The organism is Bradyrhizobium prioriisuperbiae, assembly GCF_032397745.1.
Classification (GTDB): domain Bacteria; phylum Pseudomonadota; class Alphaproteobacteria; order Rhizobiales; family Xanthobacteraceae; genus Bradyrhizobium_A; species Bradyrhizobium_A prioriisuperbiae.
Map to the genome: position 1 here is coordinate 7,043,358 of NZ_CP135921.1, position 57,671 is coordinate 7,101,028.

The window sequence follows — 57,671 nt, forward strand, 5'->3', positions numbered from 1 at the left end:
CATTGTGTAGCGCTGCCGCATCTTCCGGCAGATCGGGATAGGCCTCGCGCGCATTGCGGAAGATCGAGTGGCCGCGGGCGTGGCCGTACTGGACGTAGAACACCGCATTGTCCTTGGACTGCTCGATCACCTTCGCAAGGTCGAAATCGAGCACCGCGTCGTTCTTGCGGAACAGCATCATGAAACGCACCGCATCGGAGCCGACCTCGTCGACCACCTCGCGCAGGGTAACGAAGTCGCCGGAGCGCTTCGACATCTTCACCGGCTCGCCATTGCGCAGCAGTTTCACCAGCTGGACAATCTTGACGTCCAGCGTCCCCTTGCCGCCGGTGATCGCCGCGATCGCCGCCTGCACCCGCTTGATGTAGCCGCCGTGATCGGCGCCCCAGACGTCGACCATGGTGAGGAAGCCGCGGTCGAACTTGGTCTTGTGGTAGGCGATGTCGGAGGCGAAATACGTGTAGCCGCCGTCGGACTTCAGCAGCGGACGATCGACGTCGTCACCGAATTCCGTCGATTTGAACAGCGTCTGCTCGCGGTCTTCCCAGTCCTCGTCGACCGCGCCTTTCGGCCGCGGCAGCCGGCCCTGATAGACAAAGCCGCGCTTGCGCAGATCGTCGATCGCGGCCGCCACCTCGTTGCCGTTGCCGGACTGCAGCGAGCGCTCGGAGAAGAACACCTCATGCTTGATATTGAGGGCGGAGAGATCGTCCCGGATCATCTCCATCATCATCGCGATGGCCCTGGTCCGCACCACCGGCAGCCATGTCGCCTCGTCCTGGCTCAGCAGCTTTTCGCCGTGTTCCCTGGCCAGCGCCTCACCGACGGGTTTGAGGTAATCGCCGGGATAAAGCCCTTCCGGAATGTCGCCAATAACCTGCCCCAGCGCCTCGCGGTACCGCAGGAACGCCGAGCGTGCCAGCACGTCGACCTGGGCGCCGGCGTCGTTGATGTAATACTCACGGGTGACCGCATAGCCGGCGAAATCCAGCAGGCTCGCCAGCGCATCGCCGAACACGGCACCGCGGCAATGGCCGACATGCATGGGACCGGTCGGGTTGGCCGAGACGTACTCGACGTTGATCTTTTCGCCGGCGCCGATGCGGCTGCGGCCGTAAGTCGAGCCGGCCTCGATCACCGCGCGCAGCGCATCAGTCCAGGCGGTGGGTTTCAGGGTCAGATTGATGAAGCCGGGGCCCGCGACTTCCACGGCCTCGACGAGATCGTCGGCACGCAGCTTCTCGGCGATCTTGTCGGCGAGGTCGCGCGGCTTCGCTTTGGCCTCCTTGGCCAGCACCATCGCCGCGTTGGTCGCCATGTCGCCGTGGGTGGCGTCCTTCGGCGGCTCCACCACCACGCGCGACAGATCGAGGCCCGCAGGCAGCGCGCCCTCAGCGGCCAGCGCGCCGCAGATCGCATGCACGCGCGCCAGCACGTCGGCGAAGATGTGGGTGGATTGGGGCGACGAATTGGCCATGATTTTCAAGGGTCCAAAGCAACGACAAGCAGATGTCCGGCCTAGTACATCGTCAGAGAGGATTTGACGAGTTGGGATTTGACGAGTTGGTTCGTGCGCCTCTTCTCCTTCTCCCCGCTTGCGGGGAGAAGGTCGGGATGAGGGGCTCTTTCGAGGCGCTCCATCCGCGGAGACGCCCCCTCACCCGACGCCTTCGCTACGCTCGGCGTCGACCTCTCCCCGCAAGCGGGGCGAGGTGATCCGGATCCAATTCGTCGGCAGTACCAGACTGGCCTTAAGTCCGCGCCGCCTAACGCAAATCCGGGGTCGAGTCAAAGAGACGGGCGTGTTCGACCATGGCGAAGCGGTCGGTCATGCCGGCGATGAAATCGCCGATGCGGCGGGCGCGATCGCCCTCCCCGACATGGCCTTCGAAGGCGGCCCATTCCGGCGGCAGATCCCGGGGCGTGCGCCGGTAGCGGGCGAACAGCTCGCAGACAATATCCTCGGCGTCGCCCATGATGCGCATGACGCGGGCGTGGCGGTACATGTGCTCGTAGAGGAAGCTCTTGATCGCCGCCTCGGCCGCGGTGGCAGCAGAGTCGAACGCCACCAGGGATTGCTGCTGCTGCCGGACGTCCGCAGCAGACGCCGGCTTCGTGGCCTCCAGGCGGCGGCGGGTTTCCGACACCACCGCCTCGATCAAATAGGAAATCAGCTCGCGCACCAGCTCCGCGCCAAGCCGCACCTCGTCCAGCGACGGATAACGCTGCCGGATCTGCGCGATCATGCCTGCCGTCAGTGGAATGTCCCTTAGGTCGTCGATCACGAACAGCCCCGCCCGCAGGCCGTCGTCGATGTCATGGGCGTTATAGGCGATATCATCGGCGACAGCGGCGATCTGGGCCTCCAGCGAGGCGAAACTCCAGAGTTCGAGATCGTGGCCGGCGACATAACTGGCAATGTCAGGCGGAATGCCCTGGTCGTGATAGCGCCGGGCCGGCCGGCCGTCGCGATCCGACAGCGGGCCGTTGTGCTTGACGATGCCTTCGAGCGACTCCCAGGTCAGGTTCAGTCCGTCGAACTGGGGATAGCGATGCTCGAGCTGGGTCACCACCCGCAGCGCCTGGGCATTGTGGTCAAAGCCGCCATGGTTTTCGAGGCAGGCATCGAGCGCCCGCTCCCCGGCATGGCCGAACGGCGGGTGGCCCAGGTCATGGGCCAGCGCCAGGGTTTCGGTCAGGTCTTCGTCCACGCCGAGCTGGCGCGCCAGGGCGCGGGCGATCTGGGCCACTTCCAAAGAGTGGGTCAGCCGGGTGCGGAAATGATCGCCCTCATGGAACACGAACACCTGGGTCTTGTGTTTCAGGCGGCGGAAGGCGGTGGAATGGATCACACGGTCGCAATCCCGCCGGAATGGGCTGCGGGTGCGGCTTGGCGGCTCGGCATGCAGCCGCCCCCGGCTCTGGTCCGGGTCGCAGGCATAAGCCGCGCGGGGAGCAGCCATTCCAACGGACACCGGTTTTTACCCTCCAAGCATTTGATTCCGGGACGTTCCGCACTTAACTATGACTGGTGGAAGATTCAAACCTTGCCTTAAATTAGCATTAACCCTGCGAGTCCCCCCAAGGGGATGACGGAGCACATGACATGACCGCCAACGTGACCATTTCCGAGCGGGCGGCGAAACGAATTGGAGAGATCCTGAAGTCCGAGGGCGCCGGTGCCATGCTCCGCATCAGCGTCGAGGGCGGCGGCTGCTCCGGCTTCCAGTACAAGTTCGACGTCGCTCGCGAAAAAGCCGACGACGACCTCACCATCACCCGCGACAGCGCCGTGGTGCTGGTCGACCCCACCTCGGTGCCGTTCCTGGCGGGATCGGAAGTCGACTTCGTCGACGATCTGATCGGGGCGTCGTTCCGGGTCAATAATCCGCAGGCGACGGCGTCGTGCGGGTGCGGGACGAGTTTTTCGATTTAGGTTTTGGTCGCCCAACTCATAAAACCAAGACAGCCGCAATGATCCGTGTCGATCTGGGCCAACAGCTCGAAGGCTATGTGAACGAATTGGTCGCATCCGGTCGCAATGGCTCCAAAAGCGAGGAGCTGCGCGAGGGCGTGCGGCTCGTGCAGGCGCGCGAACTGCGCTTGGCCTCCCTCGATGCTTCGCTGAAGCGAGGGATAGACGATGCCGATAAGGGCCGGGTCAGGCCTGCGTCAGACGTCTTTGGCCGCCTTGAAGCCAAGTATCGTGCCGCTGCAAAAGCTGGATTCTCGCGACCACCATTTTGATATGAAGGTGCAATGTCACCGACTGATGGCAGATCACTGGCCGATAGTCTGCCGGACGAGCTCAAGGATTTCATCGCCTCGGGTATTGTCGTCGGCGATCTGGCATTGCCTTCCAGATATCCCAAACCTGATGAACTGGATGGCTGGCAGGCGGGATTTCGCTTTCATGGGCACACGGGCGAAAGCTTGGTATCGACAGCGCCGGGCGCCTGGCAACCGGGTTGGTATGTCATCGCGTTGAACGGGTTCGATGATCCGGTATTCATCGACATCAGCGAAAAGTCATCCGGCTTTCCGGTCTACTACGCACCTCACGGCGCTGGACGCTGGGACAAGACGGTCGTTGCGCCAAATCTGCTGCGCTTCGGCCAGCTCTTGGCGGCCCTCGCCGGGATGGCGGATGACGACGAGCAGGTGTTGCAATTTATCGAGAAGGAAACAGACACAACCAACGCGTTTTGGCGTCTCGTTCACCAGGAACGCCGGGATCGCGACGTGCAAGGCGAGCAAGCCGCTTATGACCCGAAGGACTTTCAGGATGGTACCTTGGTGATCACCGGTGTCGGGCCGAACAAAATGAAGGTGGCACAGCTTCTCAGGCGCGCGCGCAATGTGTCTTTGCAGGAGATCTTGCCGATGCTCGCAAAGCCCGAGATTGCCGTGGCCAGCGGCCCATTGATCAGCGTGCGCCGCATTCAGGGCGAATTGACTGCGTTGGGGCTTCGTTGGAGTTTCGGCCAAGGGGTTGAACGAGTCGCTTCGGCACACAAACGGTCAATCCAGGCGCCTCTGGTGACGATCCCACAATGCCGTCGCCGGAACCGGACACTTCGATGATTTCCGAAGCATCGCGATCAGCCGAGCGGCTATATGTCCCGACACGAAACCACCTCCCGCAATGCTAATCCGAGATGCCCGCATGACCTCGCACCTGATCGCCCATGTTACCGACGCCCATATCGGCCAAAAAGTGTTCGCGGGCAGCGCCATCGGCACGTCGAAGATGGCCTATGGCAACGATCCGGACGCGCACAGGGCGAATTTGAAAACAATCTTTGACGATCTCGTCGCCCGCCGGATCACGCGGCTGGTGTTTGGCGGCGATATCGGCACGGCGGCAAGTAACCCATGGTTCTTTGCGCAGATCGCAGCCTATGGTTTCGACCTGCGGCTGGTGCTGGGAAACCACGATACTGCGTCCAACGTGGCGCCATTTTTCAGCACACCGAAAGCGATCGGCAGCGGCGAACTGGCCTACGTCCGTGACGATGATCAGGTCAGATACATCCACCTGGATTCATCGTCGAACACGATCAGCGACGCACAGATGGACTGGCTGCAGCGCCAGCTGGATCACGACCAGTCGCTGGTGCTGTTCATTCATCATCCCGTGCTGGAGATCGGCACGCCGCTGGACCGGTCCGGCGCCGCGCTTGCGGGACGCGTCCAGCTTCGGGATCTGCTGGTCTGTAGCCGGCGCGACATCACCATTTTTTGCGGCCACTATCACATGACCGACGAGACGGCCGACGGAAATATCCGCCAGTTCGTCACCCCCGCGGCGTCCTATCAGATCGACCAACAAACCGGCGTCATCGGAGCCGGTCGTGCGTCGTTCGGCTATCGGTTGATCTCGGTCAACGGCACCGACATCACGACAGACGTCGTTCTGTTCAACGGGTAAAACAGCCCCGCAGGCTCATCCCTTCGCGCGAAACTGCACACCAAGCAGATCCTCGAACGGCAGCACCATCGCGCCCTTGTCCTTGTCGCCGTGTCCCTGGCGCAAAACCATTTGGTAGGTCGCCGTAGCTGCCGCGGTGACCGGCATCGGGAAATTGCCCTCGGCGGCCACGGCCGCCATGCTGACGAGGTCCTTGTAGGCCTTGCCCATCGGGTAGCCCTCATCGAACAGACGCTTGAGCATCCGTGGCACGAAGTATTGCGAGGCGTAGCTGCGGCTGGTGCCCGTGGTTACTACCTCCCCGAGCTTGTCGGGATCGAGCCCCATGGCCACCGCCATCGGCAGCACCTCGGCCAATGCTGCGATGTTGATGTCGTAAAGCGTGTTGTTGATCGTCTTGGTCAACTGCCCCGAGCCGGCTGGCCCCATGTGCAGAACGCTGGTGCCGATACGATCGAGCAGCGGTCGCACCGCCTCGAACGTCTCCGGGGCACCGCCGCACATGATGGTGAGCGTGCCGGCCGCAGCGCCCGCCGGCGCGCCGGAAACGGGAGCGTCGATAAATATCTTGCCCTGCGCGGCCAAGGCCCGACCGATCTCAAGCGTCTTGGCATGTGCGATGGTGCTGAGGTCCACCACGATGGCGCCGTCGGCCAGCGTCGCGGCAACGCCGTCCGCGCCAAACAGGACCGTCTCGACGACGTCGCCGTCCGGCAGGCAAAGGAACAACAGCTCCGCGCCCGCGATCTTGCCGCGGTCGGAGGTCGCCACCAGCCCCGGCGCGACAAGCCCTTCTAGCCGGGCGGGATCGGCATCAAACGCGACGATTTTCTGGGAGGCCGCGTCGCCCTTGTTGGCGAGATGGAGAACCATTGAACGGCCCATGGCGCCAAGGCCGATGAAAGCCAAGTGTTCTAAAGTCATGCGTTGTGCCGTCATGACAACATTTCCCGTGCTTTGGCTGGATACTGGATCTGGGAACGGTGTCGCTTGGCTCGGCCAAGAGCACAACAGTGATGTTTTGCAACCCGGCCATTCAGCGGTCAGCGAGACCATGGCATCTCTTGGGATGATGTATAGATTCGCGTGGCGTCCGACATAGGAGCGCCGCCCGGCTTAGGACTTGAGCAGAATGGATCAGCAGAACTGGCAGCTCAACAGCGAGACGGTGATCGCTGTCGACGCTTCAATCGAGCGGCTCTGGGCTGTGCTGACAGACACTGAAGATGCGAGTCGATGCTTCATGGGCGCGCGCGTGACCGTCGGCAACGTCGGCGAGGCTTATCGCCTCGAACGAGAGGACGGCTGGGGCGTCGCCGGTGTCGTGCTGGCGAAGGACGCTCCGCGCAGATTGCGCGTGACCTGGGGACTCAAGACCCCGCCCGGCGTCACAATGCCGAACTGCGAGGTGGAGTACGTCATTGAGCCCGCCGCTGCTCGAGACGCAAGCCCGCGGCTTCAACTGAGCATCCGTGAGTACGTCGATGGGCCGGTGCCGCCACCGCTGGCACAAGCAAGTCGCACAGGCTGGGCGATGATTGCGCGGAACATCAAGGCGAAGTTTGCCTGAGGCTCGACGCCCCGCTCGGAACGGTCTTTCGCGCGCCGCCAAGCCTGTCCGGCGGCCGCCTCAAGCCGCCTTGTTCTTCAACGGCTCGAACTTTTCCAGGATCTGGATCCGGATCTCCTCCGCGAGCGGGCCCTGGGCCCGGCGCAAGAGATTCCAGAGACGGATGAGTTCCTGCTGTTTCGCTTTATCCATGGAGCCACCTCCGACTCAAATAATGAACGAAACGGGAACAAAAATCAAGTCACCAGCGTCGAACTTGAACATGATCGACCGATTTCGTATATGACTACAGTAGTCACACTCAATCAAGGCAATTACCGTGCGTGAAATCCAGCTGCGGGATGCCAAAGCCGGGCTGTCGGCCGTGGTCGATGACGCGGTCCGTGGCGAACCGGCCATCATCACCCGCCACGGCAAACGCGAGGCCGTGATCCTGAGTTATGACGAATGGCAGCGGCTCTCGCAGGTCCCCTCCTTCGGCCGGCTGCTGATGGCGGCACCGCTCACGCCGGAGGATTTACCCGAGCGCGATCGCACGCCACCGCGTCAAACCGAGTTTTAGAGCTTCCATTCCGACTAAATCGGAACGGAACCTCTAGATTCTTGTTTCGACGCGTTTTCTTCACGCGAACCGGTATCCACTTCGCTCGAAAACGCTATGTCCGCCTTGTACCTCGTCGAGACCAATGTGATTTCGGCCGGAGCGCCGTCCCGCATGGCGCCCCCGCCCCTGATCGCCTGGATGGACAGCCATTCCGCGTCCCTCTTCATCTCGACTGTGACGGTAGCGGAAATCCAGGACGGCATTGCCAAGGCGCGGCGCGAGGGCGCAACGCGAAAGGCCGCAGATCTCAAAGCCTGGCTCGACGTGCTGCTCCACCTCTATGACGACCGCATACTCGCATTCGACACGGCCACAGCGCGACTTGCGGGAAATTTGTCAGATCATGCGCGAGGACAGGGCCAGGCGCCGGGCTTTGCCGACATCATCATCGCCGCGACAGCGCAACGCCATGGTCTGACGATCCTCTCACGCAATATTAGGCATTTTGAGCCATTGGGTGTTCGTGTGTTCGATCCCTTTCTTGCATTGCCTCCTCCCTGATCGGGATGCCACGTGTCACTGCACAACAGCCAAACCATCCCCGCGTCTTCGCCGCGCGTCGCTAATAAGCCCGCCCCGCGCAAGCGGCGCGCCGGCAAACGCTGGACCCATGTCCTGCGCTCCGTACGCCGCTGGCGCGGCACGCTCTGGATGGGAGAGAGGCTGGCTGCGATCCCGACGTCGGTTCGGATTGCCTGTGTCGCGGTGATCATCCTCGCCCTCCTCCCGCTGGCCAACCTCGCCTATCAGGTGGTGCGCAAGCCGACCGAACTGCTGTTCTTTGTCGAGGGCGCGCTGCACAAGGAGCCGACCGAGACCTGGCGGCAATATGGCGCGCTGTTCCGTGAATATTCTACCGACACCGTCGCGCCCGAGTTGCTGGCGGCATTGGCGCAGACCGAAAGCACCGGCAATCCGGTCGCGCGCACCTATTGGCGCAAGCAGCTGACCTGGAACCCGCTTGCCATCTACAAACCAGCATCGAGCGCGGTCGGCCTGTTCCAGATGACCGATCCGGCTTTCGCCGAGGCGAGCCGCTCCTGCATCCGCCGGCACACCGTGGTGGCCGACGAGTGCTGGTTCAACAGCTTCTACATCCGCGCCCTGCCAAGCCACGCGATCGAGCTCGCGTCGATCTATTTGGACCGCCAGGTCGCCGGCGTTCTCACCGCCGTGCCCAACGCAAAAGCGACCCCGCGGCAGAAGCAGGACCTCGCCACCCTGATCCATCTCTGCGGCGCCGGCCCTGCCCGCGCCTTCGCGCGCCGCGGCTTCCAGCTGGCCGCAGGCGAGCGCTGCGGCGATCATCTCGCGTCGGCCTATCTCGCCAAGGTCAATGTGATGAAGCGGCGGTTCGTGCGCCTGGCCGCGAACGAGCGGGATTAGGCGAAGTACCAGCGCTCCGGTTAGTACATGTTTGAGCAATCCGAACTTGGAACACCCATGAAATTGCCGTGCCGGCACGTGAGGCCGGTCTCAGGATCGACCCAGGTGTTCTCGCGCTCGGTGTGGCTGAACCGCCAGCCGTGGGCGAGCATGCATTGCTTGAATTGTCGTGATGTCGCGGTGCCGTTGTCGGGCATTCCGAACTTCTGCGCGCAAGCGTCCGTGTCGGCGTGAAGCTCGGCATCGCTGCGGGCGTATTTTCTGGTGGTGTTGTAGACGTCGTTGTCGGCTTGCGCATTCCGCATGCCACCGACCAGGACCAAAACGACCATCACAACACGCTTCATCGTGGCCTCCACCTTGGCGTCGCTCACACGAATTGTGTCGCGAGCGCCTGGTGGCTTGGTTCAAAAGGAGCTGATTACAAATTGGACATGGAGAAGGTTCACGCGCCGTGAATTCCGGCGATGGCAGGGCTATCGCACATGAGAGTGAACGTGGTGAGCGGCATCCTCGCGGCCCATCCTTCGAGACGCCCGCCTTTGGCGGGCTCCTCAGGATGAGGTGTTGTTTCGCGGTGAAATCTTAGACCCTCATGGTGAGGAGCGCCGCTTGCGGCGCGTCTCGAACCATGAGGCCAGCCTCGACGCCTGATTAATTCTTCCCGGGCTTGAGGCGCTGCAAGACCTTCGCAGCAACCGCCTCTGCGGTCATCCCGAAATGGCGAAACAGCTGCTCGCCCGGCCCCGATGCGCCGAAGGTGGACATGCCCACGAAAATTCCGCTGTCGCCGATATACCTGTCCCAACCGATCCGGACGGCGGCCTCGATGCCGACCCGAAGGACACCGTTGCCCAGGACGCTGCAGCGATAATTCTCCTCCTGCTGCTCGAACGCCTCCCAGCACGGCATCGATATCACCGCTGTCGGAATACCCTCCTGCTCGATCAGCTCCCTGGCGCCCAGCGCGACGGCGACTTCCGAGCCGGTTGCGAGCAGCGAAACCTGACGCGCGCCTCCGCTGGCCTCGGCCAGAACGTAGGCGCCGCGCGCACTCAGATTCTCGTCCGTGTGCACGGTGCGCGCCGGCGGTAACGCTTGGCGCGACAGGATCACGGATGACGGGCCGTTGCGCCGACCGAGCGCAATCTCCCAGCACTCCGCGACCTCGACGGCGTCCGCCGGCCGCAGCACGAACATGTTGGGGACAGCGCGCAGAGACGCCAGGCATTCGACGGGCTGATGCGTCGGGCCGTTCTGGCCGATGCCGATGGAATCGTGGCTGTTGACGAACACCACAGGCAATCCCATCAGCGCGGCCATGCGAATGGCAGGACGCAGGTAATCCGAGAAGGCCAGATACGTCGCGCCGACCGGAAAAATCCCGCCATGAGCGGCCATCCCGTTCATCAGCGATCCCATGGCGTGTTCGCGAACGCCATAGTGCAGAAAACGACCTCCGCGCACATCCGCCGTGAACGCCGGCAAATCGTTATGACAACTCGACCCCTCCACATCCGCAGCGCCGCTGAGCAACTCCGGAATGACTCCGAAGAGAGTCGCGAGCGCTTCGTCGGATGACCGGATGGACGGCTGAGCAGGCCGCGCCATCGCGGATCGCTTGTAGGCCATCAAGGTGGCCTGCCAATCTGCCGGCATCTCCCCACGCGTCAGACGATCCAGCAGCACGCGCTTGTCGGGAGCAAGTCGCGAGACGCGCGTTGTCCACGCCTGATAGCGTGGTTCGTTGCGCATCTGCATCGAATCGCGCCAACCGTTCAGGATGCCCTGGGGAATGACGAACGGCTGATAGGTCCAGCCAAGGCGCTCGCGGGCCGCTTCCGTGTCCTCCCTGAACACGCGTCCGCCATGCGCCTCCCGCTTGCCTTCAAGACGCGACAGCCCGCGCCCGATCGTCGTGGTGCAGGCAATGATGGAAGGCCGAGAGTCAGATTTGGCTTCGGTGATCGCGAGATCGATCGATTCAAAATCATGACCGTCGGCATCCAGCACGTGCCAGCCTGCCGCCCGGAAGCGCGCGCGGATGTCTTCGCTGGTGGTGAGCCCGGTGCCGCCATCATTGGTCATGGCGTTGTCGTCCCACAGCACGACAAGCCGTCCGAGCCGAAGATGTCCCGCCAGCGCCAGGGCCTCCTGCGCCACCCCCTCCATCAGGCATCCGTCACCGGCGATCACATAGGTGAAATGATCGACCAGCTCGGCGCCCAACTGGCCGCGCAGGTATTCCTCGGCGACGGCCATGCCGACACCGTTCGCAAATCCCTGACCGAGCGGTCCCGTGGTGACTTCGATGCCGTGCGCGATCGCATACTCCGGATGGCCGTGGCAGATGGACTCGAGCGTGCGAAATCCCTTGATCTGCTCGATACTCATGGCCGCATAGCCACTGAGATAGAGCAGCGCATAAAGCAGCATGGAACCGTGGCCGTTCGACAGGATGAACCGGTCGCGATCGAACCAGGCGGGATCCGAAGGCTTGCATTTGAGATGCCGCGTGAACAGCACCGTCGCGATTTCCGCGCAGCCAAGCGGCGCGCCCGGGTGGCCATCGCCAGCGTTCGCGATGGCATCGAGAGACAGCATCCTGATCGCGTTGGCCATCGCCCGGTCGAGCTGACGGTCGTCGGTCACAGGCGCGCGCGGCACGATATTCATGTAAAATTCTTGTCTGTTGGGAACTGATAATTCATCACTAAATCGCAGACACCCGGGTCGGTGCACCCCATTGCGCAAGCCGCATGGTAACCGACGCCAAGCAGCGGCAGAAACAGTCCGAATCCCATGGCAGGTATGATCAGCATAGCGTCATGCGCGTGGTGGACAGCGACGATTTTCGCTACCGCAGACCTCCGCGGCGCTGCTCGCCGATCTGCAGAAACAGGGGCATGATGATCCGGCCATTGGTGAAATTTCCCGACCCGCGCCTGCGCCTGGTCGCGGCGACCATCGACGCTTTTGACGAAAATCTTCGCGATCTCGCGGCCGACCTGCTGGACACCCTGCGCGCCGCGCCGGGCATCGGGATCACCGCCCCGCATATCGGCGTGTTGAAGCGACTGGTGGTCCTCGAGCTTTCGGCCGGCGATGTCCGAACCTACGTCAATCCCGAAATCGTCTGGTCTTCCACCGACATGATGTCGCACCAGGAAGGCAGCGTCTCCATGCCGGGCGTCGTGGACGAGGTCGAACGTCCCGCGCGTGTCCGCATCAGTTATCAGGATCTGGACGGCGAGCGGCGGACGGAGGACGCCGATGGCCTGCTGTCGGTCTGCCATCAGCACGAAATCGACCAGCTCGACGGGATGTTCTGGCTTCAGCGGCTGTCACGGCTGAAGCGGGACCGGCTGATCAAGCGCTACGAGAAGCTGTAGCGCGCGCACTGATGCGATGCTCGTGTGTGACAGCGCTTGCACGACAGTGCACTCCCCTCCCATTTGATAGATGGATCAAAGCTTTGCCGCCATTGCCTGAACCTGTTCAGTTGTGGCGTTTCTGCACTAGCGAAATCGTTACGATATGTAATTCTCCATGACGCTTTGTGTCCTGGAATTTGGAAGTGGAGAATTTCCCCATGTTGACAACGAGGGTGGCGACCACGAAGGGGCTTCGCTGGTTTCAATTTGCAGCGGCGGCCTTATGCGCTGCAGGGCTCATTCTCGTCTCAGGTGAAACTGCGCGCGCGCAGAACATCCAGGACATCCAGCAGGAGGTCGTCAACGGCGTCGTCCGAACCGTGCTGCAGAACGTTCGCGATCAGGTCCAGCGCCGCCGGCCGCGAAATTCCACGGAGCCGCTGCGTTTCTCCGGCAGCGAGGCTTCGATCCTGGATTACAACGACCCTTTCGCCAGCATCGTCTCCAGCGACCCCATGTACGGTCCCATGGGCGCCCTCGCCTACAACAAGGTTCCGACCAAGGCGCCGACGCTCGAGACGATTCCGCAGTCCTATCTGTTCGGCGTCAACGTGATCGGGACCGGGGATGCCTCGTCATCCGGCGGCATCACCACGTCATCGGCTGCGATCGCCGGCGCTTTTGACGTGACGCGGGTCGGCGTCTTTACGGCGACGGACGCCCTGACCGTCATCGGCACGGCGACAGGTGTCTGGTCGAGTCTGCCGGGCATCGACGCGTCGGCAACGGCGGGTTCGGCGACCATCGCTTATGCGAACGGCGCCTTTTCAACCGACTTCACGGTGACGGGCACCTGGTCGACTGTCAGCCTGAAAGCGTTCGGTCTCGTGCTGCCCACCGACAGCACGGCCATCAGCTACGCGCCGAACGTCCAATACCGGTTCGATCTCGGCAACAGCTGGTACCTCGAACCGACCGTGGGCATAACCTATACCGAGAGCTACACCAGAAATTTCGAGACCAAGATCGGCGACAGCACGGAAGTGCATGGCGGCGCTCGTTTTGGCACGGAATGGCTGTGGGGGGACTGGAAGGTCCAGCCCTCGGCGACGGCCATCCTGTTCACGGTGGTCGATCAAAACTCGATCTTCGACCAGCTCAACCAGCTCGCGCCCAACAACAGCGCCAGCAACAAGGATCTGCTGGGTGGCCGTGGCTCCGGCAAGCTCAACTTCATCTGGGACACCAATTTCTCCAGCTACATCGAAGCGCATGGCTCCAGCATCGGAAGCGCGAAGGCCTATGGCGGCTCCGGCGGCCTGCGCTGGACGTTCTGATTAACGAGATTTGCTGATCCTGTTTGTTCGCCGAGCGATTAGATCATCTTATCTTTGTCGTTACCGGGCTTGTCCTCAGCGACTTCGGCTTCGCCGAAGTCGCGGAAACAACCCCGATTAGGGACGCACTGCGCCCCTAAGCGAGATCACCGGGACAAGCCCGGTGATGACATGTGAGTGGCGAGGCGCTTCAATTTCCAACGCCCACAGGCCTCACCGTCTCTTCGGCCGCTGCACGTGCGAGAGGATATCGGAGGCTTCCAGACTCCCGGCCTCCGCGGCCTTTGCAAGCAGGAGCTTCGCCCCGGGGACGTCCTTGCGGCCACCGATGCCATTGGCCTGGCATCGGGCCAGATTGACCATTCCGGCCGGATCGCCCATCGCCGCACTTTTCTCGTAGAAAGCGCGGGCCTGCTTCAGGTTCCTGGCGCCGGTCCATCCCTTCTCGGCAAACTCACCCAGCTTGTTGATGGCGCCGGGGTCGCTGAGGTCAGCGGCTTGCCGGAACAGGGCATGGGCCTTGGCGAGATCCTTGGGCCCGCCCGCGCCGCGCTCGTTCTGGAGACCCAGGCGGACGATGGCGGGCGCGAAATTGATTTTCGCGGCAATCTCATAATAGAACCGCGCCAGTGACGGATCCCAGCCGACGCCGGTGCCATCGTCATACATGGTGCCGAGAGCGTAGAGCGCGCGTGTATTGCCGAGCTCGAACGCCTTCTTGTAGCTCGCGAGCGCGGACGCATAGTCCCGCTTTGCAAACTGCGCGCGTCCGAGCTGATAGTGGAAACGATCGACAGCCGGAAAGCGCCTGACGGCGTCCGTGCACGCCGTGATGGCATCGACGACCGTCTCGACCTTCACGATCGCAATGCTTCTGGCCTCGGCGACCCGGGTGGGACCATCCGGCGCGGCCGTGAGTTCATCGCAGGGCTGCGCCACCGACGGATCGGACAGATAGGCCTGCTTCACCGCGTTGAGAAAAACCTTGTCCCTGGACAGCTGGCCATACATGTAAGGCGTCTGTTTCTGCTGCGTCGAACTCCTGACATCGTCGCGCACCTTGCGGAACAGAAAGTTGATTTCGAGGTCCGGCTCGGCCAGGTATTTCAGGATCGCCGCGGCAAACGGGCTGTTGCGCGCCGCGCCGTCCCCCGACGTCCGATCCTCCGAAATCTTGTCTTCAGAGATCTTGCCGGGTTCGGCCGCAAAGAACACCAGCACGTTCCTGAACGTCTCGGATGAGCCGGATGCACCGGCCGGGTCTGCACGATCCTGCCGCTCAAGCTTGGCGAACGGATGTCCACGCAATGCGTCAAGGACAACCAGTCCGAGCTTTCGCGCCTTGGCCACGCCTGACCACACCGCGCGCAGCGGCACAGCCTCGGTCGAGTATGACGACGAGGTTGCAAGCCTGGCATCGACGGGAATGAGATATCCGTCCACGCCGGGGTTGACGCTGTAGCCGGCGAAATAGACCAGCGCGATGTCGGCCTTGGCGGCTTTGTCGGAGAACTCACCCAGCGCCGCGCGCAGATCATCAGCGCTGCCGTCTCGCCGCAGAATGACGTCGAAGCCCAATCCGGTCAGCGCGGCGGCGACATCCTCGGCATCGTTGGCGGGCGTGGCCAGGCCGGGCGCATTCTTGTAGCTCGAATTGCCAATCACCAGCGCGGCCCGATTGTCGGCGGCACCGGCGCAGGTGTTGACGATCAACTGAAAAACAACAGCGAGTGCGGGCACAGAAAATCGCAAGGCGAAGTCCCCGTCGTCAGTTGGCTGCGCGGGACGAATGCCGCTTCATCCAGTCCCGGTAGGTCAGAAACGCGATCCCCAGCCGGCCATAGTCGACCTGCAGATAACCGCTAGCTGCTTGTGACACAGCCGCCGGCCGACGCCTTGCCACCTCCTGTGCCAAAACGCCCACATAGACCGTGGAGTCGCCGATGTACCTGTAACGATAAAGATGAAGCCCGCCGTCTGTACGCCCCAGCAAGACGATATCCTGCTTCAGGCGGCGGTCCGAGGGAACCCTGATATTGCTGGCCGCATTGGCTGCGGCCGCAGCCGCGGCTTCAGCCGCCTTCTTGGCAGCTCTGTCCGCCGCACCCGAGGCAGCCCTGGACGCTGCAAAGCCCGCGGCATTTGATGCCGCCCGGCCCGCCGCGCTCGATGCCGCGCGACTGGCCGCACTGGAGGCCGCGGTGGACGCCGCACGGCTGGCTGCGCCTGACGCTGCGGTGCTGGCGGCATGGGCCGCCGCCCGGCTTGCCGCCTGTGACGCCGCCGTGGCTGCAGCCTGGCTGGCCGCATTCGCGGCCGACGTCGCGGCGGCCTGGCTGGCCGCGGAGACTGCGTTGCTCACGGATGTGGCGACCGTATTGCTGACAACGTTGCTCACCACATTGCCGACAATGTTGCCGACATTCTGATTGACGCGTTCGACCGTCTTGCGATAGGCGCGATTGCGCTCGATTTCCTGCGCAGAACGCGTATAGGCCGACACGAGGTAGCCGCGCCGGCGCGCGTCCCGCACCGCATCAGTCATGCAGCGGTTGCGATTGCGTTCCCGATTTTCGGGAATCCGGCTTTCCAGGATCCGGCAACGCTGGAACTGGAGCTGAACGTAGTCGGGATATTTGGCGGCCGCTTTGCCACATGCGGCCGCGTCGCCGCCGAAGCAACTGTTGACGTCTTCATCCTGCGCTGTGCGGAGCATCAACTCGGTGGGATCGACCCGCCGCAGCGCCATGTCGCTGCCGGGCGGCAGGCGATGATGGCGCATGCTGGGATATTTCTCCGCAAAGCGTCCGACCACCTTCTGGTCCCGCGAGTCCCGCAGCACCGCCCAGACCTTCTCGATGGAGTCCGCATTTTTTGTCGTTGCGTCAGGCGATGCGCTGTCGAGCTGATAGGTCGACACCGGCGGCTTGGGCAGGTCTATCGCAGCGTTACGGGAGGATGACGAGCTGCCGAGCGAAGCCAGCACCGTGCGCGCCTGCTCGACATGTTCGCCCTGGGGGTAGATATCCAGAAAGGCCCGATAGGCCGCGGGCGAGCGCTGCTGCTCGACCAGCGTCCATGCGAATTTTTCGGCGCTTTGCAGTTGCTCGATCCGGTCGCCAGCCTCCCTTGCATAGGGGCTCAGGGGGAATTGCTCCTGGAAACGTCGCAGCGTGGCGATCTCGTTGGTCGAACGCACGAAGGTCCAGGCCACCCTCTCCGCCTCGGCTTCAGCGGCGGCGGCGGCGACCGCCGCGTCGCCCTTGAGATAGACCTCGTCGTTGGAGAGCGTGCCGTAGATCGCCGGCTGTTGCGTCTTGGTCTCGGCCACAACGTCGTCATGGACCATGCGAAACAGATAATTGATCTCGAGGCCGGGCGTCTCCACATGGCGCACCAGCGAACCCGAATACGGACTGTTGCGCCCGGTGCCATCATTGGCGGTGGTGCCGGCGGCGGCGGCGAACGCCACCAGCACGTTGTCGTTGACATCGACCGGAGCGAGGCCGCGCGCACCCGCATCATCGATCGCAGACGCCGATGGGGCCGGATCAGGGCGAGCCGTGGTTGGCGTGCCAGGCTTTGTTGCGTCGGTTCGGGTCGCGTCCCTCGTCTTCGCAGCATTTTTCGCGCCCGGCTTGGCGCTGGCCAGCGACCGCCGCGCGGCTGCCGTGGCTGAGGCGAAGGGATCGTTGCGGCACGCGTCGAGGATCACGAGGCCAATGACTTTCGGAATCAGGGAAATATCGATCAGGGTTTCGAGATTGATCGCCTCGGCATAGACGTCGACCTCGGACTTGATCTCGGCATCGACCGGAATCAACCAGTTCCTGCCATCGATCTCGACGCCATGGCCGGCGAAAAAGAACACCGCCTTGTCGGCCGTCTTGGCCGCCTTGCCGAACTCGATCAGCGCCAGGCGGAAGGCGTTGTAATCGAGATCGTTCAGATGCTTGACGGAAAATCCAAGCCTGGTCAGCGACGCCGCCATGTCCGCCGCGTCATTGACGGGATTGGGCAACTGCACGACCTTGCGATACGCACTGTTGCCGATGACCAGCGCGATCTTTTGTTCGGTCCTTTGTTCGACTTTTGCGTCGGTCTTTTGTTGTTCGACGTTTGGCTTTGCGTCGTCCTGGGCCCAGGCCGGATGCGCCGACATCGTTGCCAGCAGCATCACGCCGAGGATTCTGGCGCGCAGCGGGTTCCCCCACACGCAATGGAAGACCCGACGCATCGCGCGGGTCAGTTCTCCGTCGACCTCCCGCAGCAGCCGAACAGATTGAGGCAGTTCCATTTTCTTGCCAACTCAAGCGATTTCAAGAGGATATCCAGACGCGATGCCCACGCAAAGTCCACCTTGGATAAGTCTCTGGGAACCCGGAGATGGTTCAAGCCGGAACCATTTTTTGCGCATGGCAATGCCGCGGATCAGATCAAACGCCGTCGTAGACGGTCTTGATGCCGGCATGGTCGCCCAGAAAATTGTAATCCCTGGCCACCGCGGCTCGCAAGCCTGCGACAGCATCAGCCCGCACACGATATGGCTTGGGCCCTTTCATGAGATCCTGCGTCTCGGCAAGTATCCGGTCGGCGAGCTTCAGTGCTTCCAACTCCGCGCTGCCCGGAATCATCACGCCCGTCACATAAGTTCCGCCCAGATTGTTTTCACACAGCCTGGCAAACAGCGACCCGGCGAGCCATGCCGCCGCCTCGTCATCGATGGCAAGCACGTAGTTGCCAGCTTTGGGCCCGGCGAGGTCGAATTGCGCATGGGTCGCCTCGTGCACAATCGCCGCCTGCTCGCTGCGGACGACACTGCCAAAACTCTCGCGTGAAAAATGAAACGTGTTGTTTTGCGGATCATACTGGGCCGCGGCGACGTTTCCCGCGGGCAGACTTGCCCGCTGCTGAACGCCGACGGCGCAGGTAATTCTCCCGGACTCGACGGCCAGTCGCACATTTCCATAGCCCAGGCCTGTCACCCTGAGCCCATTGAGATCGAAATTGATCAACGGCAGCATTGGATTGCAGAGAACAGACCTCACCGTCTGTTTGAGAACCTCGTTCGACACCGCGCAGTCTCCATCAGTGGTCAGACGACGAGTGTCCCGAATTCGAAGTCCGTATCAGTTCGCAAAACGAATTCGTTTCGCGTCCGGTCGCGCCGGGAGCGGATGCCCCCGTGCTGACGCCGGAATTAAGATGATGGTGCACTTTCCGGCCGCGGGTCATCTCCCATATGGGAATGGTGCTGTCATGGAAATCATGTATGTCCACAGTCCAAGCGGACTGCGCCTCACAACTGAGACACCGCAATTTCCATAACAGTGCGGTTGCCGTGTTGCGCTATCGCGCGGTGTCTTGCGCATCGCCGCGTGCCGCCCCCTTTCCACCTGCGGGCGCCAAAAGGCGCCGCCGCGTCGAGGCTTGGTCGACAAACTTCGTCAAATGCCAATCTGAATGAGTCGTTAAATCGCTTAAAACTAGCCTGCGTGCGGTAGCGATGCCGTAACAACTTGGCGGATAGCCTGCACGGCCGCCGCCGCATTTCGAGCAGCATTCGGCGGATCGATTTGATCGCAGTTTATTCAACAGGCGCCCCGCCGGGCGTCCGGTCGCTGCTCTTTGGATTGGAGCGTGACAATGAGCATTCTCCTTGCTTCCACTGCCACCGCCAACTGGACCAAGCCCCTGCCGAATAACAACATGTTTGGATTCTGCGTTGCTTATGGCCAAGTGTGGCTGGGTCACGACACTGTCTACGGCTACGATCAGGTGACGGGTGAGCTGCAATATCAGCTAACCGGTTTCAACGGTAACGTCCGTGCGGTGCAGCCGTTCGACGGCGGGCTGGTGGCGTTGAGCATCGACGGGAATATCTACAAGGCGGATATCGAGGGGAATGCCGCACCTCGCGCATTCGGCCGATACAATACCGAGCCAGGCTGGGTGCAGTCGCAAGCCGGATCGGTCTATTTCTTCGCTCAGAAGACTGGCGTCTGTCGGATCGCCCCAACCAATGGCGGACAGGTCATCCTGGACGTGCCCAACAGTGAGATCCAGGACTTCCCGGTGCTGGCACCTGATGCTGTGCTGGTGCCGCGGAAGCCGAACTTCATCGATGTGACCGATCCGCTGACACTCGCGATCCGCAGCACGATCACCATCCCCGGCTTGACCATAACCGGTTTTTCCGGCGGAGCGTCGAATGGGCCTGTGACCTTCTTCATTCTGAGAGAAAAGACGCTGATCGCGCTGGATGCCACGTTGCAAACCATCGCATGGCGTGTCGAGGTCAATGCCAAGCTGACGGTGGCGGCCGCCGCCGACCCGAAATTCTGCTATGCCGGAACTAGCGATGGCCGCATCTTTGTCTTCGATGCGGTGACCGGCAAGGCGGTGCGGCAGCTTCGGCTCGGCTCAGGGGCGATCAACAGTATCTTTCAGGACGATGGGCTTGTGTATGCCGTCTGCACAGAGAAAAACGACACCTTCATCTATGCGGCCGATCCGCAGACCGGAACCGTGATCAAGCACAGGACCGGTCAGAATGGTTACATCATCGGCATCGACAACGGCGTCGTCTACTACCAGGACATTGGCGCCATCGGCGCCGTCCGCCTCGCCGACATCGTGCGCGAATTCTATGCCGAGTCGGTTCTGGTGCAGGACTTCGCCTTCGCGAGCGGCAATGAAACGAAGAAGCCCAGCGTCCACTCCGAGATCACTCTTTACGACCGCAGCGGCAGTCCATGGGCGACGCAGACTGTGATGGTCGGTTGCACCAGCCCAATCACGATCAAGAGCGGCGGTGTCTCTTTCAATATCGACGCCAAGACCGCCGCGCCGCTCAAGACCGACAGCACCGGAAAGCTGCGTATCGACATGCCGGCCGGGGATGTCGATTCCAAAGGCGTGTTCCGCAGCGGCCTGACGAGCCCCGCGTTGACATTGCTCACAAGCTTCATGGACCCCGACGACCGGGTTCTGGTGCGGCCGGACGCGCAGCTCCACGATGAGCTCGGAAAAGTGACGCAGGCGCGACTGCAAACCGCCAAGGGCTACGACGGCAATCTCATTGTGGTGGATAAATACCGCAAGGACAACAAGATCATGACCAACGTCGCGGGCATGATCGGCGCGACCAGCAGTATGGTAAAGGACTCGCTCGAAAACAGAAAGACGCTGCTGGCGGCGGCCGGCAAGCGTTACCTCGCGCCCGGCTGCGACATGGGGACCATTTGCTGCTGCAAGGCCGGCAACTACCAATGCAAGCTCGTCTGCAACAGGGCGTTCGCATTCGATCTCGATCCGGCGCGTTCGACCTTCGGCTATTTCGGCAGCAAGCAGGACATCGAACGCTGGCTCAAGGATCATCCGGTGAGCCATGAAAACCTGCTGATGTCGTGGGGCGACTTTTGGGATGCGGTGAAAAGCGGAGCCGCCAAGGTCAAGAACGCCATCGTCTATGCCGCCAGGCAGGTCGAGCATGCGGCCAAGGATGTGGTCAAGACCGTTGTCACGGCTGTCATCAACGGCATCGAAAGGACGATGGACTTCGTCGTCGACACGGTCGAACACGCGATTGGCATCATCCACGGCATCTTCAACGAGATCGTCGGCGCCATCGACAAGGTGCTGGAAACCCTCAGCCTGATTTTCAACTGGGACGGCATCGTCAGCCTCAAAAACGACATCAAGGCGAATATTGGCAAGGCCTTCGACCGGCTGCTCAAGCCGCAGACCGAGGGCGGCAAGAGCCTGCTCACGCAGGCGCGCGAGAAGGGTGACCAGGCCTTCGCGGACATGCGCAGCAAGCTCAACCGCGCGCTGGACGACCTCGACGACCGTATCGGCAAGCAGTCGGGCAGCGGTGTGCAGCAACACAACGCCGGCCCGAACAGTCCCGCCAAGGGCGGGGCCAGCTCGAACTGGCTGCAGTCGAAGATGAACGACAATCTTCTGAGCGAGCAGGCGATCAAGACCCATGCCCTGGCCGCGGCTCCCGGTTCGGCGATCCACATTCCCGCGTTCACACTGCCAGGCGATCTGCAGAACGAGATTTCGCGGTTCGTGGACGATCTTCAGGGCCGGGTGACCGGCGACGTCAAGACCTCGCTGGATCGGCTGAAAAGCGCACTGGGGCCGTCGAACGACGACCTGTTCGCCCAGAGCTTCCATTTCTTCCTGGAACTGGTACGCGGCGCCATCAATGTGGGCCTGGATATCCTCGCCGCGGTATTCGACGGCGCCATGCGCCTGCTGGAGAAAATCCTTGCGGCTGCATGGTCGTATATCCGCGACGAGACCATTACGATCCCGTTCGTATCCGATCTCTACCGATCCCTGACCAGGAGCGACCTGACCGGCCTCGATCTGGCTTGTCTGCTGGTGGCGGTGCCGGCCTCGCTGGCGATCGCGGCCGTCTCCAGCGGCCGTCGTGCGCTCGCCGGTGCCGCGCAGCTATCCGGCATCCTGGGAGGCGTCGCGCAAATCGTCTGGTCAATGGTCAGTGCCGGGGTCGGGGCGCTGAGCGCCACGGTCGCCGATAAGCTGACGGCGCTTTCCCCCACCGCGAAGGTCATATTTGGTGCCATTCGCGGTTTGCTGCTCGCAAGCTTCGGGCTGGCAGCGCGTGGCTTGCTCCTATGGTCCGACATCGAGACCAATGAGGGAAACGACGATGCGCTGGCCATCAATACCATCCTGTGGTGTTTTCCCACCCTCGCGGTCCTCGCCGATCTGGTCGCCAATCCGCTCGCCCTTGCGTTCTCAGGGATCGGTATCGCCGAGGGGACGGCGATCATCGTGTGTGTCTTCGGCCTATGCTTAGGCGTTTTTCTAGCCCTCTTCGCCATCTACGGAAGGATGAAGGCCCCGATGGCGATTACGTTCAACGCGCTTGTGGCGGCGGGATTGATCGTACGGCTTGGGACGGTCTTCGAACCGCTGTGGGTCAAGCTGGTCGCGGTCGTGCTGGGCGGCGGGTTCATCTGCGCGTCAGGCGTGGTGAAAGTCATCGACGCCTCGGGCGTTGCCGCCGCCCCCGCGTAGCGGAGCGACGGCCGATCGGACAGCTCATCAGTCTTTCGCGCGCCGACTGGAACAAGCTCCAGTTCGTCGCGATCGTCGTGCTGTGCGTTGTGCCTTTCACCCTGCGCGCCGCCTGGCCGCTGACCGCGCTGCGACTTGGCGAGGACCGGGCTCGCAGCATGGGCGTGGACGTCAAGCGCCTGCGTCTTGCTTCTCTCATTCGCATCAGCTTGCTGACCGCAAGCGCCATGGCGCTCGTGGGCACCGTGGGCTTTGTCGGGTTGGCCGGACCACACATAGCCCGTCTCCTGATCGGTGAAGATCACCGCTTTTTCCTGCCTGTCAGCGCATTGTCCGGCGCGCTGATCATGTCGGTCGCCTCGACGGTGAGCAAACTGGCCATTCCAGGCGTTCTCGTTCCGATCGGCATCGTCACCGCGATCATCGGCTTGCCGGTCTTCTTCGCGCTGATCCTGCGGCGGAGGACATACGCGTGAACACGATCGATCTCACCGTGGAGTCGCTGTCGACCGGATATCCCGGCCGCCCCATCATCGGGAATCTCAGCCTTGGGCCGATCAGACCGGGCGAAATCGCCGCCATCGTCGGGCCAAACGCCGCCGGCAAATCGACCCTGCTTCGGGCACTTGCCGGGCTTCTGCCCGCGACAGGACAGGCGCGACTGGCCGGAAAAAACATCCTGCCGCTCCCAGCCAGAGTTCGCGCGGAGATGATCGGCTTCATGCCGCAAAGCCTGCCGCAAACGACTGATCTCACTGTGCTGGAAGCGATGCTGAGTGCGTTGCACCTCGCCAGGCCATCGCCGCACGATCCGCTCGCTCATGCCATCGATACGCTGGCGCAGGTCGGCATCGCCGACATTGCGCTACAGCCGCTACATACGTTCTCCGGCGGCCAGCGCCAGCTCGCAAGCCTCGCTCAGTCCATCGTGAGGCGCCCACAGCTTCTGTTGCTGGACGAGCCGACCAGCGCACTGGATCTGGGGCATCAGTTCGACGTCATGCGCCTGGTCCGCAACTATGTGGGCGACGATCGCATCGCAATCGTTGTCCTGCACGACCTGGCGTTTGCAGCCCGCTGGGCAGACAACATCATCATGATGGAACGGGGGGCTCTCAAGATCGCAGGTCCCCCCGAGGTCGCGATCACCCCGGAGATGCTGGCCCGGGTCTACGGCGTCGAAGCCCGGGTCGAGCGGTACGCCCGCGGCGCCTTGCAGGTTATCGTCGACGACCGGGTCGCAGCTTCCTCCGTTCCGAATCCACCGGAACGGAAGCTCTAAACCATACGCCGCATCGGACGACGGCGGCTGACGATCCTGCGACAGATAGCCAAGATCACTCCGGCTGCAAATTCCGGTCCGCGACCACCTTCTTGTAGACCTCGTACTCGGCCTTGATCTGCTCAGCGAATTCGGCCGGCGAATTGCCGATGACGTCGGAGCCGGTCTCTTCGATGCGCTTGCGGACGTCGGGGTCCTCCAGCGTCTTCTTGACCACGTCATGCACTTTCTTGACGATGTCCTCGGGCAATCCCTTCGGTCCGACGATGCCGTAGAAGGCCACGCGGTTGACGACGGGCAAGCCGACCTCGGCAAAGGTCGGCACGTTCGGGAATGCCGCGATCCGTTTCGGCGCCGAGACCACGATCGGGATCAGCATGCCGCTGCCGAAGAACGGCTGCGACGACGGGAAATTGTCCGACATCATCGAGACCTGGCCGGCCACCGCATCGTTGAGGGCGGGCCCGGCGCCGCGATAAGGCACGTGGCGGATCTTGGTGCCGGTCATGTCCAGGAACAGCTCGGTCTGCAGGTGCATGATCGAGCCGACGCCGGGGGTCGCATAGGTATACTTGCCCGGGTTCGCCTTGATCTCCGCCAGGAAGCCGGCGTAGTCCTTGGCCGGAAACGAGGGATGGACCGAGATCACGTTCGGTGTCGCCGCGACGTTGATGATCGGCGTGAAATCGGTGAGCGGATTGTAAGGCGTCTTGGGCTGGATCGCCGGCGCGGTGGCAACGGTCGAGACGGTGGCAATGCCAAGGGAATAGCCATCGGGCGCAGACCTCGCCGTATCGGTGGCGCCAATGATGCCGCCGCCGCCCCCCTTGTTTTCGACCACGACGCTCTGTCCCAGCAGTTGCGGCATCTTGAGCGACAGGATGCGCGCGATGATATCCGTGGTGCCGCCGGCCGCAAACGGCACGACAATCTTGACGACTCGTTCCGGATAGCCGGCCGCATGCGCCGGCCATGTCAATGCGCCAGCAGCTGCGGCAAATCCGCCCAGCACGGCGCGACGGTCGATCAAGGCTTTTTGGGTCATTTGCAACAGTCCTAATCCTGTGTTCAAGGCGACGTTTGCGGGATTGATACATTGATCACCTGCACGATCAAAGCGTTTCGGCGACATAGCATGCGAGCGGAACAAGCGGCGCGTCCACGAACTGCGCCCGGGCCATGCGGATCCGGCGCTATTCGCCCAGGCAGCAGCTTGTCGAGCCTTTCCCCACGTTGTATCGATAGTTGAAACGATATTCTGTTAAATGAATGCCGCGGCCTGGGCAACGGGCTGCCTCCAACGCCAAGGACAACCGAAATGCCGCGTGTCACGGGATCGAGCGGAGATGGCGTTCAAGCAGTCGTGCTGGCGATGCAGATCCTGGAAATTCTGGCGCAGGAAGGAAAGCCGATGGGCGTCTCGGCGATGGCCGTGGCGCTCGGCACCACCAAAAGCCGGATCTGGCGCTATCTTCAGACGCTGGTGCAGCACGGCTACATCGTGCAGGTCCAGGAGAGCGAGCGCTATCAACTCGGCAGCCGGCTGATCCGGCTGGGGCAAGCGGTTGGCGACGGGATCGACGTCGTCACCGCCGGTGCCCGCGCGATGCGGGACTTGAGGGACAGCCTCGGACATTCCACGGTGATCACCCGGGCGGAGCCGGACGGTGTGCGCGTGCTGACCACCGTTCCCGGCAAATCCACTCTGGAAATAGGCGTTAAAGCGGGATCTCTGCTCGACTTCCACTGCTCGGCGCAGGGCAAGATCGCACTCGCATTCGGCAACGAGGCGCTGCGGGCGGCGGTGATGACCATGCGCCTGGAGCGCCGCACCCACGCGACCATCGTCAACCCCGGCGCGCTGCGCAAGGAGGTCGAGCGCGTGCGCCGCAACGGCTGGGCGATTGCGCCCAACGAAATCGTCATCGGCCTCAATGCGCTGGCGGCCCCGATTTTCGACGCCTCCGGCCTGCTCGTGGGAATCCTGGCGATTGTCGATTCCGTGCAGTTCATCCCCGAGAAGCCCACGGCCGAACAGATCAACAAGACGGTCAGCGCTGCGCGTCAGGTGTCGACTGCGCTGGGCTACGTCATGGAGTGACCGCAAGCCTCGCGAAACAACCGCAGGAACGCCCCTCTTGACAAGCCTTGTCGCGGGCTTGATCATAATCAGAACATTGTTTCAACTACTGAAACAACGAAACTGAGGCAACACAGGGAGCGAGGCGACCCGGGCGACGCGCGAATGCGCAGTCCTGATGGCCGAAGCATTAGCCATGTACGACAGTTCTGATCCGCGCGCGTCGCTGATGCCGATCGCTCCGACACAAGCGCAGGGCACCTTCGCCGATGCCGACTGCGGCAAGTTCTACGACAGCGAACCGCAGTGCGACGACGCCAACGGCCAGACCTGGCTGATCCGCAGCCAGAATTGCGTGCTGGTCTATAGCGAGGCGCGCGACGGCGCCCGCTTCTCCCTGATATCACAGCCGGACGAATACGTGCTGCTGCTACCGAATGCGGGCGTGAGTGCCGAGATCACGATCGACGGCGGCGACAGCGTCACCGTTGCCGGGTATTCGATCGCCTTCATTCCCCCCGGCAACAGCGAGATCAGGATCAAAGGCACAGGCCCGGTGGTCCGCCTGTTCACCACCCGCGCCGAGGATCTCACTGCGGCGAGCGTCAATGCCGCCGCCTATGAGGTCGCGCATGCGCATGTCGCTGTCTTCGCGCCTTGGCCGGCGCCCGTGACAGCGGCAAAGGTGCATGCTTATTCGCTTGACGTGCCCGATGAGCCCGGACGGTTCGGACGGATCTGGCGCGGTTCGACCATGATGGTGAACGTGCTGCCGGTGCAGCAGGGACCACGCGACGTCACCAAGCTGTCGCCGCATCACCATGACGATTTCGAGCAGATCTCGCTGGCTCTGCAGGGCGCCTTCACTCATCACCTGCGCTGGCCGTGGACCACCAACCTCAACACCTGGCGCGCCGACCGGCACGAATACTGTGCCTCGCCCTCGGCAATGGTGATCCCGCCGCCGGCGATCCACACCTCGCGCGGCATGGACGACGGCGTGAACCTGCTGGTCGATATCTTCTGTCCGCCGCGGCTGGATTTCTCCCAGAAGCCCGGCTGGGTGCTGAACGCCGCCGATTATCCGATGCCGACCGACGCGGCCGGTCCGCGCGCCTGACCAGCCGACCGCCCTCCTCCATTGAGAGCTTCGAGAAGGACACCATCATGGACGCCGCAAACCTGGATATCGCCAGCACAAATCGTATCGATGCCCTGCTGAAAGGCGCGATCGACCCGCATGTCCACAGCGGGCCATCGATCGCCCCGCGCGGCATCGATCACCTGGAGCTCGCGCGCGAGCTGTCGCAGGCGGGGTTTGCCGCCGTGGTGACCAAGGACCACGACTATGCCGGGGTCGCGACCGCGGCGCTGATTTCGCGGCATCACCCGGAGCTGACCACCAAGATCTTTTCCGGCGTGGTGCTGAACAATGTGGTGGGCGGCATGAACCCCTATGCCGTCGAGCACACAGCCGCGATGGGCGGCCGCATTGTGTGGATGCCGACGCTCTCAGCCGAGAACCACCTGAGCTGGGAAAAGACCTCCGCCTGGACGCATCCGGCGTCGACCCAGAAGATGCGACCCGCGACGGCGGTGCCGGTGCTCGATGCCAACAAGCGCATTCGCGACGACGTCAAGGAGGTGCTGGATGCGGTGGCGAAAAGCGACATGGCGCTGGCCAGCGGTCACCTGCATGTCAGCGAGACCTGGCTGGTGTTCGAGGAAGCCAGGCGGCGCGGCGTCAAGCGGCTGATCTTCACCCATCCCGAAGACATCGTCGCTGCCAGCCTGAACGACGTGAAGGGCATCGCGGCGATGGGCGCCTATGCGGAGCACTCGCTGTGCATGTTCCTGGAGGGATCGAAGTTCAAGACGCGCACAAGTGACGACCTGCGCCAACAGATCGAGGCGGCCGGCGTCGGACGCACCATCCTGTGCTCGGATCTCGGCCAGGTCGGCGTGTTCAGCCCGCTGGAAGGTTTTCGTCGCGGTGTCCAACTGTGCCTGGAGCTCGGCTACTCCGATCAGGACATCCGCCAGATGGTGTCGATCAATACGGCGCAGGTGCTCGGCCTCGAAGAGCTGGTCGCCGCCGCGGCCTGACACGCGATTGCACGCAAACGATCTGCTCGCCTCCTGAGGCAGCAGCGCAATCCAGACAATCGCGCCGGGCATGGACCTCGCCTCCCGGCGCGAGGCAACGACAGACACCGAGGGCCAACACACAGGGAGGAGACGTTATGTTCACCTGGTTCACCAGCCTCGAGCGGACCGAACGCAAGACGCTTTACGCCTGCTTCGGCGGCTGGGCTGTCGATGCGCTGGATACCCAGCTCTACAGTTTCCTGGTCCCGACCCTGATTGCCGCCTGGAGCATGAGCAATGCGCAGGCCGGTCTTCTCGGGACATCGGCGCTGATCTCCTCCGCGGTCGGCGGCTGGGCGGCGGGCATCCTGTCCGACCGGATCGGCCGCGTGCGGGTGATGACACTCGCGATCGCCTGGTTCGCCGTGTTCACGGTGCTGAGCGGCTTCGCCAACTCCTTCGAGGAACTGCTCGTCGCCCGTATCCTGTCCGGCATCGGCTTCGGCGGAGAATGGGCCGCGGGTTCGGTGCTGATGGGCGAAGTCATCCGCGCGCAGTATCGCGGCAAGGCGGTCGGCACCGTGCAAAGCGCCTATGCCGTCGGCTACGCCTTCGCGGCCCTGCTGTCATCGCTGCTGTTCGCCACCCTGCCGGACACCCAGGCCTGGCGCTGGATGTTCTGGCTGGGCGCGCTGCCCGCCGTCTTCATCCTGCTGGCGCTGCGCGGCATCCCGGAGCCCAAGGTGTTCCTGGTCGCGCGGGCGGCCCGCGCCAAGGCCGGCCAGACCCATGTCAGCCCGCTGACGATTTTTCATCCACGCTATCTGCGCACCACGGTGCTGACCTCGCTGCTTGCGCTTGGCGTGCAGGCCGGCGGATTCTCCATGGGGATCTGGCTGCCGACATTCCTGAAGACGGTGCGCGAGATCTCGACCGTGGCGGTCGGCTACCACATGTTCGTTCTGACCATCGGCTCCTTCGTCGGCTATATCGTTGCCGCCTATCTCAGCGACGCCATCGGCCGGCGCGGCAATTTCCTGCTGTTTGCGCTGCTGAACTGGATCTTCATTCCGGCCTATCTCTATGTGCCCGGCGGCATGGCCATACTGTTCGGTCTCGATTTCGTGCTGGGCTTTGCCATCCTCGGCATCTACGCCGCACTCGGACCTTATTTCACCGAACTGTTTCCGAACGCCATCCGCGGCAGCGGCCAGGGCTTTTCGTATAATTTCGGGCGGGCGGCGGGAGCTTTCTTCCCGACCGTGGTCGGCCTGATCAGCGGCAGCGGCCACCTGCCGCTGCGCGACGCCATGGCCCTGATCGCGGTCAGCGCCTACTTTTTCGTGCTGTTCGCGATTGCGCTCTTGCCGGAGACCAACGGGCGCGACCTGAGCGAAACCGATGAGGCCAGCGATCCAACGAATGCCTCAGAGACCGCCGGGGGCACGCTGCGGCTGGCAACGGGGAGCGGATCACATGCGGGCGGATGACGCACCACACAATCAATACACGCCGAGAGCTTCATCTCCGAACAGCGCGAGATCGAGCTGAAGCACCTGCCACGTGCGCGAGTCCTTGATGCGGTCGGCGTCTTTCGCCCAGGCTTCGCTGATAATCGATTTCTGCTGCGGCGAGATGTCCTTGTAAAGCGCCGCATGACCGCGCGCCCGCTCGAACAGGTGCCCGCGAAAGGCGCCTGGAAGCAGGTATTTTCCACCGGCGATGCTGCCCTGCTTCAGGCTGATCCGGCTGGTCCGCCACTCGCCGGGCCAGCGCAGCAGGAAAAAGCCGAGGATGATGAACGGCCCGAACTTCACATAGGTGTTGCCGATATCCGGGCCTAACGCGATGTCCAGCTCGATGGCGATCTGCAGGTAGTGATTGATATTGCGGGGAACATCATCCCCGGCTTCACTCCAGGGGGTGAACACCAGGAGGTGCTGGACGAATTCGCCGGGATGCTCGATCTCGCCGAGCAGGAACCTGCGCCATGTCTCCAACGCCAGCGGCGCCCTGCTCTTGTGGGGCTCCGGCCATGTCGCGAAGCCGTAATGCTCCGCCGTCATCAGCAGCGCCCGCCAGCTCAACGAGGTGCAGAACTTCAGCAGCCATCGCCCGTAGGTGATGCGATGCACGCCCTTTGCGATGGTCGGGTGGAAAATATCCGTGGCAAATTCGCGCTCAAAATCACTCAACCGCTGCTCGCAATCGGTGCAGAGCCAATAACGCTTGATGCCGTCCTGCCGCCGTTTGTTCGGCGCATCGTTCAAACGCAGAAATGGCGTGGGGCCGTCCTTCTTGATCCAGCGGTGCACGAAGCTCGGGATGATATGACTGGCATGCAGGTCGGTCTCGGTGTGACACAGACGGCACCTTCCCGGCTCCATGGTGTTCCCCCCCAAAGGCTCCGCCGGGCGCAATCCGCATTCGCGCCTGGGTCCCGATTACGCCGCATCCTCTCCCGATTTGCGGCTCATTGCGACCCAACTGTTGACCGAGATTGCGATGTCTACGGGGGTGGGACAACGACAACAGGGGACCAGGTGGACCGAGCAGCAACATTGATATCCGCAACTCTGGCGAGTGTGCTCGCCGGTGTGGCTTTGGCTGCGGTTCCACACACCGCCAGCGCGGCACCTGACGCGTGCCTGTCCGGCCCGCAAGGCGCAGCGCCGAAAGGCCAGCGCTGGTATTACCACCTCGATCGCGCCACCCAGCAGAAATGCTGGTATCTCCGCGCGCCCGGCGACAGCACGGCCCAAAGCGCGGCGTCACAGCCCGTGGCTTTGCAACCCCCTGCGCCTGCGGCCGCGCGCGCACCGGCGCGCCAGCCGGACGGCATTAAAGTTCAAGACGCCCATGCCGAATGGCCAGCACCGCCGGCGGCAAGCGCGCCGGACGCCACGGGTTCCGTCCCGCAAACGGCCCTCTGGTCACCAGCCAATCCGGTGGGTGCGCCGCAGGACACGCATGCCCAACAAGCGACGGTGACCCCGCCAGCAAATGACGCCTCCGCCGCGCCAACATCAGCCACCTCCCCTCCAACCCCTGCTCCTCAGGCTTCGCAGCCGGCGCAGGGGGATGCGACGCCGGCAGCGCGGGCCGCAACAAAGTCATCCGAGCCGATCCATACCCTGCTTCTGGTCATCGCCGGTGCGCTCGCGCTGGCGGGTGTGGTCGCCAGCATCGTTTTTCGACTGTCCGCGCGGCAACGCGCAGCACGGCAGGACACCCGTGCACGCCGGTCCGTCAACTGGGAGCCAGTTGTGACCAGTGAGCCGCCACGGCGCGTGACACCGTCGCGGATCGCGGCCCCTGCGCCGATCGCGGCGGAGCCGAGGCACAACCGAGACACGCGCGATCAAGACTTGCTCGATCAAGATCTGGACAACCAAGATCTGGACAACGACGCCGACATCGGCCAGATCACCGACCTGCTGGAGCAATTCATCAAGCAGGGCCCAAAGCTGGAGCTGAGTGTGGACTTGGACCTGGAGCGCGCGACGCCTTCGGCCGATACAGTGCACCCAGAACTGCAACGGCTGGCCCGATCCAGCGCGCGCGCTTGATCGGCACCGGCCAATCCCGGCGAGGCTGCTGATCGCCGCAAGAGCGTGCGACGGCAAGCGCCCCCCATCCATCCGCGTCAGCGTGTGCAGCACACATCTTGCGTTGCGCTTCGATTGACTGACGATCCGCCCCAGCGTTCAATCGAGTCCCATGAACGCTGGACAAGAAACGGGTGGAAACAATGGTGCGATTTCGGATCGATGCCGGGATGTGCGGCGCAGTTGTGATGGCGGCACTGGCGGCGATCTCGCCCACCCCCGCAGCGGCGCTGGACATGGCCGGCGATCCGGCTGCGACCTGCGCCGGTCTTACGGGGCCAGCGCAAGGCGCGGTACGGATCGATTCCGCGAGCCTGCAGGCCCCCTCGCCACTTGCGGTGGCCGAGCGCGGCCCGACGCCGGCTGCACTGATCTCGCCCGCCAATCCAGCGTTCTGCAAGGTGCTGGGGCAGATCGCGCCGACCGATCCCAAAGCGCCGCCGATCAAATTCCAGGTCAACCTGCCGGTGCAGTGGAACGGCCGCTCGCTGCAATATGGCGGCGGCGGCTTCAACGGCATGCTGATCACCGGCCTCGGCCTGCCGCCGGCCTATCCCTTCGACAAGCCGGCGCCGCTGGCGCGCGGCTTTGTCACCTATGGCACGGACTCCGGCCACGAGACCAAGCCCGGAGAATTGCCGCAGGTGTTTGCGCTCAACGATGAAGCCTTCGAGAATTTCGCGCACCTCTCCTACAAGAAGGTTCGCGACGCCGCCGTCGCCCTGATGACGCGCGCCTACGGCAAGCCGCCGGAAAAACTGTACTTCATGGGATCGTCGGAAGGCGGTCGCGAGGCGCTGACCATGGCGCAGCGTTATCCCGACGACTTCGACGGCATCTTTGCGCGGGTGCCCGTGATCAACTGGGTCGGGCTGCAGCATGCCGGGACACGGTCCGGACTTGTGACCATGGATGATAACTGGATCCGACCGGCGCAGGTGAAGCTGGTCGCCGATGCGGTGCTGAAAGCCTGCGACACGGCTGACGGCGCGGATGATCAACTGATTGCCGATCCCGTCGGCTGCAAGGCGAAGTTCTCACCGGAGACGTTACGTTGCGCGGAGGGCCAACAGGGCGACCAGTGCCTCACCGCGGCGCAGATCAAGGCGATCAACACACTGCATTCCCCCTTCAAATTCCCCTTCACCCTTGCCAACGGCCTCGACGACTATCCCGGCTGGGGCGTGTCGGGCGAAAACAATCCGTCGTTCGGTCCCACGGGCGGATGGATGTCCTGGTGGCTGGGACGCAGCCCGCCGGCACAACCGCCGGCGCAGACCAACGGAATTGCATGGATCTACGGTGCCGGCGGCATCCAGTATGTGTTCGCGCGCGATCCCAAGCTCGATGTCAGGACCTACAAGCTGGAAGATCACAAAACGCGACTGCTCGAAGTGTCGCGCCTGATGGATTCGACCAATCCGGATCTGTCGCGGTTTCGCGCCCGCGGCGGCAGGCTGATCATGCTCGAACACATGGCCGACTATGCGCAGAGCCCCTATGCCGGCATTCGCTATTTTGAAAACGTACAACGCGCGCTGGGCAAAACGGAAACGGCGGAGTTCGCACGACTCTACACCGCGCCCGGTGTCGATCACGTCGGCGCCGGTGCACCGGCCAATGTCGACATGCTGAGCGCGCTGGTGGACTGGGTGGAAAAGGGTCTGGTTCCCGGCGATCTCGACGTTGTCGAACAGAAGACCGAGGCGCCTTCTTTCAGTACGGTTCGCGCCCTGCCGCTGTGTCAGTGGCCGGCGTGGCCGCATTACAAGTCCGGGCCAGTCAATGCTGCGTCGAGCTTTTACTGTACGCCTTGAAAATGATGGTGACTGGTAGCCCGGGTGAGCGCAGCGATACCCGCGGGTTTTTCGCTCTTCAGCCCCGGATATCACTGTGCTCATCCGGGCTACTCGCTCGCACCCGCCGTTGACAGCAACCGAGACTCGCGCCTCGTGTGACATGATGTTTTCGGATTCATGACGCCAGCGTAACAGCGGCACTTTTTCGCGCGGCACATGACGCGCCGACAACACAACTCAAGCGTCACAATACCGCTGTTCGTCATACGCCTGAGATATATTTGGCTAAACGTGCGGTGATGGGAATCAAAGAGCACCTTGAAGAGCGCCGGCCATGCGCATCCTGATCGCAACCGACGCCTGGCATCCGCAAGTCAACGGCGTGGTCCGCACGCTGACATCGCTGGCCGCCAGCGCATCGGCGCTCGGTGCCAAGGTTCAGTTCCTGGTCCCCGAGGGTTTTCCGTCCGTGGGCGTGCCGACCTATCCGGGACTGCGGATTGCGCTGCCGAACAAACGGGAAATCGCGCGCAGGATTGAAGCCGCGGCCCCCGACGCCATTCACATCGCAACCGAAGGCCCGATCGGATGGGCCGTGCGCGCCTACTGCCGCCGCAGGAAGCTGAAGTTCACGACCTCCTATACGACGCGTTTTCCCGAATATATCGCCGTTCGTTCCATCATCCCGCTTTCCTGGGGCTACGAAGTGCTCCGGCGCTTTCATGCCGCCGGCGCGATGACCATGGTGGCGACCAAGTCGTTGCGGAAAGAGTTGGCGTCGCGCGGCTTCGGCCGGCTCGGCACCTGGGGCCGCGGGGTCGATACCGACCTCTTCACCCCGGATCACGTGGCTGCGCTCGATTTGCCGCGGCCGATTTTCATGAATGTCGGCCGTGTCGCGGTTGAAAAGAATCTCGAGGCGTTTCTCTCGCTGCAGCTGCCGGGCACCAAGGTCGTGATCGGGGACGGGCCGCAGCGGGCCGAACTCACGCGCCGATATCCGACGGTGAAGTTCCTGGGCGAGAAGACCGGTCGCGACCTCGCCGCACATGTGGCCGCCGCCGACGTGTTTGTATTCCCGAGCCTGACCGATACCTTTGGCGTGGTTCAGCTCGAGGCGCTGGCCTGCGGCACCCCGGTTGCGGCGTTTCCCGTCACCGGCCCGATCGACGTGATCGCAGACCAGCCCGTCGGCGCCATCGACGCGGATTTGCAACAAGCCTGCATGCGCGCGCTCGGCATGTCGCGCGAGACTTGCCGGAGTTTTGCGCTGGAGCATTCCTGGGAAAGCAGCGCCAGGCAGTTCATCGGCAATCTGAGCGACTTGCGCGCCAGTTCGCCGGTGCGTTCCGCCTACCGCATCGCGGGGAAAACCGCGACAGGCAGTTAATCGAACGGGCGACATTTTCGCCGAGATGTACACGTCCAGCACGGACACCTTGAGCAAGGACACCATGTCAGAGATCGCAAAGACGAACGCGCCGAAGCAGCTGGTATTCGATACCGACATGGTCGAGCGCGCCTACGACCGTTGGGCTCCCTTCTATGACCTGGTGTTCGGCTCGGTGTTCGCCAAAGGGCGACGCGCCGCCATTCGCGCCGCGGACAAGATCGGCGGCCGCGTGCTCGAGGTCGGTGTCGGCACCGGCATCTCGCTGCCTTTGTACGGCTCGAACTGCCGCCTCTTCGGCGTCGACATTTCCGCCGCCATGCTGCGCAAGGCGCAAGACAAAGTCGCCGAGCTCCGCCTGAAGAATGTCGAAGGCCTCGCCGTCATGGACGCGGAGAAGCTGAATTTTCCGGAACGCTCGTTCGACGTGGTGGTGGCGCAGTATGTCGTGACGGCGGTCTCCGATCCCGAGGCGACGCTGGACGAGTTTGCCCGGGTGCTCAAGCCCGGCGGCGAGATCATCCTGCTGAGCCGGGTCAGCGCCGACAGCGGACTGCGGCAATTGATCGAGCACCTGCTGGCGCCGATCGCGCGCCCACTCGGCTGGCGCACCGAGTTTGCCTGGTCGCGCTACGCGGAATGGGTGAAGCGGCCACTCAATATGGAATTGGTCGAACGTTCGCCCGTTCCGCCGTTCGGCCACTTCTCGCTGATCCGCTTCCGCAAGATCAAAACAGCAAACTAGAATTTCTATAATCAACGGCGCGTTGCGTGCGACATTGTGTACGACACTATGATGTCGTCACACACCAGACATCGAACCCATGTAGCTAAACCACGCCGGGTTTAAGGAGGATTTATGAAGCGCTTCCTGACAGAATTGCAGAAGCAGCGGTGGGACGATCACCGTTACTATCACCACAGCCGCATCAATCAGGCTCTGCACTTTGTCAGCGCCGCCAGCTTTCTGATTGGTTATGCCCTGATCTTCGTCGATCCGGTTGCGGCCGCGCTGGTGGGCTGGCTGGTCTCGATGACCACGCGGCAGGCCGGTCATCTGTTCTTCGAGCCGAAGGGCTACGACCACGTCAACCAGGCGACCCACGAGCACAAGGAAGAGATCAAGGTCGGATACAATCTGCAGCGCAAGATCGTGTTGCTGGTGATCTGGGCCCTCTCCCCGCTGGTGCTGTTCGCCGATCCGACGCTGTTCGGCCTGTTCACCCCCTGGACAACGCCAGCGGATTTCATGCGGCAGGTTGCCAAGATCTGGCTCGCCATCGGCATCGGCGGTCTCTTGTTCCGGACCGTGCAGCTGTTCTTCGTCCGTGACGTCATGACCGGCCTGGTCTGGATGACCAAAATCCTGACCGACCCGTTCAGCGACCTCAAGCTGTACTACAAGGCGCCGCTGTTCCTGATGCGCGGTGAACTGATCGATCCGGGCCTGGAAAAGCACGCCTGAGATTGGCACCTGATCCGTCACGATCGGCTTGGGGCGAATCGTTGCGGCAACGACAGCATGTTCCTTCTCCCCGCCTGCGGGGAGAAGGTTGGGATGAGGGGCGCTTCCCATCCGCGGAGCTCAGGGCGACGCCCCCTCACCCGCCGCGCAAGCGGGGCGAGGTGAGCCGCGGGCGCGAAAACACCGCTTCAACCAAACTTCATCTCGCTATAGCACATGGAACAATGGCGACGCGCCGATCGATATCGGCCGTCGCCTCACTCTCATCTCCTCACGATCATTTCCTTGAGGATCTGCCGGCGGATGGTTTTGTTGGTCATCGCGGCCTCGTGCCACCACCATCCGTCCCGCTTCATCTTGCCGGCGGCGGCAACGAAGCGCTCAGCGACCTCAGCGAAATCCGCGTCGGTATAGTTCAGGCTGAAAATGAGGCGGCCGGTGCCGACCCAGCTGAGCGCAAGCCCCTCGGCCCGCAGATAGTATTGAAGCATCCAGTTGTAGCGGGACGGCTCGGTATAATGAACCATCCAGATCGACGACAAGTTCGCGACACGCACGGGCAGATCCTGTGCGGCCAGCCGCTCGTTCAACTGCCGCGCACGCGCATCCCAGGTCGCATCGAGACCATCGTAAACCGAACGGAACGCAGGATCCGCAAGCCGGGTCAGGAATTCATCCATCGCGACCATGACGTAGGGATGCGAGTTGAAAGTGCCGCGAGCGAAACACACGTCGACTGGACGGTCGTCCCGGAAGCGGCGCATCAGGTCCTTGCGTCCGCAGATCGCGCCGACCGGCAAACCACCCGCCAGCGTCTTGCCATATGTCACCATGTCGGCGCGCACGCCGAAATATTCCTGGGCCCCACCGGGAGCCAGCCTGAAGCCGACAAAGACCTCGTCAAAGATGAGAACAATGCCGCGCTCCGTGCAGACCTCGCGAAGCGACTTGAGCCACACTGTGTAGGCCGCACGATCGAAGGCCCCCTTGCGCGAACTATCGACCAGCGCGGAATCCGCGGGCGCGTTGCCATTGGGATGCAGCGCCTGCAGCGGATTGACCAGGACACAGGCGATGTCGCGCCGCGTTCGCAGCACCTGCAGCGTGCGTTCGGACATGTCGGCCAGGGTGTAGGTCTCGTGCGGCGCGATCGGATTGCCCACGCCCGGCTGCACGTCGCCCCACCAGCCATGATAGGCGCCAGCGAAACGGACCAGGTGCGATCGTCGGGTGTGATAACGCGCCAGCCGCACGGCCTGCATCACGGCCTCGGTGCCGGACATGTGGAACGAGATTTCGTCGAGCCCGGAGATGGCGCGCAGCCGCGCGACGTTTTCCGCGACGACGGGATGGTAGGAGCCGAGCACCGGACCGAGCGCGGCGGCGCGCACCTGCGCTTTGGCGATGCAGTCCTTGTAGAAGTCGTTGCCGAACACGTTGACGCCGTACGAGCCGGTCAGGTCGTAGAAGGTATTGCCATCGACGTCGGTCACCGTGACGCCGCTCGACGCCTGCATGAAGACACCGGCGCCGAGATTCTCGCGGACCAAGCGGCTGTACTGAAACGGCACCCGGTAGGATGCGGTGAACTGCAGGTCCGAAATCCCCTCGGACGCCTGGGAGGTCATCTGCCGGTTGCGGGCGAACCGTTCGCGATAGAGCTGCGACAGGCGGAAAAAGCCGTCCCGGCGCCGGCCGGCCACTTCGGGCGGCGCCCCGTCGGACTTAAAGAAATCGTCGATGCCGAACTCGTAGAACGGGATCAGGCGCGCGACGCGGCGCGACATTTTCGAGTGTCCGGTCAGCGAACGATGCTTGGCCCGGGAGAGCATCAACCGTGCTCTCAGCTTCAAGGAGGCGGGTATCGCGAGCGCAATCGCGCTCGCCGACCCCAGCAGAATCAAAATGTGCGAATCCATGGCCCACAGCGCTACCCAGCGCCGCTAACAGAATCATGACAATGCGCAGCCTTATCTCCAGCCTGACCCAGCAGGAAGACATCAACTTCCTGCTCACCAACCGCATCCCCCGGGCGGCCCTGACCAATTTCATGGGCTGGTTCAGCAAGATCGAACAGCCCTGGGTCCGCGACCTCTCGATCGCCTGCTGGCGGCTGTTTTCGGACCTCGACCTCAGCGAGGCGAAAAAGACCGAATTCAGCAGCCTGCACGACTGTTTCACCCGGGAGCTTCGCCCCGGCCTGCGGCCGTTCGATCCCGATCCGTCTGTGCTGGCGAGCCCCTCCGACGGCATTGTTGGCGCCTTCGGCGCCATCGCCGACACCGAACTGTTCCAGATCAAGGGCGCGCCCTACTCGCTGCTGGATCTCGTCGGCGACCCCGCGTTGGTGGAGGCCCATCGCAACGGCCGCTTCATCACCTTGCGGCTGACCTCGAGCATGTATCACCGCTTCCACGCCCCGCACGACGGCCACATCGACCAGGTCACCTCGATCAGCGGGGACACCTGGAACGTCAATCCGATCGCGCTGAAGCGTGTCGAGCGGCTGTTCTGCAAGAACGAGCGCGCGGTCATTCGCATGCGCTCCGGTGCCGACGAAGCCCTGACCCTGGTGCCGGTGGCCGCCATCCTGGTCGCCAGCATCCGGTTGCATTTCCTCGATCTGGTGATCAACACGCGACGGCAGAAGCCGGCCGTCTACCCCTGCGACACGACCGTCAGCAAAGGCGAGGAGCTGGGCTGGTTCGAGCACGGATCGACCATCATTATCCTGACCTCGGGTCGTTTTGCATTCGGCGACGATATCCGGGAGGGGTTGCGGGTGCGTGCTGGTCAGGCGCTGATGCGGCGGTTGGACTGAGGCGGCAGTAGCATTGGCATAGACGCTAAGAATTGAAGCCTCTCGCCCCTCTCAGTGTCATCGTCCGGTCAAGCCGGACGATGACACAGAAAATGTTGAGATGCCTCGGCTCACAGACAAAGAATCTTGGCACCTATGCGAAGCATCAGGGCGAACATCAGCCTCAATACTGGCCGGACGTGATCGCCCGCGCCGTCTGCTGCAACATTTCAAAGGCCTTGAAGCGTCGCGTGTGCCCGTCGCTCGACGAGACGCTGGGCCGATGAATTTCTCCGATCTCCGACATTGCCGACATGGCCGCCGCAAGGCCGGCATGGCGGCCCGATGCGACTGCGCCCAGCATGGCGGATCCCAGCAGCACCGGCTCCGGTGAGGTCGAGGTCGCCACCACCAGCCCCGTTGTGTCGGCCAGCAATTGACGCACCAGCGGACTCGCACCCGCCCCGCCACTGACCACGATGGTGTCGATCGGCACGCCTTTTTCGCGCAGCGAGCGGACGATCTGGCGCGCGCCGTACCCCAGACCGCAGACGCCGGCGAGGTACAGCGCAACAAGATTGTCGAGGCCATCGTCCATTCCGAGGCCGGCGATCAGGCCGCGGGCATCGGGATCGGCGAAGGGCGCGCGATTGCCGAGAAATTCCGGCACCACGTGCAGATTGCCGATCAGCGCCATCGCGGCCGCAGCCCCACCGCGCCGCTCGGCCTCCCGCGACAGCCAGGTGCTGAGCCCAACACCATCGGCCTGCGCACGTTTCGACGCGGCCTCGGTCGCAGGATGCATGCGAACGAGATGATCGATCGCGGCGCCCGCCGCCGATTGGCCGCCTTCGTTCAACCACAGGCCGGGCACCATGGCCGAGAAATACGGACCCCACACACCCGGCACGAAGGTGGCCTCAGGGGTCGACGACATGGTACAGGCCGAGGTGCCGAAGACATAGGCCATCCGTGTCAGCAGGTGTCCCGCCTCACCGCGTGCGCCAACAGTGCCGACTCCGCCGGCATGGGCATCAATCAAACCCGCGGCGACGGGCGTTCCCGCTGTCAATCCGAGTTCCGTTGCGGCCTCAGGTGTCAGGCCACGGCCGAGCGGCGTGCCGCCCTCCACCACCTCGGTCCCGATCCGGCTGAAGGCTTCATCGGCCAGAGCGCCGAGACCGACCGTCCTGAAATAGCCCTCGTCCCAGCGCTTCTCGTGCGCGAGATACGTCCACTTGCAGGTCACCGTGCACACCGAGCGCGCGAGGCTGTCCGTCGCTTTCCAGGTCAGGAAATCCGCAAGGTCCATGAACTGCCAGGCGCCCGCGAACGTCCGAGGCATGTGCTGGGACAGCCACAGCAGTTTGGGCGTCTCCATCTCCGGTGAGATGGCGCCGCCGACATACTGAAGGACGGACTGGCCCGTCGCGTTGATCCGGCGCGCCTGCTCCACCGCGCGATGATCCATCCAGACAATGATATTGCGCTCGTCGTCGCCGGACGAACTGACCGGCAGCGACGCGCCGCCCTTGCCCAGCACCACCAGCGAACATGTCGCATCGAAGCCGATGCCCGCTATCATCTCCGGCGTAACGCCCGCCAAGCGCACGGCCTCCCGTACGCTGGCGCACACCGCGCGCCAGATGTCGTTGCTCGACTGCTCGACGATCCCGCCGCTGTCGTGCCAGAGCGTGATGTCCGTCTTGGCGGAGCCGCGCAGCGAACCACGCTCATCAAAGACGCCGGCCCGCGCGCTGCCGGTGCCGACATCGATGCCGAGAAAACACTGTGTCATGGCTTAATGATCCGGGCGCATTTACCGCAGAGACGCATAACGTAGAGCGGCAAGCGCCGTCTTACAAATCATTGCTCTGCGGCAGGATGACGAGGTCGCGGATGGTGATGTTCCGGGGACGTGTCAGCATGAACAGCACAGCCTCGGCCACCTCGACGGGCTGCATCAGCCCGCCGGCCGCAAGTTCCTCATCGAGCTTCGCCTTGGGCCAGTCCTTGATCAAAGCGGTGACCACAGGGCCCGGCGCCACGGCCCCGACCCGCACCCCATGCCTGGCAACTTGACGCCGGACGGTGTGAACGAAGGCCTGAACCGCATGCTTGGAGGCGGTGTAGATCGGCTCCCAGACCACCGGCACGAGGCCTGCGATCGAACTGGTGACGATGATGTCACCGGTTTTGCGTTCCACCATGTGCGGCAGCACGGCATGCACGGAACGGAACATGGCGTTGATGTTGAGGTTCAGCATGCGGTCCCAGGCATCGGGATCGCCATCCAGGATTTCGCCGCCGATGTAGGATCCGGCATTGGCATGGAAGATGTCGAGCTGGCCGGTGCGCTCCAAAATTCCCCGCATCATCCGGCCGACGCTGGCGGGATCGGTCAGATCGATCACCAGCGGGATCGCGTTGGAACCGAGTTTGGCGCAGGCAAAGTTCAACGCGGCCTCATCGCGATCGATCAGCACGACACGCACACCCTGCTCCAGCAGGATCCTGCTGCATTCAAGACCAATGCCCGAGGCCGCGCCCGTGATCGCAGCGACTTTTCCGGATAACGTCAGAGCCATAACATTCCCATTTCACGTTCATGTTGCTTTGGATGGTTTTCGGGCCGCTCTTTATCAAGCCCTGCCGTGAGAGACACGCGAGCGGCGCGCCAGCGAGTCCACGATGACGGCAACCGCAAGCACGGCGCCGGTGATCATGTAGCGGAGCGAGGACGACAGATCGAGCAGGGTCAGGCCGCTGGCGATCGACTGGATGACGATGATCCCGAGCAACGCCGAATAGGCATTGCCGCGACCGCCAAACAGACTGGTGCCGCCGATCACGGCGGCGGCGATGGCATTGAGATTGACGTCGCCGGTGCCGGCCTGCTGACTGGCCGACGCCAGCCGCGCCGCCGAGAGGATGCCGCCGGCCGCGGCCAATGTCGAACACAGCACGAAGGCCGACATGTAGGTTCGACGCACATCGATGCCGGCGCGGCGCGCCGCCTCGCGATTGCCGCCGACGGCATTCATCGCCCGTCCCCATTTGGTCCGCACCAGCGCATAGTTCATGGCGATGACAAGGCCGACGAACAGCCCGAACATCCAGGGCACGCCGCGATCCTGGTTGAGATAGAACACGACGAGTTCGAGCACGACGATCATCGTGATCGCACGCGCCAGCAGGCTGCCTGATGATCGCGCGGACAGACCCGCGTGTTTTCGCCGGGCCGCGGTGCGCACGCCGGTCACGAAGGTCACGATGCCGGCCAGTGCGGCAAGGCCGTAGGCGACCACGTGGGGCATCACCGAGGTCTGACCGAAATCCACCACCGGCGAGCCATAGGGCAGATTGATCGATCCGGTCGACCCCAGCAAATAAAGCTGCAAGCCGAGCACCGCGAGCAGGCCCGCGAGCGTCGAGACAAAGCTCGGCATCCCGAAACGATTGAACAGCAGCGCATAGAGCAGACCGACGGCTGCACCGAGCAGCAGCGCCGCCGGGATCGCAAGCCAGGCCGGCCATCCCCAATTGACCCAGAGCACGCCGACCACCGCGGAGGCAAAGCCGCTGACCGAGCCGACGGAGAGATCGATCTCGCCAACCATCAGGATGCAGACGATGCCGAGCGCGATCACGCCCACGGTCGAGCAGTCGAACAGCAGATTGACCAGGTTGTTGCTGGACAGGAAAATTGGATTGAGGCTCTGGAACGCGGTCCAGATAATGGCGAGACCGACCACCACCGGCAGCGATCCGAGATCGCCGGAGCGGACACAATCGAGAAAGCCGCGCACGGCTCCGGTCAGACCCACGTCATGCCGGACACGTTCGTCGGCGCGATCCAGCTGCACAGGCGTGGTGATGGGATCCCTCTCGCGACTCACGGCCGTTGCTCCCCGACCTGATCATGTGAACCTTGCCGCCGCTGGGCGCGGCGCGACACGGCATTGTTGGAGGCGCCGGTGATGGCGCTGACCAGTTCCTGGTTGGAGGCGTCGGGATGGAAGATGCCGTTGTTGCGCCCGAGCCGCAGCACCACGACCCGATCGGCCACCGCGCGGACGTCTTCCATGTTGTGGCTGATCATCACCACAGCGAGACCGCGATCGCGCACACGCTCGATCAGGTCCAGCACCTCGGCGGTCTGCGCCACGCCGAGCGCGGCCGTCGGCTCGTCGAGCAGAATCAGCTTCGGCTCCAGCAGCAGCGAGCGCGCGATCGCCACGGTCTGGCGCTGGCCGCCGGAGAGCGACGCCACCGGCTCGCGGACGCTGGGGATGCGCGCCGACAGCTCGTTGAGCAGCGTCCAGGCCTTGAGCTCCATCGCCACTTCATCCAGCCGCAGCGGATTGAGCTCGCGCCCGAGGAAGATGTTGGCGACCACGTCGAGGTTTTCGCACAGCGCGAGATCCTGGAACACGGTGGCTATGCCGAGCTTGAGCGACGCGGACGGGTCGTCGAGGGTGACAGGCTGGCCGCAGAATGAGATCGCACCCGAACTCGGCTGATGCACGCCCGCGAGGATCTTCACCAAAGTCGACTTGCCGGCGCCGTTGTCGCCGACCAGGGCGACGACCTCGCCGGCATGAACATCCAGATCGATGTCGGTCAAAGCCGAGACTGCGCCGAAATTCTTCGAGACGCCGCGCAGGCTGAGGACCAGTTCGGACTCTGCGGCGGATCGGAATGTGGAGTCGGCAGTCATGGAGCGTTCCTGATCTTTGAGACATCCAACCCGTCATCCTGAGGTGTGAGCCCTGCGGTGCACTTGCACCGCAGGGTGAGCCTCGAAGGATGGACGGCCTCGGAGTTGCCGCTGGGGCCGTCGCCCTTCGAGGGCCGCGCTTCGCACGGCCACCTCAGGGTGACGGATCACATTTGACCGATGTTATATCGTCGCGCACTCATCCGACTACTTGATGATACCGAGCTTCTTGCAGCCTTCGGCATAACGGCCGCCGCAGAGTGCTGCAGCCGTCTGGATCGGCTTGCCGTTGATCTTCTTGTCGATGATCTCCGCCTTGAGATTGTCCGCCGTGATCAGCGTCGGCGTGAACAGCTGCGAGGGCGTATTGAACAGCGTGGTCTCGGCCTTGGGCGCCTTCCCCGCCAGCAGCTGGACGGCGACATTCGCCGCCGCCGCGGCCACGATCTCGCTGGGCTTGTTGATGGTGTTGTACTGGTCGCCCGCAATGGTCAACTGCAGGCCTGCGATGGTCGCATCGTTGCCGGTGACCGGCGGGACCGGATTGACACCCGCCGCCTTGAGGGCTGCGACGGCCGCGCCGCCGGTGCCGTCATTGGCGGCCACAACGCCGACGATCTTCTTGCCGAACCGGGTGATTTGGCCGCTGGCCCATTGCTGCGCCTTTGGTGGCGCCCAGTCCGGGGTGTCGTATTCGGCCAGCGTCTTGTAGCCGCCCTCGGCAAGCCCCTCATGGATGCCATCCCGGATCAGGCCGGCGGCGGCATCGGTGGGCGAACCGTTGATCTCCAGCACGCCGACATCAGCGGTCGGAATGTTCTTCGCCTTGAGATGATCGACCAGCGACTTGGCAATGGCCTTGCCGATCGCCTTGTTGTCGAAGGACACGTAGAAATCGGCCGGCGTGGACGGGATCGGACGGTCGTAGGCGATGACCTTCACGCCCTGCCCCTGGGCCTGCTTGACCAGCGATGCCGCGGCCGTGGAGTCGACGGGATCGATGACAATGACCTTGGCGCCCTGCGAGATCACGGAATTGAACTGCTGCTGCTGGCGCGACGCATTGGCGTCGGCGTTCTGGTAGAGCACCTTGCAGGTCGGGCACAGCTTGCTCATCTCGGCCACAAAGCCCGGGTGATCGTGCTCTTCATAACGCGTCGAGGCCTGGTCCGGCATCAGAAAAGCGACCGTGGCTCCAGCCCCTTGGGCGAAGACCGAGGTCCCACTCAGTAACGACAGTGCCAGCGCCGCCAAACCAATCGAATTCAACGAGGGTCGTGTCATTTGGTTTCTCCCTTGAGCAATTATCAAAGGACAGCTCGCTTTTGGCTGCCTTGAATGCGGAACAAAAGTCTTCCTTCGCCGATCTGCCGAAGCAGATCCACGCCGTTATGCTTGTTCGATGATGTCTGTCCTCTCTAACGCCTCTGCGTTCCCAGCGGCGTCTGTCTAGGCCGCTCTGGCTCCGTCAATGTTGTCGAGCAACAGCCGCCGAAACTGGGACGGTGTCATCCCTTTTTCGGCCAGGAATTGCCTGTTGAAGTTCGAGAGATTGTTGTAGCCGACTTCGAAACAGATGTTGGCGATGGAGGCCTGCTCGTCGCTCATCAGGATCTGGCAGGCCAGATTGATACGGAGACGCTTCACGTATTGCACCAGCGACATGCCGGTATGCTGGCGGAACGCGCGGGAAAACGCCGATGTCGACTGGCCGGCGATGCCGGCGAGATCGGCCTCGCCGAACGGCTCGGTCAAATGCTTGCGGATATAGGCCAGCGCCTTGTTGATGCCTGCGGACATGTAGCCGGAGGGATCGGGCAGATAGCTGGCGCTGGCCAGCATGTGCGATCCCTGCGCCCGGCTTAAATGACCCGCGATCAGCATGAACAGCTCGATGCGGCGCACGCCCCTCGCCTGCATCATCTCTTCCATCAGTGGCGACACCAGGCGGCTGGTTGCCTCGCTGAACAACACACCGCGGCGGGAGGATTCCAGCACACCCGCCAAAGCAGCGAGCTCCGGCAACGCCTTCATGGTGCCGCCGATGAAGTCTTCACTGAACTGGATGATGCGGCAGCGCAGCGGAATGCTGGAGCCCACTGGCACATCGCTGACCCAGTTGTGCGGCAGGTTGGGCCCGGTCAGCACCAGGTTGCCCGGTTCGAATTCGCCGATGAAGTCGCCGACAAAATAACGACCGGTGGTTGCCTCGACCCGGTGCAGCTCATATTCGGGATGGAAATGCCAGCGCACGGTACGGAAGGGATAGCCATGCGACCAGGCGGCAAACGACTCCCCCGGCCTTATCTGGACCACTTCAAGATCCGGCTCCATCTCGCCTCCTCCCGATCGGTCACGGGCACCCGCGACGACCTTGCTCCCCAAATGGCCGATTTTTCCCGGCTCTGACTTGGTCTCAAACCTAGGTGATCGACGCGAACGAGCGCCACCACATTTCCGGACCAACAATGATACTTTTTTGACGGGAACAAGGCCAGGGATCGGGGAAGACATCAGCCCCCGGCCCGATATCGGCCATTCCAAGCAAATGGGGCCACGCAACGCGCGGCCCCATTGATCGGCATTACGATGACCCTGGCCTCAGTGCTCGTAGCTGGCCGGATCCGGGCTATCCGACGGATGGGCCAGGGCCTTGCGCAGCACGTCCGCCATCGGCGTGTTGAAATTGACGCCGTTCGGCGGCACCGGCGAGGTGAACCATTTGCCGTACATCGCCTCGATGCGCGGGCTGCGATACAGCGTTGCGGTGGCCTGATCGACAAGCGTCTTGAACGGCGCATCGTCCTTGCGCAGCATGATGCCGAACGGCTCCGCCTTCGAGAAGGTCTCGTCGCCGATCATGTAATCGGCCGGTGCCTTGGAGCGCGCGATCGCCACCGACAGCTGGATATCGTCCATCACATAGGCGACGACGCGATCGGTCTCCAGCATCAGGAACGCTTCGAGCTGATCCTTGGCCGGCAGGATCGTGATGCCGAGATTTTTCTCGGTGTTGACGCGGCTGAGCTGCAGCAGATTGGTCGAGCCTGACACGGCCACCACCGGCTTGCCCTTGAGATCGGCGATGGTGGTGATGTGCTGCGTCTTCTTGGCGGCGAAACGGGTCGCCGACAGGAAATGGGTGTTGGTGTAGGCGACCAGGCGCTGGCGCTCCGCATTGTTGGTGGCCGAGCCGCAGACGAGATCGACGGTGCCGTTCGCCAGCAGCGGAATCCGTGTCGACGAGATCACCGGCACGAACTCGACATTGAGATCGGCCAGGCCGAGCTTCTGCTTCACCGCGTCCACGATTGTCAGACAGACGTCCAGCGAATAGCCGACCGGCTTCTGATCGCCATCGAGATAGCTGAACGGAATCGACGCCTCCTGGAATCCAAGCGCAATCCGGTTGGCCTCCTTGACCTTCTGCAGCGTGCCGGAGAGCTCTTCGGCCGCCGCCGGACTTCCAAGCAACGCGACCACAAGCAGGGACTTCAGAAAGCGCATCAGTTCACTCCTCCAGCGCGTCAGCCGCGCAGAGATGGAATGGAGCATCCGCATGACCTCGGTTCAATGACAAATCCGCTATAGCTGCTAGCAAGGATCGCGGTGGGCAATCGCACAGAGATTGAGCGCGCATGCCGCGACATTGGTCACCTCGCCATATCAGCGCCGTTCACATGAAGCGCAAACCCGCTCGCATCGGGAACGCTCAGCGCGGGGCGCAGCTGCATGCTCGGGATCAGGTAATCGCCGTCGTTCTGCCGGCGATACGGAATCGGCGGCGTGGTCGCGAGCGTCCGCATCCGTTCGCGCAACTGTTCAGCCACTGGCGCGAAGGCGGCCTCATCGAGCCGATCGACGCGGTAGGCCACGAATGGCGGCAGCACGTCGTAGCCCGGATAGAACAGGATGCCGTGATTGATCGGGAACAACAGGTCGTCGATCGGCCCATTGATGCCGCGTGCGGAATAGTGCTCCTCCCAGCCGCCGGCGGTGACCAGCAGCATCGCGCGTTTGCCCGAAAGCGTGCCCTCGCCGTAACGATCGCCCCAACGCGTGTCGCTGTGCTCGCCGACGCCATAGGCAAACCCGTAGGCGTAGACGCGATCAACCCAGCCCTTGAGGATCGCCGGCATGGTGAACCACCACAGCGGAAACTGAAGGATCAGGACATCGGCCCACAGCAGCTTGTCCTGCTCGGCCCGGACATCGTCGGTCAGCGCCTTGGCGGCGAAGGCTTCACCCGAGGCCGCGGCCGGCTTGAAGCGGGCGTCCGACGCCAGCACCGGGAAGTCGGCGCGGTCGACCTCGGATTTCCAGCCCTGGGCATAGAGGTCCGATACCTGCACCTCGTGGCCCTGAGCTCGGCAATGGCGACGTCACGGAGCGCGCCGTTCAGCGAGCGCGGTTCGGGATGGGCAAAAACAAGCAGGACTTTCATGGGGCTGCGATCCTTTCTGGCAGGTCAGCCCCTGAGGTAGCCAATATCTGAGCAATCCACTATATGCAGGTAATACATAAGATCGTGCCGAATAATGGATAAATCAGACGTCACCTTCGAACGCATGCGGACCTTCGTCCGGGTCGCTGAGCGCGGCAGCCTGTCGGCGGTCGCCCGCGAGCTCGGCCTGGGCCAGTCGACGGTCACACGGCATCTGCGCGAACTCGAAGAGGCCGTCGGCGTACCCCTGCTCAGCCGAACCACCCGGCGCGTGACCATGACCGATGAAGGCAGCCGCTATTACGCCAACAGCGTCCAGATCCTGCGCCTGGTCGAGCAGGCCGGCGACGAGGCGCGAGGCGCGCGCGGCGCACCCGCCGGCACGATCCGGATTTCCTGCACGGCGGCGTTCGGCGTGCTGCATCTCAGCCGGCTCATTTTCGCGTTTCAGGATCGCCATCCCGACATCGGGATCGATCTCAGCCTCACCGACGAGCGCGTCGATCTCATCCGCGAAGGCGTCGATGTCGCGCTGCGCCTGGGTCCGCTGACCGACAGCTCGATGAAGCTGCGCGTGCTGGGACAGAGCCAGCGCCTGATGGTGGCCGCGCCGGATTATCTGGCGGCCCACGGGACTCCGGCCGTTGCACAGGACTTGTCCGCGCACGAGGGCGTGCGGATGTCCAACGTGGCGGGCAGCGATGTGCTCGCGCTGCGAGGGCCAGACGGCGAACAGCATACCGTGTCCTTCGGCGGACGGCTGCGGGTCGACCATGGACTCGCTGCACGCGCCGCCTTTGTCGCCGGGCGTGGTCTCGGACCGACCCATCACTGGCTGGTCGACGACCTGCTGGCGGACGGCCGGCTGGTGCGGATCCTGCGGGAGTATTCACTACCGCCCGTGCCGCTGAGCCTGCTGATCGTTCCCGAGCGCGCGGGCATTGCCCGGGTCCGGCTGCTGCTCGACTTTCTCGCTGAAGAAATCGGCGGCATCCCGGGGATCGTGACACCGCGGCGTTAGCGCGGCACCGGCAGCGGCGGCAGCACGGCCTCCACTGCCAATGCGATCGCCAGCAGATCGCGGTCGCGGTCCGCGGGCGCATCCAGTGCGAGCCCGACCGGAAGGCCGGTGCGCGTCAATCCGGCCGGCGTGCTGATCCCGGGGATGCCGGCATTGCTGCCGGGACCAGTGTTGCGCACGATGGTGGGGAATGTCGGCACGGCGCGGCCATTCAGCATGATGGTGTCGTCCTGCCCGATCGGGGGCGCCGGCAATGGCGTGGTCGGAAAGGCAATGACATCGACATTGTGTGCGGCGAAATAGCTGCGATAGGCCTGCTGCAACCGGGCGCGCTGCTGGTCGCGGGCCTCCCGGTAAACTTGCTCGGAAATGGCTGTCGCGGGATCGAGCACGCCGCCAAGAATGCCTTTGACATCCGGGCTCGCCGTCTCCGCCACCACATCGGCGAAGCGCAGGGCGAGGCCCTCGCCCTGCAGATAGCGATCGAGGTCCCGCGCGATCTCGTAGAGCGCGACACTGAAGCCGCAGGATTCGTCGAGCGCCTTCACGTCGGGCACATCGGCTTCAATCAATATGGCGCCGGCCTCCCTGAGCATGGCCAGCGCCGTGTCGCAGAGACGGCCCGTCTCGTCGTCGATGTCGTCCCAGAAATGGCCGCGGGGAATACCGATGCGCACCGTGGTGAGCGGCCGAACCGGCACGTCCATCGGCTGTCCGGTGACGGCGCCGTCGAGCGCCACGAGATCGGCGACATTGCGCGCGAGCGGCCCGGCGGTGTCGCGGGTCGCCGAGATCGGCACGATGCCGGCCTGCGGCCAGCGATGGACGGTCGGCCGGAATCCCCAGACCCCGCAAAACGACGACGGCACCCGCACCGAGCCGCCGGTATCGCTGCCGATGCTGGCCGGCGCCAGTCGCGCGCCGACGGCCGCGCCGGAGCCGCCGCTCGAGCCGCCGGGAATCCGGGAGGGATCGTAAGGATTATGGATCGCGCCGGTGGCCGTGTTGTTGGAGGTGATGCCGAAGGCAAGCTCATGCATGCCGACCTTGCCGAACAGCAGCGCGCCAGCGTCGAACAAGGCCTGCGCCACCGGGGCATTCTGCGCGGGGCGGTGACGACGCAGTGCCGGCGTGCCGGCTGCTGTCGGCAACGCCTTCGTGTTGATGTTGTCCTTCAGCGCAATGGGCACGCCATGGAGCGGCGGCAGGCGCTTGCCGGACCCGCGCGCACAATCGGCCTCGCGCGCCGCCTCCAGCACCTGGTTGGCGTCCAGGGCACAGAAGGCGTTGAGGCCGGCGTGCGCCTCGGTGCGGCTCAGCAGTGCCGCGCAGAGTTGCTCCGCCGTGATCTCGCCCGCGCGAATGGCGGCCGCGGCCTCCACGACACCCAGCTCATGCAACGCTTTCATCGCGACAACCTCAAATTCAAAGGATTCCAGGCGATGAGCTTAGCCATCCGGTTCTCATCCCACCAATGACAAATGTTCCATCGAGCGATGCAAAAGCCGGTCCAGCCTCGCGAGGCGGGTTGGCTCAACGGAGACATGCCGCGCTCAGCATTGCCGCTGATCCCGCCGACGACTATATCCGGAGCAATCGCGATCCGAGGTGTCATGCAGATCCAGTTCGACAACAGCTACGCCACCCTGCCCGACCGCTTTTTCGCCCGCGTGGCGCCGACGCCGGTCGCAGCGCCCAGGCTGATCAAGATCAACCGGGCGCTGGCGGAACAATTGCGGCTGGACGCCGACTGGCTGGCGTCGCCGGAGGGCGTTGCTTTCCTGGCCGGACAGAGCGTTCCAGACGGCGCCGATCCCATCGCGACCGCCTATGCGGGCCACCAGTTCGGACACTTCGTGCCGCAGCTCGGCGACGGCCGCGCCATCCTGCTCGGCGAGGTGGTCGATCGCGACGGCCAGCGCCGCGACCTGCAGTTGAAGGGCGCGGGGCCCACGCCGTTCTCCCGGCGCGGCGACGGCCGCGCGGCACTGGGTCCGGTGCTCAGGGAATACATCGTCAGCGAGGCGATGGCCGCGCTCGGCGTTCCAACCACGCGCGCGCTTGCGGCGGTGCTCACCGGCGATCGCGTGCAGCGCGAGACCATGCTGCCCGGCGCCGTGCTGACACGGGTGGCCGCGAGCCATATCCGGATCGGCACCTTCCAGTTTTTCGCCGCGCGCGAGGACACCGACGCGCTCCGCCATCTTGTTGATCATGTGATTGCCCGGCACTACCCGGACGCGGCCACCGATCCTCATCCCGCCCGCGCACTGCTGGCACGCGTGATCGCGCGGCAGGCGGCGCTGGTGGCGCGCTGGATGCACATCGGCTTCATCCATGGCGTGATGAACACCGACAACATGTCGATCGCCGGCGAGACCATCGACTACGGCCCCTGCGCGTTCATGGATGCCTACAATCCGGCCACCGTGTTCTCCTCCATCGACCAGAACGGCCGCTATGCCTATGCCAACCAGCCGGGCATCGCGCTGTGGAACCTGACGCGGCTGGCAGAATGCCTGTTACAGCTGTTCGATCCGGATCAACCCACGGCCATCGAGATCGCGAAGGAAATCCTCAGCGAGTTCTCTCCGGCGTTCGACGCAGCCTACACCGCGGGCATGCGCGCGAAGCTCGGACTGGCTGGCCATGACGGCGACGACGACCTGGTCGGCGAATTCCTGCAGCTGCTGGCCGAACATGAGGTGGATTTCACCCTCGCCTTCCGGCGTCTGTGCGACGCCGCCGAGGGCGACGCTGGCGAATTGCGTGCCCTGTTCACTGAACCCGCCGGCCTCGATGCCTGGCTTGGCAAATGGCAGTCCCGCCGCAGCGGCGACGGTGCCGCATTGCGAAAAGTCAATCCGGCCTTCATCCCGCGCAACCACCGGATCGAGGCCGCGATCGTGGCCGCGACGCAAGGCGACTTCGCGCCGTTCGAGACGCTGGGCACGGTGCTGGCACGTCCCTATGACGACCAGCCGGAGTTCGCTGCCTACGCCGAGCCGCCGCAGCCCGAACAGCGGGTGCTGCAGACCTTCTGCGGGACGTAAGATGCGTAGCCCGGGTGAGCGAAGCGACACCCGGGATAATCGTCGCGTCCCGGATATCGCTTCGCTCATCCGGGCTACTTGCTGCTACACGTGAGACCAAGGTGAGCTGGAACCGCCAGGGTTGATCTCCAGCCACCCTTTCAGAACGACATGATGAGTGGATAGAATGTCCGGTGCTGAGCCCATCAGCCACCGGAGAACAACACATGGTCGATCAACGATCAGACAGGACGCGGCGCCACCTGATGCGCATGGTCGTTCAAGGGATCTTGCAGGGAATCTCGGCGGGGCTTCTGGCCCGGATCTCGCAAGCCCACGCCGCCGACAAGATGACCCTGCAGCAGGCCGAATATCAGGATAAGCCGCAAGGTATCTATAGCTGCGCCATGTGCACGCTGTTCGAGCCGCCGAAATCCTGCAAGGTGGTCGAGGGAGAGGTCAGCAAATACGGCTGGTGCAAGGTGTTCGCGCTCGCGGATTAATCAATCAAAATACAATCGGGAGAGAAACAGTGCCAAAAGATATGCTGCGAACATGCGTACTGTCACTGGCCTTGAGCGGAAGCCTTATTCTGCCGGTGGCTGCCGAGCAGCTGACGTCAGCGCAGGACTATGCTGCGAAGGCGGCAAGCCAGGCGGCAGCGAACGCGACGGCGGGAGACCGATCCTCGCCGGCGCAAGTGAGCCCCGCACCATCGGCCGATGTCAGCCCGCAATTGCAGGCCCTGATCAAGGCGCCCTATCCGCCGCATTTCAACGCCGACCCCAAGACCGCGGACGAGTGGAAGACGCTGATCAACCAGCGCGCACAACTGATCATGACGGCGCTGCCGGCCGTGAAAGAAAAACTCGGCGTGACCGTCGAGCCGTCGACCATCGGAGGCGTCAAGGTCTACATCGTCACCCCCAAATCGATCCCGCCGATCAACCAGAACCGGCTCTTGGTCCACGTGCATGGCGGCGGTTATGTGTTCGCGCCCGGTGAATCCGGAACGCTCGAAGCGGTGCTGATGGCCGGCTTCGGCGGCTTCAAGGTGATCTCCGTCGACTACCGCATGCCGCCAGACGCGCCCTACCCCGCGGCGATGGACGACGCCATGGCGGTGTGGAAGGAGGCGGTGAAGATGGCAAAGCCGCAGAACATGGCGATCTTCGGCACCTCGACCGGCGGCGCCATGACACTCGCCATGGTGCTGCGCGCCAGGGATGAAAAGCTGCCGCTGCCGGCCGCGATCGCGCCGGGCACACCATGGTCGGACATCGACCGCATCGGCGACACCTACAAGATCAATGAATGGGTCGACAACATCCTGGTCACCTGGGACGGCTGGCTCGGACGCGCGGCCAAGCTCTACGCCAACGGACACGATCTCAAGGATCCCACCATCTCGCCGATCTACGGCGACTTCGCGGGCTTTCCCCCGACCATCCTGACCTCAGGCACGCGCGACCTGTTCCTCTCCAACACCGTGCGCACCCACCGCAAGCTGCGGCGCGCCGGCGTCATCGCCGATCTCAATGTCTATGAGGGCATGAGCCACGCCCAATACCAGGACGTCAACACGCCGGAATCCCGCGAGGTATTCACCGACATCGCGCAATTCTTCGATCGGTGTCTTGGGAAATGAGCGGGGTGAACGGTGCCGCGAGTGAACCGTAGCCCGAGTGAACGCAGCGACACCGGGATTCGAAGCAGCTAATCAGCGGATGTCACTTCGTTCATCCGGGCAACTCGCTACATCACATCTCCTCATGGTGAGGAGCGCGGCACGCGCGTCTCGAACCATGAGGCCCGGAATTGCGGCCTTGGTGGCCTCGTCCTTCGAGACGCCCGCTGCGCGGGCTCCTCAGGATGAGGAGCTAAGTCTGCATATGACGCAGCAGGATTTGGCAGCCTCAAGTCGACACCGACATCTTGGCGATTTCAGCGGCGCTGGGCAAGTTTTCGACATTCCAGCAGGCGTCCATCACCCGGCGAATCGCCGGAGCCGGAATGATGCCTTCGGCCAGATCGCTGAACTTGGTTTCCAGTTGCTTGTCGGTCATCGGCTTCTCCACGCTGCCGATGGCATGCTCGATGCGGCGGTTGAGCTGACGGCCGTCCTTGAGCACGATCGTCATATCGACCTGCGCCGGATCGATGCCGGGGGTGATCACCGGCACCACCTTGCCGCGCAAAGCGACAATGGTGGGGTCGGTGACGGCGCGATCGCTGAATTGTTTCTCGCCGCCCGCGCCTTCGACAAGAGCGACAGCGACCGCGTGATAGATGCTGAACTTGCCTTCGAGGCCTTCGCGCGGCGTCTTCTTGCCGGTCAATTCCAGCACCAGCGGATGCACCTTGAGGTCGATATGGTCGACCAGATCGGCGGTGAGTTTGTTTTCATTGCGCAGCTGGATCGCGGCATCGATCGCCGGATGCATCACGATCCCGCAGGCGAACGGCTTGTAGGTGTTGAGCGCGGCCTCGTAGCGCTTGCCGAGATCGCCGAGGATTTCGTTGTAATCCTGCTTGGTACTGATGGTGTTGGCCCAGCCGCGTTTGGCTTCGATCATGCCGTCCGACGAGGTGAAGTTCTTCGAGGCCAGCATCGCCGCGAAGATGCCGCTGCTCGCGGCCCGGCCCGGATTGAAGCTCTTGTTCATGGAGCCGAAGGATTCACGCAGGCCCACCGGCTGCGACGCGGCGAGGCCCAGCGCCCACACCATCTGCTGCTCGTTCAGGTTCAAAAGCTTGCCGACCGCGGCCGCCGATCCGAACACGCCGGCCGTGCCGGTGATGTGCCAGCCGACATCGTAATGGTTGGGATAGACCGCATTGCCGATCCGGCACTCGGTCTCAACGCCAAGGATCAGCGCGTTGAGAAACTCCTTGCCCGACACCGGCTGCATCTCGGACAGCGCAATGATGGCGGACGCCACGGGACCTGCGGGATGGATGATGGTTTTCAGGTGGGTGTCGTCATAATCGAAGATATGGCTGGAGACGCCGTTGAGGAAAGCCGCATTCATGATGTCAAACCGCTCGCGGCGCCCGAACAGCGAGGCCTGTGCCGGACCGGAGAACGGCGTCAGCGCCGCAACCGCGATATCGACCGTCTGGTGATGCGAGCCGCCGATGGCGACACCGACCCAGTTCAGCAGCGTGCGCACGCCCTCCTTGCGAACCTCGGCCGGAAGGTCGTCGTATTTCGCGGTGACGAGATAATGCGCAAGGGTGCGCGTGACGTCCTTGGCCGGCGCTGCGCTGGCGAGGGTGACAGCCGCTTTCGGCGCCTGCGCGACGGCCTGCTGGCTCGACGCAATGGTTCCGGCGGCGGTCACAAGCGGCAGCGCGGCGGCGGCCTGCAGCAGAGTTCTGCGATCAGTCGACATGGTATTCTCCCAGCAAGATAAGATATGGTTCGATCAAAGTAATCCGTCATCCTGAGGTGGTCGCGCGTAGCGCGGCCCTCGAAGGACGACGGCCGCTTCCTTAGATACATTTGGCCGTGCATCCTTCGAGGCTCGCTCTGCGGTGCATGCACCGCAGAGCTCGCACCTCAGGATGACGGAGTTGATTCAACATAAGCCATCTACGCCGAGACCGCGGCGCTTTGCGGGCGGGATTCGGCTCCGGCGTTGCTTTTCACTGCGGCCAGTTGCGCCGCCAGCCGTACCGCGCTTTCGATCGCGCCGGTCTTGGCCACGCCCTTGCCGACGATGTCGAACGCGGTGCCATGGGACGGGGTGGTGAACACGGTGTCCAGCCCGGCCGTTACCGTGACGCCGCGGTTGAAGCCGCGCAGCTTGGTCGCGATCTGGCCCTGGTCGTGATACATCGCGACTACGCTGTCGAACTCGCCGGCAAACGCGCGGATATAGACTGTGTCCGCCGGGAAAGGCCCGCTGCAGGCGATGCCGGTCCTGGCCGCGGCTTCGACGGTCGGGCGGATCATCTCGATCTCGTCGCGGCCGAACAGGCCGTTCTCCCCGGCATGCGGATTGAGCGCGGCGACCGCGATGCGCGGCTGCGCGATGCCTGCGTTGCGCATCATCCTGTCCGCCAGTTCGATGGCATCGGTGATGCTCTCCGGATTGATGCCGTCGAGCGCCGTGCGCAGCGACTGGTGCCCGGTGACCCGCGACATCCACTGGCCGTCCAGCACATTCATCTCGGAGAAGTAGCCCTGGTGGCCGAGCAGGTTGGCAAACATCTTGTGCTCGTCGGGGAATTTCCAGCCGCCGTCGAACATGGCGCGCTTGTTCAGCGGCGCAAAGGTGATGGCGTCGACCTCCCCCGCTTTGGAGAAATCGATGGCGCGCGCCAGCGTCTCGCCGGTGAGCCGGCCGGATTCGGCACTGGCCTTGCCGATCGGGAAAAGCTCCGGATCGGTGTTGGCGAGATCGACCAGTTGCACGGCGCCGCTCTGCCAGGAGGCTTCGCCCGGTGACGCGATGCGTTCGACTTTCAACTGCACGCCGGCATGGGCCATGCCCATCTCCAGCACCCGCGCATCGCCGACCACGACCAGGTTGGCGACATCAGCAAGATGGCCATCGGCCAGGATCCGTGCGGTCTGCTCCGGGCCGATGCCGGTGCAATCGCCGGGTACGAGCGCGATGGTCGGCAGCATGGTGTCTTCGGTATTCATTCAGGTCTCACTTTGCGATTGAACTGAGTGTGGTTGATTGGGTCCAGGCCGATGGATCGAACTCGCCATCCCATTTGGCGACAACGACGGCGGCCACGGCATTGCCGATGGTGTTGGTGATCGATCGGCCCAGCGACATGAAACGGTCGACGCCGAGCAACAGCGCCAGCCCCTCCGCCGGAAGGCCTGCGGCAATGACGGTTGCGGCCAATGCGGCGAAGGCGCCGCCGGTGACCCCGGCCGCGCCCTTGCTGGTGAACAGCATGATGACGAAGACGCTGATCTGCTGCCCGAGTGTCATCTCGATCCCGTAGACCTGGGCGATGAACAGTGTGCTCAGCGGCAGGGTCAGCGCCACGCCATCGAGGTTGAAGGAATAGCCCGCGGGAATGACCAGCCCGGCCACGGCCTGGCCGACGCCGGCCCTGGGCAGCTTCTCCATCATGCCGGGAATCGCCGTCTCGGACGACGAGGTGCCGAGCACCACCAAAAGCTCGGTGCGCAGCAGCCGCAGCAGGTCGGACAGCCG

Annotated in this window: 50 protein-coding genes and 1 pseudogene (2 of these 51 cut by a window edge); 27 read left to right on the forward strand and 24 right to left on the reverse strand. The window is 63.5% G+C overall.

Annotated features, from left to right (window positions below; translation table 11 throughout):
- Positions 1-1,477: the 5' portion of an arginine--tRNA ligase gene (argS, locus tag RS897_RS33055; RefSeq protein WP_315832874.1), read on the reverse strand. Its footprint begins 320 nt before the window's first position; the window shows 1,477 of its 1,797 coding nt (coding positions 1-1,477); it begins with the start codon at positions 1,475-1,477; its stop codon lies off the left edge, out of view.
- Between the two features lie 289 nt (positions 1,478-1,766).
- A complete protein-coding gene (locus tag RS897_RS33060; protein ID WP_315832875.1) occupies positions 1,767-2,975 on the reverse strand; it encodes a deoxyguanosinetriphosphate triphosphohydrolase in 1,209 nt (402 codons plus the stop codon).
- Between the two features lie 131 nt (positions 2,976-3,106).
- Here RS897_RS33060 and erpA point away from each other — a divergent pair, with 131 nt between their 5' ends.
- From erpA to RS897_RS33080, 4 genes are all read left to right on the forward strand, one after another.
- Entirely contained in the window at positions 3,107-3,436 is a 330-nt protein-coding gene (gene erpA, locus RS897_RS33065) for an iron-sulfur cluster insertion protein ErpA (protein ID WP_315832876.1), read from the forward strand.
- Positions 3,437-3,474: 38 nt separating this feature from the next.
- Positions 3,475-3,747 (forward strand): type II toxin-antitoxin system ParD family antitoxin, encoded by a 273-nt coding sequence (locus RS897_RS33070; RefSeq protein WP_315832877.1) that lies wholly within the window; start codon positions 3,475-3,477, stop codon positions 3,745-3,747.
- 12 nt (positions 3,748-3,759) lie between these two features.
- Positions 3,760-4,584, forward strand: coding sequence for an SMI1/KNR4 family protein (locus tag RS897_RS33075; RefSeq protein ID WP_315832878.1), 825 nt, complete (start codon positions 3,760-3,762; stop codon positions 4,582-4,584).
- Positions 4,585-4,666: 82 nt separating this feature from the next.
- Complete coding sequence (locus RS897_RS33080) at positions 4,667-5,431, forward strand: metallophosphoesterase family protein (RefSeq protein WP_315832879.1); 765 nt, start codon at positions 4,667-4,669, stop codon at positions 5,429-5,431.
- Between the two features lie 15 nt (positions 5,432-5,446).
- On the opposite strand, the gene RS897_RS33085 is transcribed toward RS897_RS33080, so the two are convergent.
- The gene (locus RS897_RS33085) at positions 5,447-6,487 is read right to left on the reverse strand and encodes an NAD(P)-dependent oxidoreductase (protein WP_315832880.1); all 1,041 of its coding nucleotides are present in this window, start codon (positions 6,485-6,487) and stop codon (positions 5,447-5,449) included.
- A 76-nt stretch (positions 6,488-6,563) separates the two neighbouring features.
- On the opposite strand from RS897_RS33085, the gene RS897_RS33090 reads away from it, so the two are divergent.
- Positions 6,564-7,001: an SRPBCC domain-containing protein gene (locus tag RS897_RS33090; RefSeq protein WP_315832881.1), complete on the forward strand. Its 438-nt coding sequence runs from the start codon at positions 6,564-6,566 to the stop codon at positions 6,999-7,001.
- Positions 7,002-7,061: 60 nt separating this feature from the next.
- Here the strand turns inward: RS897_RS33090 and RS897_RS33095 are convergent, their stop codons facing one another.
- On the reverse strand, positions 7,062-7,193 hold the full coding sequence (locus RS897_RS33095; RefSeq protein WP_315832882.1) for a hypothetical protein: 132 nt from the start codon (positions 7,191-7,193) through the stop codon (positions 7,062-7,064).
- 127 nt (positions 7,194-7,320) lie between these two features.
- Here RS897_RS33095 and RS897_RS33100 point away from each other — a divergent pair, with 127 nt between their 5' ends.
- The 3 genes from RS897_RS33100 (at position 7,321) to RS897_RS33110 (ending at position 8,991) form a co-directional block, all read left to right on the forward strand.
- Positions 7,321-7,563: a type II toxin-antitoxin system Phd/YefM family antitoxin gene (locus RS897_RS33100; RefSeq protein ID WP_315832883.1), complete on the forward strand. Its 243-nt coding sequence runs from the start codon at positions 7,321-7,323 to the stop codon at positions 7,561-7,563.
- 105 nt (positions 7,564-7,668) lie between these two features.
- Positions 7,669-8,106, forward strand: coding sequence for a type II toxin-antitoxin system VapC family toxin (locus RS897_RS33105; protein WP_315832884.1), 438 nt, complete (start codon positions 7,669-7,671; stop codon positions 8,104-8,106).
- 150 nt (positions 8,107-8,256) lie between these two features.
- A complete protein-coding gene (locus RS897_RS33110; RefSeq protein ID WP_315838823.1) occupies positions 8,257-8,991 on the forward strand; it encodes a transglycosylase SLT domain-containing protein in 735 nt (244 codons plus the stop codon).
- A gap of 20 nt (positions 8,992-9,011) precedes the next feature.
- Here RS897_RS33110 and RS897_RS33115 read toward each other — a convergent pair whose 3' ends face one another.
- Positions 9,012-9,338, reverse strand: a complete 327-nt coding sequence (locus RS897_RS33115; RefSeq protein ID WP_315832885.1) for a hypothetical protein — start codon at positions 9,336-9,338, stop codon at positions 9,012-9,014.
- Positions 9,339-9,645: 307 nt separating this feature from the next.
- Positions 9,646-11,667, reverse strand: coding sequence for a transketolase (gene tkt, locus RS897_RS33120; RefSeq protein ID WP_315832886.1), 2,022 nt, complete (start codon positions 11,665-11,667; stop codon positions 9,646-9,648).
- A gap of 230 nt (positions 11,668-11,897) precedes the next feature.
- On the opposite strand from tkt, the gene RS897_RS33125 reads away from it, so the two are divergent.
- Complete coding sequence (locus tag RS897_RS33125; protein ID WP_315838824.1) at positions 11,898-12,383, forward strand: peptide deformylase; 486 nt, start codon at positions 11,898-11,900, stop codon at positions 12,381-12,383.
- A 200-nt stretch (positions 12,384-12,583) separates the two neighbouring features.
- Entirely contained in the window at positions 12,584-13,702 is a 1,119-nt protein-coding gene (locus RS897_RS33130; RefSeq protein WP_315832887.1) for an autotransporter domain-containing protein, read from the forward strand.
- 213 nt (positions 13,703-13,915) lie between these two features.
- Here RS897_RS33130 and RS897_RS33135 read toward each other — a convergent pair whose 3' ends face one another.
- From RS897_RS33135 to RS897_RS33145, 3 genes are all read right to left on the reverse strand, one after another.
- Positions 13,916-15,454: a caspase family protein gene (locus RS897_RS33135; RefSeq protein ID WP_315832888.1), complete on the reverse strand. Its 1,539-nt coding sequence runs from the start codon at positions 15,452-15,454 to the stop codon at positions 13,916-13,918.
- Between the two features lie 16 nt (positions 15,455-15,470).
- Positions 15,471-17,999, reverse strand: coding sequence for a caspase family protein (locus RS897_RS33140; RefSeq protein WP_315832889.1), 2,529 nt, complete (start codon positions 17,997-17,999; stop codon positions 15,471-15,473).
- 139 nt (positions 18,000-18,138) lie between these two features.
- Positions 18,139-18,777: a hypothetical protein gene (locus tag RS897_RS33145; RefSeq protein WP_315832890.1), complete on the reverse strand. Its 639-nt coding sequence runs from the start codon at positions 18,775-18,777 to the stop codon at positions 18,139-18,141.
- 571 nt (positions 18,778-19,348) lie between these two features.
- Here RS897_RS33145 and RS897_RS33150 point away from each other — a divergent pair.
- Genes RS897_RS33150 through RS897_RS33160 form a run of 3 tightly spaced genes read left to right on the forward strand, consistent with a single transcriptional unit; the run spans position 19,349 to position 24,041 of the window.
- Positions 19,349-22,759 (forward strand): outer membrane protein assembly factor BamB family protein, encoded by a 3,411-nt coding sequence (locus RS897_RS33150; protein WP_315832891.1) that lies wholly within the window; start codon positions 19,349-19,351, stop codon positions 22,757-22,759.
- Positions 22,657-23,235 carry a FecCD family ABC transporter permease gene (locus RS897_RS33155; protein WP_315832892.1) on the forward strand — a complete coding sequence of 193 codons (579 nt, stop codon included), beginning with the start codon at positions 22,657-22,659 and terminating at the stop codon, positions 23,233-23,235. The genes RS897_RS33150 and RS897_RS33155 overlap by 103 nt, the downstream gene beginning before the upstream one ends.
- A complete protein-coding gene (locus tag RS897_RS33160) occupies positions 23,232-24,041 on the forward strand; it encodes an ABC transporter ATP-binding protein (RefSeq protein ID WP_315832893.1) in 810 nt (269 codons plus the stop codon). Before RS897_RS33155 ends, RS897_RS33160 begins: the two co-directional genes overlap by 4 nt.
- Before the next feature lie 55 nt (positions 24,042-24,096).
- On the opposite strand, the gene RS897_RS33165 is transcribed toward RS897_RS33160, so the two are convergent.
- The gene (locus RS897_RS33165; RefSeq protein ID WP_315832894.1) at positions 24,097-25,086 is read right to left on the reverse strand and encodes a tripartite tricarboxylate transporter substrate binding protein BugE; all 990 of its coding nucleotides are present in this window, start codon (positions 25,084-25,086) and stop codon (positions 24,097-24,099) included.
- 273 nt (positions 25,087-25,359) lie between these two features.
- Between RS897_RS33165 and RS897_RS33170 the strand changes: the two genes are divergently transcribed.
- The 4 genes from RS897_RS33170 to RS897_RS33185 all read left to right on the forward strand — a co-directional run bounded on the left by RS897_RS33170 (position 25,360) and on the right by RS897_RS33185 (position 29,699).
- The gene (locus RS897_RS33170) at positions 25,360-26,142 is read left to right on the forward strand and encodes an IclR family transcriptional regulator (RefSeq protein ID WP_315832895.1); all 783 of its coding nucleotides are present in this window, start codon (positions 25,360-25,362) and stop codon (positions 26,140-26,142) included.
- 157 nt (positions 26,143-26,299) lie between these two features.
- Positions 26,300-27,241, forward strand: a complete 942-nt coding sequence (locus RS897_RS33175) for a cupin domain-containing protein (protein WP_315832896.1) — start codon at positions 26,300-26,302, stop codon at positions 27,239-27,241.
- 47 nt (positions 27,242-27,288) lie between these two features.
- Positions 27,289-28,227 carry a DUF6282 family protein gene (locus RS897_RS33180; protein ID WP_315832897.1) on the forward strand — a complete coding sequence of 313 codons (939 nt, stop codon included), beginning with the start codon at positions 27,289-27,291 and terminating at the stop codon, positions 28,225-28,227.
- A gap of 137 nt (positions 28,228-28,364) precedes the next feature.
- On the forward strand, positions 28,365-29,699 hold the full coding sequence (locus RS897_RS33185; RefSeq protein ID WP_315832898.1) for an MFS transporter: 1,335 nt from the start codon (positions 28,365-28,367) through the stop codon (positions 29,697-29,699).
- Positions 29,700-29,711: 12 nt separating this feature from the next.
- Here the strand turns inward: RS897_RS33185 and RS897_RS33190 are convergent, their stop codons facing one another.
- The gene (locus tag RS897_RS33190; RefSeq protein ID WP_315832899.1) at positions 29,712-30,596 is read right to left on the reverse strand and encodes a hypothetical protein; all 885 of its coding nucleotides are present in this window, start codon (positions 30,594-30,596) and stop codon (positions 29,712-29,714) included.
- A gap of 156 nt (positions 30,597-30,752) precedes the next feature.
- Between RS897_RS33190 and RS897_RS33195 the strand changes: the two genes are divergently transcribed.
- The 5 genes from RS897_RS33195 (at position 30,753) to RS897_RS33215 (ending at position 36,471) form a co-directional block, all read left to right on the forward strand.
- Complete coding sequence (locus RS897_RS33195; protein WP_315832900.1) at positions 30,753-31,778, forward strand: hypothetical protein; 1,026 nt, start codon at positions 30,753-30,755, stop codon at positions 31,776-31,778.
- Between the two features lie 275 nt (positions 31,779-32,053).
- Positions 32,054-33,634 (forward strand): tannase/feruloyl esterase family alpha/beta hydrolase, encoded by a 1,581-nt coding sequence (locus tag RS897_RS33200; RefSeq protein ID WP_407654582.1) that lies wholly within the window; start codon positions 32,054-32,056, stop codon positions 33,632-33,634.
- Positions 33,635-33,950: 316 nt separating this feature from the next.
- Complete coding sequence (locus RS897_RS33205; protein ID WP_315832902.1) at positions 33,951-35,006, forward strand: glycosyltransferase family 4 protein; 1,056 nt, start codon at positions 33,951-33,953, stop codon at positions 35,004-35,006.
- A gap of 64 nt (positions 35,007-35,070) precedes the next feature.
- Positions 35,071-35,751 carry a class I SAM-dependent methyltransferase gene (locus RS897_RS33210; RefSeq protein ID WP_315832903.1) on the forward strand — a complete coding sequence of 227 codons (681 nt, stop codon included), beginning with the start codon at positions 35,071-35,073 and terminating at the stop codon, positions 35,749-35,751.
- A gap of 114 nt (positions 35,752-35,865) precedes the next feature.
- On the forward strand, positions 35,866-36,471 hold the full coding sequence (locus RS897_RS33215) for a hypothetical protein (RefSeq protein ID WP_315832904.1): 606 nt from the start codon (positions 35,866-35,868) through the stop codon (positions 36,469-36,471).
- A gap of 263 nt (positions 36,472-36,734) precedes the next feature.
- Here the strand turns inward: RS897_RS33215 and RS897_RS33220 are convergent, their stop codons facing one another.
- Entirely contained in the window at positions 36,735-38,390 is a 1,656-nt protein-coding gene (locus RS897_RS33220) for an aminotransferase class III-fold pyridoxal phosphate-dependent enzyme (RefSeq protein WP_315832905.1), read from the reverse strand.
- Between the two features lie 35 nt (positions 38,391-38,425).
- On the opposite strand from RS897_RS33220, the gene asd reads away from it, so the two are divergent.
- Positions 38,426-39,292 (forward strand): archaetidylserine decarboxylase, encoded by an 867-nt coding sequence (asd, locus tag RS897_RS33225; RefSeq protein ID WP_315832906.1) that lies wholly within the window; start codon positions 38,426-38,428, stop codon positions 39,290-39,292.
- Between the two features lie 163 nt (positions 39,293-39,455).
- On the opposite strand, the gene RS897_RS33230 is transcribed toward asd, so the two are convergent.
- From RS897_RS33230 to RS897_RS33265, 8 genes and pseudogenes are all read right to left on the reverse strand, one after another.
- Positions 39,456-41,069, reverse strand: coding sequence for an FGGY-family carbohydrate kinase (locus RS897_RS33230; RefSeq protein ID WP_315832907.1), 1,614 nt, complete (start codon positions 41,067-41,069; stop codon positions 39,456-39,458).
- A 61-nt stretch (positions 41,070-41,130) separates the two neighbouring features.
- Complete coding sequence (locus RS897_RS33235) at positions 41,131-41,859, reverse strand: SDR family oxidoreductase (protein ID WP_315832908.1); 729 nt, start codon at positions 41,857-41,859, stop codon at positions 41,131-41,133.
- Positions 41,860-41,913: 54 nt separating this feature from the next.
- The gene (locus RS897_RS33240; protein WP_315832909.1) at positions 41,914-43,170 is read right to left on the reverse strand and encodes a sugar ABC transporter permease; all 1,257 of its coding nucleotides are present in this window, start codon (positions 43,168-43,170) and stop codon (positions 41,914-41,916) included.
- Positions 43,167-43,991 (reverse strand): ATP-binding cassette domain-containing protein, encoded by an 825-nt coding sequence (locus tag RS897_RS33245; RefSeq protein WP_315832910.1) that lies wholly within the window; start codon positions 43,989-43,991, stop codon positions 43,167-43,169. Before RS897_RS33245 ends, RS897_RS33240 begins: the two co-directional genes overlap by 4 nt.
- Before the next feature lie 207 nt (positions 43,992-44,198).
- Positions 44,199-45,275, reverse strand: a complete 1,077-nt coding sequence (locus RS897_RS33250; protein ID WP_315832911.1) for an ABC transporter substrate-binding protein — start codon at positions 45,273-45,275, stop codon at positions 44,199-44,201.
- A 165-nt stretch (positions 45,276-45,440) separates the two neighbouring features.
- Positions 45,441-46,325: a helix-turn-helix domain-containing protein gene (locus RS897_RS33255; protein WP_315832912.1), complete on the reverse strand. Its 885-nt coding sequence runs from the start codon at positions 46,323-46,325 to the stop codon at positions 45,441-45,443.
- 267 nt (positions 46,326-46,592) lie between these two features.
- Positions 46,593-47,498 carry an amino acid ABC transporter substrate-binding protein gene (locus RS897_RS33260; RefSeq protein WP_315832913.1) on the reverse strand — a complete coding sequence of 302 codons (906 nt, stop codon included), beginning with the start codon at positions 47,496-47,498 and terminating at the stop codon, positions 46,593-46,595.
- A gap of 146 nt (positions 47,499-47,644) precedes the next feature.
- Positions 47,645-48,435 (reverse strand): annotated as a pseudogene (locus RS897_RS33265) (NAD(P)H-dependent oxidoreductase).
- Positions 48,436-48,529: 94 nt separating this feature from the next.
- Here RS897_RS33265 and RS897_RS33270 point away from each other — a divergent pair.
- On the forward strand, positions 48,530-49,456 hold the full coding sequence (locus RS897_RS33270) for a LysR family transcriptional regulator (RefSeq protein ID WP_315832914.1): 927 nt from the start codon (positions 48,530-48,532) through the stop codon (positions 49,454-49,456).
- Here the strand turns inward: RS897_RS33270 and iaaH are convergent.
- Entirely contained in the window at positions 49,453-50,865 is a 1,413-nt protein-coding gene (gene iaaH, locus RS897_RS33275) for an indoleacetamide hydrolase (RefSeq protein ID WP_315832915.1), read from the reverse strand. The genes RS897_RS33270 and iaaH overlap by 4 nt on opposite strands.
- A 204-nt stretch (positions 50,866-51,069) precedes the next feature.
- On the opposite strand from iaaH, the gene RS897_RS33280 reads away from it, so the two are divergent.
- The 3 genes from RS897_RS33280 to RS897_RS33290 all read left to right on the forward strand — a co-directional run bounded on the left by RS897_RS33280 (position 51,070) and on the right by RS897_RS33290 (position 54,136).
- Complete coding sequence (locus tag RS897_RS33280) at positions 51,070-52,509, forward strand: protein adenylyltransferase SelO (RefSeq protein WP_315832916.1); 1,440 nt, start codon at positions 51,070-51,072, stop codon at positions 52,507-52,509.
- 206 nt (positions 52,510-52,715) lie between these two features.
- Entirely contained in the window at positions 52,716-52,991 is a 276-nt protein-coding gene (locus RS897_RS33285) for an iron oxidase (protein ID WP_315832917.1), read from the forward strand.
- Between the two features lie 41 nt (positions 52,992-53,032).
- Positions 53,033-54,136, forward strand: a complete 1,104-nt coding sequence (locus RS897_RS33290; protein ID WP_315838825.1) for an alpha/beta hydrolase — start codon at positions 53,033-53,035, stop codon at positions 54,134-54,136.
- A gap of 268 nt (positions 54,137-54,404) precedes the next feature.
- On the opposite strand, the gene RS897_RS33295 is transcribed toward RS897_RS33290, so the two are convergent.
- The 3 genes from RS897_RS33295 to RS897_RS33305 form a co-directional block, all read right to left on the reverse strand.
- Positions 54,405-55,883, reverse strand: coding sequence for an MmgE/PrpD family protein (locus RS897_RS33295; RefSeq protein WP_315832918.1), 1,479 nt, complete (start codon positions 55,881-55,883; stop codon positions 54,405-54,407).
- A 200-nt stretch (positions 55,884-56,083) separates the two neighbouring features.
- Positions 56,084-57,142 carry a PdxA family dehydrogenase gene (locus tag RS897_RS33300; protein ID WP_315832919.1) on the reverse strand — a complete coding sequence of 353 codons (1,059 nt, stop codon included), beginning with the start codon at positions 57,140-57,142 and terminating at the stop codon, positions 56,084-56,086.
- A 7-nt stretch (positions 57,143-57,149) separates the two neighbouring features.
- A protein-coding gene (locus RS897_RS33305) for a cation:dicarboxylate symporter family transporter (RefSeq protein WP_315832920.1) crosses the window boundary here: on the reverse strand, positions 57,150-57,671 show its final stretch. Its footprint extends 822 nt past the window's final position; only the last 522 of its 1,344 coding nucleotides appear in the window; its start codon lies beyond the right edge, outside the window — the gene reads right to left on this strand; it ends in the stop codon at positions 57,150-57,152.

What these genes read in the sequence shown, in the direction of transcription:
- erpA (WP_315832876.1), top strand. Translation starts at nt 3,107, where the DNA reads ATGACCGCCAACGTGACCATTTCCGAGCGGGCGGCGAAACGAATTGGA.
- RS897_RS33070 (WP_315832877.1), top strand. Translation starts at nt 3,475, where the DNA reads ATGATCCGTGTCGATCTGGGCCAACAGCTCGAAGGCTATGTGAACGAA.
- RS897_RS33075 (WP_315832878.1), top strand. Translation starts at nt 3,760, where the DNA reads ATGTCACCGACTGATGGCAGATCACTGGCCGATAGTCTGCCGGACGAG.
- RS897_RS33080 (WP_315832879.1), top strand. Translation starts at nt 4,667, where the DNA reads ATGACCTCGCACCTGATCGCCCATGTTACCGACGCCCATATCGGCCAA.
- RS897_RS33085 (WP_315832880.1), bottom strand. Translation starts at nt 6,487, where the DNA reads ATGGTCTCGCTGACCGCTGAATGGCCGGGTTGCAAAACATCACTGTTG.
- RS897_RS33090 (WP_315832881.1), top strand. Translation starts at nt 6,564, where the DNA reads ATGGATCAGCAGAACTGGCAGCTCAACAGCGAGACGGTGATCGCTGTC.
- RS897_RS33095 (WP_315832882.1), bottom strand. Translation starts at nt 7,193, where the DNA reads ATGGATAAAGCGAAACAGCAGGAACTCATCCGTCTCTGGAATCTCTTG.
- RS897_RS33110 (WP_315838823.1), top strand. Translation starts at nt 8,257, where the DNA reads ATGGGAGAGAGGCTGGCTGCGATCCCGACGTCGGTTCGGATTGCCTGT.
- RS897_RS33115 (WP_315832885.1), bottom strand. Translation starts at nt 9,338, where the DNA reads ATGAAGCGTGTTGTGATGGTCGTTTTGGTCCTGGTCGGTGGCATGCGG.
- tkt (WP_315832886.1), bottom strand. Translation starts at nt 11,667, where the DNA reads ATGAATATCGTGCCGCGCGCGCCTGTGACCGACGACCGTCAGCTCGAC.
- RS897_RS33125 (WP_315838824.1), top strand. Translation starts at nt 11,898, where the DNA reads ATGATGATCCGGCCATTGGTGAAATTTCCCGACCCGCGCCTGCGCCTG.
- RS897_RS33130 (WP_315832887.1), top strand. Translation starts at nt 12,584, where the DNA reads ATGTTGACAACGAGGGTGGCGACCACGAAGGGGCTTCGCTGGTTTCAA.
- RS897_RS33140 (WP_315832889.1), bottom strand. Translation starts at nt 17,999, where the DNA reads ATGGAACTGCCTCAATCTGTTCGGCTGCTGCGGGAGGTCGACGGAGAA.
- RS897_RS33150 (WP_315832891.1), top strand. Translation starts at nt 19,349, where the DNA reads ATGAGCATTCTCCTTGCTTCCACTGCCACCGCCAACTGGACCAAGCCC.
- RS897_RS33165 (WP_315832894.1), bottom strand. Translation starts at nt 25,086, where the DNA reads ATGACCCAAAAAGCCTTGATCGACCGTCGCGCCGTGCTGGGCGGATTT.
- RS897_RS33170 (WP_315832895.1), top strand. Translation starts at nt 25,360, where the DNA reads ATGCCGCGTGTCACGGGATCGAGCGGAGATGGCGTTCAAGCAGTCGTG.
- RS897_RS33175 (WP_315832896.1), top strand. Translation starts at nt 26,300, where the DNA reads ATGGCCGAAGCATTAGCCATGTACGACAGTTCTGATCCGCGCGCGTCG.
- RS897_RS33180 (WP_315832897.1), top strand. Translation starts at nt 27,289, where the DNA reads ATGGACGCCGCAAACCTGGATATCGCCAGCACAAATCGTATCGATGCC.
- RS897_RS33185 (WP_315832898.1), top strand. Translation starts at nt 28,365, where the DNA reads ATGTTCACCTGGTTCACCAGCCTCGAGCGGACCGAACGCAAGACGCTT.
- RS897_RS33190 (WP_315832899.1), bottom strand. Translation starts at nt 30,596, where the DNA reads ATGGAGCCGGGAAGGTGCCGTCTGTGTCACACCGAGACCGACCTGCAT.
- RS897_RS33200 (WP_407654582.1), top strand. Translation starts at nt 32,054, where the DNA reads ATGGCCGGCGATCCGGCTGCGACCTGCGCCGGTCTTACGGGGCCAGCG.
- RS897_RS33205 (WP_315832902.1), top strand. Translation starts at nt 33,951, where the DNA reads ATGCGCATCCTGATCGCAACCGACGCCTGGCATCCGCAAGTCAACGGC.
- RS897_RS33210 (WP_315832903.1), top strand. Translation starts at nt 35,071, where the DNA reads ATGTCAGAGATCGCAAAGACGAACGCGCCGAAGCAGCTGGTATTCGAT.
- RS897_RS33215 (WP_315832904.1), top strand. Translation starts at nt 35,866, where the DNA reads ATGAAGCGCTTCCTGACAGAATTGCAGAAGCAGCGGTGGGACGATCAC.
- RS897_RS33220 (WP_315832905.1), bottom strand. Translation starts at nt 38,390, where the DNA reads ATGGATTCGCACATTTTGATTCTGCTGGGGTCGGCGAGCGCGATTGCG.
- asd (WP_315832906.1), top strand. Translation starts at nt 38,426, where the DNA reads ATGACAATGCGCAGCCTTATCTCCAGCCTGACCCAGCAGGAAGACATC.
- RS897_RS33230 (WP_315832907.1), bottom strand. Translation starts at nt 41,069, where the DNA reads ATGACACAGTGTTTTCTCGGCATCGATGTCGGCACCGGCAGCGCGCGG.
- RS897_RS33235 (WP_315832908.1), bottom strand. Translation starts at nt 41,859, where the DNA reads ATGGCTCTGACGTTATCCGGAAAAGTCGCTGCGATCACGGGCGCGGCC.
- RS897_RS33245 (WP_315832910.1), bottom strand. Translation starts at nt 43,991, where the DNA reads ATGACTGCCGACTCCACATTCCGATCCGCCGCAGAGTCCGAACTGGTC.
- RS897_RS33250 (WP_315832911.1), bottom strand. Translation starts at nt 45,275, where the DNA reads ATGACACGACCCTCGTTGAATTCGATTGGTTTGGCGGCGCTGGCACTG.
- RS897_RS33255 (WP_315832912.1), bottom strand. Translation starts at nt 46,325, where the DNA reads ATGGAGCCGGATCTTGAAGTGGTCCAGATAAGGCCGGGGGAGTCGTTT.
- RS897_RS33260 (WP_315832913.1), bottom strand. Translation starts at nt 47,498, where the DNA reads ATGCGCTTTCTGAAGTCCCTGCTTGTGGTCGCGTTGCTTGGAAGTCCG.
- RS897_RS33270 (WP_315832914.1), top strand. Translation starts at nt 48,530, where the DNA reads ATGGATAAATCAGACGTCACCTTCGAACGCATGCGGACCTTCGTCCGG.
- iaaH (WP_315832915.1), bottom strand. Translation starts at nt 50,865, where the DNA reads ATGAAAGCGTTGCATGAGCTGGGTGTCGTGGAGGCCGCGGCCGCCATT.
- RS897_RS33280 (WP_315832916.1), top strand. Translation starts at nt 51,070, where the DNA reads ATGCAGATCCAGTTCGACAACAGCTACGCCACCCTGCCCGACCGCTTT.
- RS897_RS33285 (WP_315832917.1), top strand. Translation starts at nt 52,716, where the DNA reads ATGGTCGATCAACGATCAGACAGGACGCGGCGCCACCTGATGCGCATG.
- RS897_RS33290 (WP_315838825.1), top strand. Translation starts at nt 53,033, where the DNA reads ATGCTGCGAACATGCGTACTGTCACTGGCCTTGAGCGGAAGCCTTATT.
- RS897_RS33295 (WP_315832918.1), bottom strand. Translation starts at nt 55,883, where the DNA reads ATGTCGACTGATCGCAGAACTCTGCTGCAGGCCGCCGCCGCGCTGCCG.
- RS897_RS33300 (WP_315832919.1), bottom strand. Translation starts at nt 57,142, where the DNA reads ATGAATACCGAAGACACCATGCTGCCGACCATCGCGCTCGTACCCGGC.